Genomic DNA, 56,158 nt, shown 5'->3' with positions numbered 1-56,158 from the left:
AGATCTGGATGCTGAGCAACTGGATCAACACCAGCCCCGCCAGGGCAACCAGCACTATCTGGCCGGTCAACCCCTTGGGCAGCAGCCTGGCGAAGAGCCTCTTGATCATGATCGCCTCACTCCTGGGTCACGTCGGCGGCGAACAGGTAACCGCCACCCCAGATGGTCTTGATGAGCTCGGGATTCTTGGGGTCCCGCTCCAGCTTGCGGCGCAGCCGGCTCACCAGGGTGTCGATGGCGCGATCGAAGGCCACCGCCTCCCGGCCCCGGGCCAGATCCAGCAGTTGATCCCGGCTCAGCACCCGCTGGGGCCGCTCCAGAAACACCTTGAGCAGATCGAACTCCGCGGTGGAGAGGCTCATCCCCACCCCCTCCTCGTCCACCAGCTCCCGGCGATTGACGTCGAGCAGCCAGCGGTCGAAGCGCAGATCCCGGGTCAGGGTCTCGGGCACGGGCAGGCTCTCCGCCTGGGTGCGGCGCATCACCGCCTTGATGCGGGCCAGCAGCTCCCGCGGGTTGAACGGCTTGGAGAGATAGTCGTCGGCCCCCATCTCCAGGCCGATGATGCGATCCGTCTCCTCCCCCATGGCGGTGAGCATGATGATAGGCAGGCGGGACTTCACCCTGAGCTCGCGGCACAGGGTCAGGCCATCCTCCCCCGGCATCATGAGATCCAGCACCAGCAGATCGAACTCCCGCTCGTCCAGCAGCCGCTTCATCTCCTTGCCATCCCGGGCACAGCTGACACGCATGCCGTGCTGCTCCAGGAACCGCTTGAGCAGATCGCGGATCTCGCTGTGGTCGTCGACCACCAGAATGTGGGGGCTGCCTTGGTTCATCACTGTCTCTCCCGTTATCGAGCTGGGGCGATTATACGAAAATCAACCGGACGGGTTGTGTCAAAGTGTGCCAGAGCGCCAAGATGCCACACTCTGCTACAAAATAGTCCGGTACTGGCAAAGTTCAGACACTTCCACGGTGTTTACTGGGTACCAAGGCGAAACAGCCTGCATCCATCCCAATTAGACAGGAGTGACCCATGAAAAACCTGACCAAGACCCTGCTGACCGCCACCCTGATCCTCGGCCTGCCGCTGGGCGCCTATGCCGCCAGCGAGGCCGTCTCCACCGCCCAGCCGACCCAGGCCATGGCGGCCGGTTGCCCCATGGACGGTGCCGGCATGATGGGCGGCAAGCACCACGGCGGCCGCCACGACAAGATGGCCCGCATGCAGAACATGACCCCGGAACAGATCCAGGCCCACCTGCAGCAGCGCTACGACAGGATTGAAGATCCGGCCAAGAAGGCAGAGTTCGTGAAGAACCTCTCCCTGCGCGCCGACGGCATGGTCAAGCACGCCGAGGTGATGAAACAGTTCGCAGAGGCCAACCAGTAAGCCGACGTGACAAGGCGGTTTGCCGAGGTAGACCCAGAAGACACAAACCGGCAGACAAGTTGACGACGGGGTGGCCTTGGCCACCCCTTTTTTCGTTTCCGCTCAACCACGCAGACCGAGATTCTCCCGCCCCCATGCCCCCTTCTCTGTCTCCTGACCCCGGTTATGTGAGCGATAACAAACGTTTCCCTTTCGAAATGACTCATAATGGCGCCTCATGACAACTTCGGGCGAGGCCCCGACAACGGTGGACAGGAGTCGAGATGGAATGGAATCTGGGCACGATCAAGGGGCGCTACACCGCCGTCTTCGTGGGCTTCATGGCGCTGGTGTGCGCCCTGACGGTGATCGGCATCCAGCTCTGGATCAAGCCGGCGCTACAGCAGGCCGGTGAGCAGAACGTGGCGCTGCGGGTCGGCGAGATAGCGACCGATATCCGCGACCAGCTCAACGGGGTGCAGACACAGTCCCGCAGCATCACCCAGCTGGTGGCCCAGCTGCCAAGCGAGCAGATAGACGCCCTGCTGCCCGCCCTCATCGATCAATACGGCAACGCCATGGTCTTCGGTGGCGGTATCTGGCCCCTGCCGGACAAGCGGGAGGCAGGCCGCGCCAAATTCAGCACCTTCTACCACCGGGATGCGGCCAACGCCCTCATTCCCAACACCTACTGGAACTCGGCCGAGGCCCCCAACTACTTCGAGCAGCCCTGGCACCAGGCCGGCCAGCGGGCTCCTCGCGGTACCTGTGCCTGGGCGGCCGCCTACAAGGACGGCGCCAGCCAGCAGCCGAGAACCAACTGCGCCATGGGGATCTATCGCGATGGCACCCTGTACGGGGTGTCGACCATAGACGTGACCCTGGGCTTCTTCAACGACCTGGTGGCCAGGAAGGAGCAGGAGATCGGCGGCCAGGTGCTGATCGTCGAGGCTGACGGCAAGATCCTGAGCAAGAATGCCCGCCTGACCGGCGATGTGGTGCTCGGCAACCTCGCCGCCCACGCCGACTATCCCTTCGCCGGTGCCATCGCCGGCCTGCTGGGCCAGGATGCGAGCAAGGGGCTGCAGCGCACCACCTTCCAGGATCAGGGGGAGGAGCAGACCCTGCTGATGGAAGCCATCGAAGGCACCCCCTGGCTGCTGGCCACCGCCCTGCCGACCCGTACCCTGACCCAGGAGAGCCGGGACGTGCTCGCCACCCTGGCGAGCATCCAGCTGCCCCTGGTGGGCCTGCTGTTCGTGCTCATGGTGCTGGCCATCCGCCAGCTTGGCAGCCGCCTGCAGACCCTCAGGCTCAACATCGATGCCCTCAGTGCCGGCGATGCCGACCTGACCGCCCGCATCCAGGTCAAGGGTCATGACGAGCTGGACGGCATCGCCCTGTCGGTGAACCGTTTCATCGCCTTCCTGCAGCAGATGATGGTGCAGGTGACCGAGGCCACCGACCTCATCACCCGCGAGCTGGCCCAGCTCGATCAGCAGACCGGGCAGGCCAGGCGGATCCTGGGGGAACACGCCAGCGAGACGGATCAGGTGGTCACCGCCCTCACCGAGCTCAGCTCCACCGCCGACAGCGTGGCCCGGCACGCCAGCGACTCGGCGAGCTTCATCGAGGTCGCCAATGGCCAGGCCGCGAGCTCGCGCAGGGTGGTGGGATCGGCCTCCGCCAGCGTGGTGGCCCTTATCGACGAGGTGGATCTCGCCGCCGCCAAGGTGCTGGAGATGCAGGAAGATGCCAGACAGATCGGCAGCGTGCTCGGGGTGATCGGCGGCATCGCCGCCCAGACCAACCTGCTGGCGCTCAACGCCGCCATCGAGGCAGCCCGGGCCGGCGAGCAGGGGCGGGGCTTTGCGGTAGTGGCCGACGAGGTGCGCGCCCTCGCGGCCCGCACCCAGAACAGCACCGCTGAGGTGGGCAGCATGCTGTCACGGCTCACCCAGGGGGTGGCCGAGGCCGTGCTCGCCATGGAGCAGACCAAGCGCAGTTGCCAGGCGGCGGCCGACAACACGGGCCAGGTCACGGGCGGGCTGGACAGCATGGCCGACGCCGTGGTGCAGATCCACGATCTCAGCAGCCAGATCGCCACCGCCGCCGAGGAGCAGAGCCGGGTCACCGAGGAGATCAACCGCAACATGGTGAGCATCCGCGACATGCTGGGCCTGCTGGTGGAGAACGGCAGCAACACGGAGCAGAGCGCCGCCACCCTGCTGGGCTCCAACCGCCAGTTGCTGACCCTGGTGCACAGCTTCAAGGTGTGAGCCTGAACGTCAGCCAGCAAAAAGGGGCCCTCGGGCCCCTTTCTCATTCAGGTCACCAGCACTCAGGCCTTGTTGGCCAGGTTCAGGGTCTTGACGGTCTCGCCTTCGAACTTGATGACCACGTCTTTCTGGGCCACTTCGGAATCCTTCAGCAGGGACTTGGTGGTCTCGGCCAGCAGCGGGGAGGCCTTGTTCAGGGCACCCAGATCATAGGTCCACACTTCCAGACCGGCGTCGGTCCTGGTGCTGGCGGGGGCGCCCAGCTTGTCCTTGATGGCCTGCTTGTTGGAACCGCCTTCCTTGATGTCCAGGGCCTTCTTGATCGCCTCGTTGGACGCGGTGTCCATGGCGCTGCCCGCCATCTCTTTGGCGGTGCTGGTGACGCTGCTGGTCACTGTGTCGGTCAGGGAATCCATCAGGCCGGCCTGGGCAACCAGAGGCAGGGCGGTCAGGGCAATCAGAAGGCACTTTTTCATTAAGATACATCTCGCAGGAATGAAAGAGCGCGCATGAGACCAGCGGGAAGGATTGGCGTCAAGGAAATCCCAAGGTCAAGCCGTATCCGGGGGGGTAGACCCGCCCATCGCCTCCGACCAGTGACGCCGGTCTAGCCGCAGAGCTGATCCTTGCCCGCCAGCTTGGCCCGGTAGAGCGCCCTGTCCACCCGCGCCATCAGCTGGGGCAGCGGTTCGTCGGGATCGGACTCCACCAGCCCGAAGCTCAGGGTGACCGGCTCCACCCCCTTGACCCTGGCGTAGCCCAGCCGCTGTCGCAACTTCTCGGCCACCAGCAGGGCGTCGGGCAACCGGGTGTTGGGCAGCACCAGCATGAACTCGTCCCCTCCCCAGCGGGCCAGCAGATCGATCTCGCGGATGGAGCCGCGCGTCAGGCGCACTATGTCGATCAGGGTCTGGTCCCCCACCCCGTGGCCGTGGCGATCGTTGATCTGCTTGAAGTCGTCCACGTCCATGGCGATCACGGCGAAGGGCTCCTTGAAGCGTCTGGCACGCTCATACTCCAGCCGGACCGCCTGCTCCAGCCGATAGCGGCTGGCCGCGCCGGTCAGGGAGTCCGTTTCCGCCAGGCGGCGGTTCTCCTCCACCTGGTGCTGCAGCATCAGATTGAGCCGTTCCAGCTCGGCGGTGCGCTCCGCCACCTGCTGCTCCAGGGAGCGATTGTGCAGCTCCAGCCGGGCGTAGAGTTCCCGCTGGGCATGGATGTTCCGGTGCGCCCCTATCATCCTGGCCACGGAACCGTCCGGGTTGCGCGCGACGATGAGGCCACGGTCCTCCACCCAGAGATAGTCGCCGTTGCGGCAACGGCAGCGGTACTCGACCCGGTAGTCGGGCGATTTCCCGCTCAGGTAGGCGTCGAAGCGCTCCATCACCCGCGCCAGATCGTCCGGGTGGATCACGTTCTCCCAGGTGAAGACGTTGTTGTCGAGGGAGTGCGGCTCATAGCCCAGCATCTGGTACCAGCCCGGATTGCGATAGACGTAGCCGGTGTTGGCATTCCAGTCCCAGATACCGTCGCTGACGACCTCCAGAATGCCGCGCATCACGGCCTCGTTGAGATCCGGGATCGTGAGGGTGTCATTGTCTTGCAGCATGGGAACCATCCTTGTTCTGCTACCTGGCGCCAGATCGGGTGACTCGGGCCCGCTTGTCGCCACTGTGGGAACCCGTTGTCGGCCTGCCGGGTTGTCAGGGGCCACGCATCGCCCGCCATGACAAGGGTATCGGCCAGCCGCCGGGCCTCTGAATAACAGTAGCAGCCCGCTCCACGGTGAGTCCTGAGCCCCGTCACATGCTCTCGCTTCTTTCCGCCGCCGGGTTGCACCAGGGCGGTGCACCGCCTTGGCGCAGCCCGGCCCATATTGGGCGCCATGCCCCCTTCCCTTGGGTGGGCACAAAATAAATCATTGAATAAATAGGAGAAAATTATTGGCCCAATATTTGCCCCTGGTATGAGGGAACCACCAAGGACTGGGGAGATCGCATGAAGTTAATCACCGCCATCATCAAGCCGTTCAAACTCGACGACGTCCGCGAAGCCATCGCCCAGCTCGGCGTGGAGGGGCTGACGGTCACCGAGGTCAAGGGATTCGGCCGCCAGAAGGGGCACACCGAGCTCTACCGGGGCGCCGAATACCAGGTGGATTTTCTGCCCAAGGTGAAGCTGGAGATCGCCACCCGGGCAGATGGCGTCGAGCCGATCATCGACGCCATCTGCCAGGCCGCCCGCACCGGCAAGATAGGTGACGGCAAGATCTTCGTCTACGACCTGCTGGCCGCCGTGCGCATCCGCACCGGCGAGACCGACACAGACGCCCTTTGATACGACTGGAACCGAGGAATACGACATGGAAGAGTTGATCACATCCGTCAGCGAGCTGCGCTATGCACTCGACACCTTCTACCTGCTGATCTCCGGCGTGCTGGTCATGTGGATGGCCGCCGGGTTCGCCATGCTGGAGGCCGGCCTGGTCCGCGCCAAGAACACCACCGAGATCCTGACTAAGAACATCCTGCTCTATGCCATCGCCTGCATCATGTTCCTGCTGGTGGGGTACAACATCATGTACGTGGACAACACCGCCGGCGGCTGGCTGCCGAGCTTTGGCAGCCTGATGGGCAGCCAGGCGGACGACGCGGGCCACTCCCTGCACGCCGACTTCTTCTTCCAGGTGGTCTTCGTCGCCACCGCCACCTCCATCATCTCAGGTGCGGTGGCGGAGCGGATGAAGCTCTGGTCCTTCCTGCTGTTCTGCGTGGTGATGACCGGCGTCATCTACCCCGTCGAGGGCTACTGGAGCTGGGGCGGCGGCTTCCTGAAGGAGGCGGGCTTCACCGACTTCGCGGGCTCCGGCATCGTCCACCTGGCGGGGGCCGCCGCCGCCCTGGCCGCCGTGCTGCTGCTCGGCCCCCGTCGCGGCAAATATGGCAAGCAAGGGGAGATCCATCCCATCCCCGGCTCCAACCTGCCGCTCGCGACCCTGGGTACCCTGATCCTCTGGATGGGCTGGTTCGGCTTCAATGGCGGCTCCCAGCTGGCGCTCTCCAGCGCCGCCGACGCCACCGCCATCGGCACCGTCTTCGTCAACACCAACGCCGCCGCGGCCGCCGGCGTGGTCGGCGCCCTGCTGGTCAGCAAGCTCACCTGGGGCAAGGCGGATCTCACCATGATCCTCAACGGCGCCCTCGGGGGCCTGGTCGCCATCACCGCCGACCCTGCCTCCCCCAGCCCGCTGTTCGCCAGCCTGATCGGCGCCCTGGCCGGTGCCCTGGTGGTCTACGCCATCGTCGCCCTGGATCGACTGAAGATCGACGATCCGGTCGGTGCCATCTCGGTACACGGGGTGTGCGGCCTGTTCGGCCTGATGGTGGTGCCCTTCTCCAACGGGAGCGCCACCTTCGGCGCCCAGCTGCTGGGGGCCGCCGTCATCTTCGGCTGGGTCTTTGCCGTCTCCCTGATGGTCTGGGGCCTGCTCAAGGCCACCCTGGGCCTGCGGGTGAGCGAAGAGGAGGAGTTGCTGGGGGTGGATGCCCACGAGTGCGGCATCGATGCCTACCCCGAGTTTGTCAGCATCAAATCCAGCACCTGACACAGACTGCTGCGTGCGGGGCCCGGGGAACACCCCGGGCCCCGCTCTTTTTGGGACGTCCTCAGCGCTCCTTGAAGGCGGGGTGATGCAGGCGACGGTAGTGGCTCGGGGCCAGCCCGTGCTGACGTTTGAAGGCGGTGGAAAAGTGGTACTCGTTCTTGAAGCCGCACTGCTCGGCCAGCCGCTTCACCGGATCGGCCCGGCTCGCCAGCAGGAGCGCCGCCCGCTGCAGGCGCAGCCGTTGCAGCAGCGCCATGGGGGCCAGCGCGAAGTGCTGCTGGCAGAGCCGATGGAGCTGGCGCTCGGAGAGGTGCAGGGCGGCGGCCATGCGGGCGACATCCCAGGGCTCGGCGAGCGATTCTTTCAGCATCAGCTCGAGGCGCAGGGCCAGCCGCTCGCCACGACTCTGCCCCTCCCCCTTTTGCAGCAGGCGGCGCAGGTAGAACCCGAGCTGCTCCACCAGGAGGGCGCTGAGCAGCGGATCCTGGTGCCGCTCCTGCTCCGCATGGAGGTTTTCTATGGTGCGCAGCAGGGTGGCCTGCTGGGAGGTGCAGCCCAGGCGAGGGCGGTTGGCGAAGGCATCCCAGGCCGCGCCCTTGTGCAGCAGCAGCCACACCAGATCCCAGCCGCCATCCACCGCGGCCCCGCCTTCCTGTCCGCCCTGCTCTGGCAACGGCTTCTCGGGTAGCTGCTGCTCGGGTAACTGCTTCTCGGGTAACTGATAGCAAAGCGGCTCCCCGGCCGGGATCAGGGCCCACTCCCCGGCCTGCAACCGCTCGAAGCGATCCCCCACCCGCACCTCCCCCTCGCCCCCCAGGGTCAGCAGAAAACAGTGCACATCGGCAAAGCGGCGTGCGATGCGGTAACGGGTCTTGAGGCGCGAGTAGCCCGCCAGCCACACCCGCTCCTGGCCAAGGGCCGGCAGCAGGCTGTCGCAGCAGATCTGCTCGCGGCAGTCGGGGGAGACATCGACAAGATCGGTGTTGGCAGTTTCAGACATCATCAGGACGGGCTCAGCCATGTCGAGGATCAGGGCCCCAGCATAGCATCATGGGCATCGAGTCACAGGAGACCAGCCATGCATATCCATCACGTCGCCATCTGGGCGCAGGATCTGGAGGCACTCAAGGCATTCTACTGCACCCTGTTTGGCGGGCAGGCCAATGAGCGTTACCACAACCCGAGTAAACAGTTTTCGTCCTACTTCGTGCGCTTCGAGGGGGGCGCCAGCCTGGAGCTGATGCATATCCCCACCCTGCGCCCGGCAGATCTCCATCTGCCGCACCCGCTGCAAGGACTGGCCCACCTCGCCTTCTCCCTCGGCAGTGTGGAGGAGGTGGACAAGATGAGCGCCCGCCTCAAGCTGCTCAAGGGCGCCGAGGTCAAACACCTGGATGGCCCCCGCTGGACCGGCGACGGCTATTACGAGAGCACCTTCCTCGACCCGGAAGGCAACCGGCTGGAGCTGACCATCTAATTGCTGAATGATCCCCCCCACCCTCTCCCAACGGGAGAGGGGATAAAGCAGCACCTGAGATATGATCGCTCACCACACCGGTTCGGTTAACGGCAATACCATCAGCCACGTAGGTTCGATTAGCGAAGCGTAATCGGACGGCGTATTTTCGCCCTTCTCCCATTTATTAAAAAGGAGGATAAGGGCTGGGGATGAGGGGGGAGGAAAAAGAGATTACGCGGTAAACGTTGGGCTTCGCTACGCTCAGCCACAACCTACACAATCGGTGAGTTGGTACTGAGCCTTCGAAGCCCGATGGTATTATATTGTGGGTCGGGCTGGGCGAGAGAAAATCAACCTACGAGATCTAACTTTTTCTTCAGTGACAGCTTGGCTGCACCCGTTATTAATTTGGCATAACCAATAATCTATATACCTAATAATTTCAACAATTTGAAGGTCATCCACTGAATCATGCCCATCGTTTTCAACCGCTTGGTCATATAGATATGCATTGAATTCATTAAATTTTGCCCAAATTTTATTCCCACTATCTGCCGAAATATTCTCAGTAACAACAAACCAGTCTCTCACTGCTTTTATGGCTACTGATGGTTCATTATTATGGTTCTTTATATCAGAACCTGATAAATCTGATAATGCTTTCTGATAACGATACTTTTCCTCTTCCAGTATCAATATCTGCTTACTTGACCATATTCCTTCCTTGAGGATTTTTGCTCCATAATCTATTCCTAGCTCGAAAGGCATATTCATTCGAAAATGCTCGTCTTTATCAGATGATATAATTCGAGACAAATCATGAATTCCAAACTTAGATTCATTAATTAAATTTACTATTTTTGATATGCGAGATTCAGCGGAATCCATTCTCTCCAATGAAAGGCGAGGTATATACCCAAGATATTTAATAGTGAAAACTATAGCTAGTAATAGCTGTCTGTAATCATCATCAAATGGGCAGTTTACAAACACATTCTTGTTAAAATTCTCCATTTTATTATATTTCCTTAGCCTTTCGGTGGGAAAGGATCTTTACCGTAGCTATTTTTTTCCCTTATTCTTCCATCTTTTCCATGAACATAAAGCTCAGTATTTTGGTTCCGGGCGACTTCTTTAGCCCATTGAATGGCATCAGCTTGAGTATCAAAGTGTTTAGACGCCCTATCCGCACCGCTTTTCTTGACATCCCACCCGCCATTGACATTACTAACCACATGCTGTGATTGCTTACTCATGACATCTCCTTGAAAAACAATTGCTTATATGTATCATTCATCAACTTTTTAAAAAACGGCATATAGCTATCTAATAGAATCTTTAAGTTGTGGCTGGTTGTCCAGATGATTCTTTAGAGTCATATGTTCTATTACGCTTAGCTAATCAAACAGCGGTAAATCCCCTCACCGCTGCCATCTATCACTCCCCCAACCTCTCCGCCAATCCGGAATACCGCTCGGTCTTTTTCCGCACCGCCTGTGCCAGCAGGGCGCGATCGCCGTAGAGATCGAGGCGGGCCTTGGCGCGGGTGATGCCGGTATAGACCAGCTCGCGGGTCAGGAGCGGGCTGGGGCTGTCGGGCAGCACCAGCACGGTGTGGGCAAACTCCGAGCCCTGGGATTTGTGGATGGTCATGGCATAGACCGTCTCGTGAGGGGGCAATCGGCTGGGCAAGAGGGCCCGCAGGGTGCCGTCCGGCTGCTCGAACCAGACCTTGAGCCGCCCGGTTTCATCGGGCAGGCAGAGCCCCATGTCGCCGTTGTAGAGGCCGACGCCGTGATCGTTGCGCACCACCATCACCGGGCGGCCGGCATACCAGTCGCCGTCACGGGCAATGAGCCCGGCCCGTGACAGGGCCAGTTCGAGGCGCTCGTTGAGCCCCGCCACCCCGAAGGGGCCGTCCCGCAGGGCGCAGAGGATCTGGAAGCCGTTGAATGCCTTGAACACCGCCGCCGGATCTTCTCCGGCCCGGGCCCCCTTGAGATAGCTGCCGTAACCGGCGACCCCCTGGGCAATCAAGGTGTCATAGGCCTCACCGGCCCAGGGGTGCAGGCTGATGTCGCCAAATCCTGCGCTCCAGACCGCCTCCACCGCCGCCCCGTCGCCGCCGTTGCAGGCCCGCGCCAGCTGGCCTATGCCCGAATGCTGATCAAAGCGCCAGCTCTTGGCCAGCAAACAGAGGCTGTCGCGCACCGGTGCACCGACGGGCGAGCCCTGCAGGCGGTAGCCGGTCTGGCGGGAGAGCCAGTCCGCCTGCGCCGGGCTGATGCCCTGTTCGATAAAGCTGCAGATATCCCCGAGCACGGCCCCCGCCTCCACCGAGGCGAGCTGATCCTTGTCGCCGAGCAGGATGAGGCGGGCGTGGCTGGGCAGCGCATCCAGCAGGCGCGCCATCATCGGCAGGTCCACCATGGAGGCCTCGTCCACCACCAGCAGGTCCAGGTGCAGCGGGTTGCCTCTGTGGTGGCGGAACTGGCTGCGCCCGGGGATCACCCCGAGCAGCCGGTGCAGGGTGCCCGCCTCTGTGGGGATGGCATCACGCCACTCGGGGGGCAGATCCAGGGCCTGCAGGGCAGAACCGATACTCTCGGTGAGGCGTGCCGCCGCCTTGCCGGTGGGGGCCACCAGCCGGATCGCCGGGGCCTTGCCCAATTGCAGGCCGGTCTCCACCAGGATGGCGAGCAGCTTGGCCACAGTCGTGGTCTTGCCGGTGCCGGGGCCGCCGGAGATGACCGCGAAGGGGCGCGCCGCCGCGGTGGCCGCCGCCAGCTTCTGGCCGTTGCAGCAGAGCGCCTCGGGCACCAGGGTATCCAGCAGCTCCAGCTCGTTCGCCGCCTGGGCGCTCCTTAGCAGGGTCTCGACGGCGGGCCACTCCACCTCGTTCGGGAACACCAGATCCAGGTACTTCTCGACGAAGTGGCGGGTGGAGAAATCCGGCGCGAGGCGGACTTTCAGCAGCGCATCGAACACCAGGCCGTAGTCGCGGGCAAAGAGGCGCGACAGGGCCGGGGCAATCTCCGGCCATTCGGCTCTTTCACTTAATGCGCGCAGATGGCGGGCCACCCCCAGCTCAAAGTCGTGGTAGCGGGTGAGGTAGAGGCGATCGCGCCAGAGCCGCAGTGGCCAGCGGGGTGTCGCTCCCTCCTCCTGCTCGCTGCCAACCAGGGGGCTGGCTGCAAACAGGGCGGGCCAGCTCGCAGGATCCGCGAGATCGGCCAGCAGATCCCGGCCCTGATCCGGATCCAGCCCGAAGGGGCGCAGGGATCCGGCAGATAGCATCGCCAGCGGCAGGCAGACATGGCCGCGCCCCAGCTCGAAGCAGGCGAGCGCCGCCCCCAGCACCAGCTCGGGGCTGCCGCCCAGATCGGCCACCAGCCTGGCAAATTGCAGATCAAGCTGGCGGATGCGCCCCGCCAGCGCCAGGGCTTTCAGCCGTTCGATCACAACGTCGCTCTTTATGCCACCACTCATAGTTCTGCCTCGTTCAATGCGTCTGAGGAGATGGCGCCCGAGCCATCCCCTTCCCTAAACAGCCGATCCAGCCCCAGCACCAGCTCCCGGCTGGGCCGGGCATGGAAAATGCCCCCCTGGGGCATGCCGCGCAGGAAGAGATAGAAGACCCCGCCAAAGTGCCGGTCGAAGTCGTAGCCCGGCAGCCGCAGGGCGAGCAGCCGGTGCAGCGCCAGCGAATAGAGCTGGTATTGCAGGTCGTAGCGATGCTCCACCATGGCCGACTCCAGCGCCGGGCGGCCGTAATCGGCGGGGCTCATGCCAAGGTGGTTAGATTTGTAGTCGAGCAGATACCAGCGCCCCTGCCACTCGAACACCAGGTCGATAAAGCCCTTGAGCATGCCCTGCACGGTGGCAAAGCCGAGCGGCTTGCCGCCCCGCGACAGGGGGTCGTGCCGCTGGCAGAGCGCGGTGAGCGCCGGTGCCGTCACCCGCCCCATGGGCAGGAAGAACTCCAGCTCCACCTGTTTGCGCTCGGGGGCCAGATCCCGCAGCCGCACCGGATCCCCAAGGCCGGTCTCAAGGGGCGTATCCAGCACCGCCTCCACCTGCTGTTGCAACACGGGGGCCCAGCCCTCGTCGAACCCCTCCTGGGCCAGCAGGGCGGCGATATGCTCTGCCAGCGGCTCGCCCTTCGCGATCTGGAAGTCGATGGTCTCGAACAGGCTGTGGAGCAGGGTGCCGGGGCGAGCCCCCTTGGGGAAGGTGAAGATGGAAGGGGCTGGCGCCTCCTCGTCCTGCACGGTGGCGGCGGCCTCGGTGGCCACCTCATCGTCGAAACCGGGGTTGGCCAGCACCCCCTTGCCGTGGCCGTTGCCCTGGGCCGCCAGCCCGGAGTAGGAGCTGATCCACCAGTCCCGCTCAAGCTGGCCCTTGAACTCGCGCACAGTGGGCTCCCCCGGCTGCTCCTCTTCGGCGGGCAGCGGGGCCGGGCGGGTGAGCGAGGGCTCACCGACGGCCACCCCGTGCAGGGCCTGGGCCAACTCGGTGAGGGCGGTGGCCAGGGTGGCGGCGTCCCCCTCTTCCCCCTTTTGCAGCAGGTAGCCGATGGCGGTGCGGTGCAGGTCGGTCTTCTCCGACTTGCCCGCCCCGGAGCGCACTGGCGCCAGCCCGAGCCAGGTGGCATATACCCCCCGGGTCAGGGCCACGTAGAGCAGGCGCAAGTCTTCGGCGAGCCGCTCCTTGTCGGCCTCGGCCAGGGACTCCTCGGCGCCGGTGAGATCGAGCACGGTGCGATTGCCCGACTCCCCCGCTTCGTGAAAGAGCGGGGTGTCGGCAGCGCGGTGGCTGCAGATAAAGGGGAGAAACACCAGCGGATACTCCAGCCCCTTGGATTTGTGGATGGTGACGATCTGCACCAGCTTGCGTTCGGATTCGAGGCGAAGTATCTGCTCCCCGTCCTGGCCATTGGGCTGGCTCACCGCCTCCCCCAGCCAGCGCAACAGGGCGTACTCCCCGTCCAGCTCGCCGCTCGCCTGTTGCAGCAGCTCGCCGAGATGGAGGAAGTTGGTCAGCCGCCGCTCCCCGTAGGGGCTCGCCAGCAGGGAGGCGGCGAGGTTGCGCCCGTGCAGCAGTGCCCGCAGCATGGCCAGCACCCCGTGGCGGTGCCAGATCTTGCGGTACTCCATGAACTCCTGCACCGCGCTCTCCCAGGCTCGCTCGTCCGAGGCCAGCGCGTCCAGGGCCCTGGCATCGAGATCGAACAGGCCGGTGGCGAACGCCGCCCGCAGGCTTCGCTCATCGCTCGGGTTCTGGCAGGCGTGCAGGATCAGCAGGATCTCCCGCGCCTCCACCTGGGCCAGCACGCTCTCGCGGTTCGATAGATAGACGGAGGCGATGGCAAGGCGCGCCAGCTCCTGCTGCACCAGCTTGCCCTCGGCGCCGGTACGCACCAGCACGGCGATATCCCCGGCCCTGACCGGCTCGCTACCGAGCATCGCCTTGCCCTCCCGGGCCAGCGTGAGCAGGCGGTGGATCTCCGCCGCCGTGGCGCGGGCCATCCTGCTCTGGTACTCCCCCTTGTTGAAGGTGGGCTGACCGGTGAGCTGCCAGCAGTGCAGCACAGGGGCGGCTTGACCCTCGATCAGCAGCGCCCGGCTCTTGCCCTGCGCCTCCACCGGCAGGAAGGGGATGTCCGCCTCGTAGATGAAGGGATCCTTCGCCCGCTCGAACAGGCCGTTGACCGCCGCCACCAGGGCGCCGCTTGAGCGGTAGTTGCGCCCCAGGGTGTAGTGGGCGCTCACATTTCGCCGCGCCTGGATGTAGGTAAAGATGTCGGCGCCACGAAAGCCATAGATGGCCTGCTTGGGGTCGCCAATCATCAGCAGCGCCGTGTCCCGATGGCCGCCGTAAAGCCGGTGGAAGATGCGGTACTGCTGGGGGTCGGTATCCTGGAATTCATCGATCATGGCGACCCGGTAGGTGGCGCGGATGCGTTCGCACAGCCGCTCCCCCAGGCCGGATCCGAGCGCCCCGTCGAGATCCCGCAGAAGATCGTCGAAGGAGAGCTGATGGGCCTGGCGCTTGCTCTCCTGCATCCGGCTGCGCACCACCCTGGCCGCCCGCTGCAGGATCAGATCCCGGATGCCGGGGCGGCTCGCCAGCAGGGCGTCTATCTCGCCAAAGAGCGGCAGGGTCGGCACAGACCCTCCCTTCTTGAGGTTCTCCTCCAGCGCCTGCTGGCCGAAGCGCTCCAGCTCCTTGGGCAGGACGTAGCCGCTGGTCTCGTCCTGCGCCCAGTCGGCAATTTTGGCAAGCCAGCCTTCGTAGTTCTTGCCGGTGTAGCGGCTTACTTGCCCCTCGGTCTGGTGGCGGATCTCGTCCGTCTGCGCCAGCCACCCGGCTTTCACCGCCCCGATGCGGGCCATGGCGACGCTGTGCCGCTCGGCCAGGGTCTCGTCCCCCGCCGGCGGGCGCATCTCCAGCTCGTCGTTGTCGAGCCAGCTCCCCATCTCCCGCAGCAGGGCGGCGGGGCTCGGCCAGAGCCTTCTTACCGCCCGGGCCAGGGGCTGATCCACCGGATAGAACTCGGCGCGCCAGTAGTCACTCACCGCCTGCAGCCGGAGCCGACTGTCGTCGGTCAAAAATTCGGTTTCAAAGAGGGCGCCCGACTCGAAGGCGTTCTGCCTGAGCATGCGCTGGCAGAAGCCGTGGATGGTGAAGACCGCCGCCTCGTCCATCTGCCGCTCGGCGGCCAGCAGGCGACGGGCCGCCAGGTCGTGATCCTCCACCTCCGCCAGCAGCTGGGCCAGCAGGGCGTCCTTGCTCTCACCGCGCATGAAGGCGAGGCGCGCCTCGTGGATGCGGGCGCGGATCCGCCCCCTCAGTTCGGCGGTGGCCGCCTCGGTAAAGGTCACCACCAGGATCTCGGTCACCGACAGGGGCCGCTCGTGGGCACAGGGTTGACCGGCGTCTCCCCCCTCTTCGCCTGCTTGTTCGATAACCGGGCCGTGGCCCAGCAAGAGGCGCAGATAGAGGCCGGCGATGGTGTAGGTCTTGCCGGTCCCGGCGGAGGCCTCGATCAGCCGCTCGCCATACAAGGGGAAACGCAGGGGATTGAGCGGGTTAGCCATTATTGCAACTCCTCGAGGGCCTGATGGAGCGGGGTCAGGTGTTCACGGGCCAGCCCCTGCAACTGGGCCAGCACCTCGTCATCGAGTTCCGGGAAGCAGCGGGCGACATAGAGGTCCTGCCCCTCCCCCGTCACCATGTAGCCGCCGTTGAAGCGGGCAAGCGCCGCCTTGTCGGCGGCATCCGGCTTGTCCGGATCCTGCAGGATCGCCTTGATCCACTCCCAGGCGGTGCTCGGGAAGAAGGGCAGCGGCCGCTTCATTCCCTGGGCCCAGAGGGCCACCAGGGCCGCCAGCCGGGGCCGCGCCTCGTCCGCCGCAAGCCTCGGCAGTCGCAGGCTCTGCTTGGCATCGAACAGCAGGGTGTCGCCGGGGGCGCTGCTCAATGAGAGGCAAAGGTGCTGGATCCAGGCCAGCAGCAGATCCTTGCCGTTGAAGCTGCCGGGTTTGACCACCAGCAAGCGTCCCTTCTGGGTGTCGATCCACCCCTGCAGCTGGCCCTGGGTCAGGGCGATGTCGATCTCCACCGCCTGTTTGTCTGCCTCATTGGCCGCCACCCAGGGGCGCAGTCTCGCCGCCAGCTTGCCCATCTCGCCGTCCAGATCCTCCAGCAGCAGGCTGCCGAACCAGCCTTGCGGCAGCAGGCCGGTCAGCTGCAACCGTTCGCGCCGTATTTCACTGTCCCCATCGGTCAGATGGGCGTCCAGCAGCAGCGCCTTGAGCTGGTAGTGCTGCAGGCCATCCAGCTCGAAGGGCTCGCTGTCTTCGATAGTCGCCTCCTCCAGCTCGAACCACACCTTGAGGCGGCGATTGAGGAAGTAACGGGCGGGCTGGCGATAGAAGCGCAGCAGCTCCGCCAGCTCCAGCCCCTGCTCCCTGCCCCATTCGGGAGGCAGGGGCAGATCGCCGCTCTGGAAGTTGGCGGCCCCCCGCTCCGGGCTCAGGGCCGGCAGCCAGTCGGCGGCATAGGTGAAGAGGCCGGAGCCGGGCTCGGGGTGGAAGTAGGCCGGGCTGTAGGGGGTGAGCGGATGCCGGGTGATGAGGTGCTCCAGAAGCCTGCGCCCCGAGCTCTCGTCGTCGAGCTCCTCGTCCCCCGCCAGCACGAAGCCCTGGCGCACATAGTCGATGAGCTCCGCCAGCAGCACAGAGGGCACCTTCTCGCTGTTGTCCTGGGCGCTGAACCCCTGATAGCTGATGTAGAGCCCCTGCTGGGCGCTGAGCAGCGCCTCGAGGAAGAGGTAGCGGTCGTCATCCCGGCGGGATCTGTCCCCGCGCCGACCGGCCACCGCCATCAGATCGAAGCCCATGGGGGGCAGGGTGCGCGGGTAGACGCCGTCGTTCATGCCGAGCAGGCAGACCTGACGGAAGGGAATGGAGCGCATCGGCATCAGGGTGCAGAAGTTGACCTGACCGGCGAGGAAACGCTGGCTGGAGCGGGACTCCCCCAGCACGCTGCCGAGGTAGTCCTGCAACAGGTCGGCACTGATGGCCTGCTCGAAGCGGGCCTCGCCGAGCTGGGCCTGCCAGTCGGTGAGCTGGCTGCGGATCAGCTGGAGCTGGCGCTCCTCGTCCTCGTCGGCCAGATAGAAGCGATCCAGCAGCGCGTTGAGGCAGGCGTGCCACTCGGGCAGCGGCTGCGCCTGTTGCAGCCGGGGCAAAAACTCGGCCAACGAGTCGACGAACCAGGCGAGCTTGCCCAGCGCCAGCCCCTGCTGCCCCTCGATGTCCGCATAGGGCAGGATCCCGGCCACGGGCTCTCCGTCCCCCATGGCGAAGCCGAGCAGCATGCGGCGCAGGCCGAACAGCCAGCTGTTGCCGGACAGACGCGGCAGATCGAAGCGCTCCGGGTAGCCGTCGTCCAGCCCCCAGCGGATGCCGGTCTCCTGCACCCAGCGCCGCAGCTGGTTGAACTCGTCGTCGTCCAGCTCGAAGCGGCGCAGCACGGCGGGCACCTCGAGAATGGCGAGCAGCTCCCCCGCCCCGAAGCGGGCGTTCGGCAGCCTGAGCAGGGCAAGGAAGCTCTGCAGCAGCGGGCTCTCCTGGCTCGCCGCCCGGTCGGAGATCGCGAAGGGGATCCGGCCGCGGGCGCCGCCGCTCTCCTTGCCAAAGACGGCCTGGATGTAGGGGCCGTAGCTGTTGACGTCCGGCATCATCACCACCACGTCCTTGGGGGTGAGGGTGGGATCCTGCTCGAACAGCGCCAGCAGGCGGTCGTGCAGCACCTCGAGCTCCCGCATGGGGCCGTGGCAGGCGTGGATCTGCAGGGAGCCGTCCGCCGGGTCGATGGGGCTCTTGTGGTGGCTGGCGTCGAGGCTGAACTCGCCAGCCCCCCGCTCGGCCAGCTCCAGCACGTCCTTCTGGATGGCGCGCAGCAAGTTGGTGTCGTCGATATCGACGAAGGCGTCTATTTGAGGCACCTCCAATTCCATCAGCTGATGCAGGTAGTCGCGCCCCAGCTTGCCCATGGAGGCGAGCAGCGGGTTGGCGGGGCCCTGCAGGGTCTCGAGATCCGTGCCGGGCTTGAGCCTGTTTTCCAGCCGCGCCAGGGTCTTTCTGTCCAGCAGATCCCCCCAGTAGTAGCGGCAGGGGTTGGTCACAAACAGGTGCACCTCCACCTCGGCGCGGCTGCCGAGGGCCAGCAGGGCCTCCACGTAGCGCGGCGGCAGGGCCGAGATGCCGAACACGAACACCCGTCGGGGCAGCTTGCCCGGCAGTTCGGCGCTGCGCGCCAACTCGTGGATAAACTCCTCGTAGAGGTTGGCGCGGTGGTAGCCGCTGGGGCTAAGGGCCAGGGTGCGGGCCACCAGCTCACGCCAGAGCTCGGGCTGCCAATCCTGGCCGCTGACCCCGGCCAATTCGAGCCCCAGCCCTTCCCCCTGTTCCCAGCGGGCGATCCAGTCCGGCCGGTAGACCAGATACTGGTCGAACAGATCCGCCACCTTCTGGCAGAGCTGCCAGAGGCGCACCTGTTCCGGCGCCTCCCCTTCGCTGCCCCCCAGATAGGCGGCGAGGGGGGCGAAGGCGGGGCGGTCGAGCAGGGCGGGTAATATGGTCATCAGCTGCCAGCTCATGGCGCCCTTGTTGTAGGGGCTCTGACGGGGCACATCCGCCAGCACCCGGGTGAACATCTCCCAGATAAAACTCGCGGGCAGGGGAAAGTCGATGTTGGCGGCGATGCCGAACGCCTTGGCCAGCTCCAGTTTGAGCCACTGGGCCATGCCCGGGCTCTGCACCAGGATCTGCTCCCGATCGAAGGGGTGGTCGAGGGGGGACTGCCGGATGCGGCTCACCAGCAGCTCCTTGAGCAGATCCAGCTGATTGGAGTGGTAGAGGGTAAACATGGACGACTCCCGCCGATTTCATGAAGAGGGGTGCGCGCCGGAAAATGTCTGGCATTCCCGTCACTTCACACGAATCGGGATTGTCGGGGATCGGGGGAGAAGATGCAAAAGGCGCTTGTTGCCCCGGAACGGGGCGCCGTCACACAAATGCCATAGGCCCGCGAACGGGCATAAAAAAGCCGGTGCTGGGCACCGGCCAAAAGGCGTTGGAAAACTCGAACTTGCGGGGTATTACCAGTTCTTGCCGAGGCGGGCATCCAGGCTGAAGGCCCCTGCACCGGCCGCCGCCAGGGCCAGGAAGCCACCGGCCACGGAGAGGTTCTTCATGAACATCAGCATCTGCATCTGATCCGCAGGCTGATAGTGGAAGATGAAGGCCGCCATCAGGGTGAAACCGGCCAGCAGCACGGAGAGGCTGCGGGTAAACAGGCCCAGCACGATGGCGAGGCCGCCACCCAGCTCCAGCAGGATCACCAGGGGCAACATGAACCCGGGCACGCCCATGGCTTCCATATAGCCCTGGGTACCGGCGTAACCGCCGATCTTGCCCCAGCCTGCCATCACGAACATCAGCGCCAGCAGTACACGACCCACCAGCAGTGCCACATCTTTCATCTTGTCCATCGTCAGATTCCTTTGCTTACCATCATGGTATTAACAGTGTAAGAGCTAATTGTTAACTCATTCATTTCGCCGAGATTTATCTATCAAGGCAGATCAAACAGCAGGGCTTCACTCTCGCTCGAAGCCTTGAGCACCCAGGACGACTCGTCACGGCTGAGCAGGCCGTCGCCGGGTCGGGCAGCCAGACCGTTGCCAGTCAGCTCCCCTGAAATCATATGCAGGTAACCATGACGTCCTTGCAATGCCCACTCGAGGGTCTCCCCTTCGGCGAGCTGCAGCCGCCATACCTTGGCCTGCTGGCGGATCCTGAAGGATCCTGCCTCGCCATCCGGCGACGCCACCAGCGTCATGCCGGGTTTGCTTTCGATCTTCTTCTGCTGATAACCGGGAGTCGTGCCGTGTTCGTTCGGCTCGATCCAGATTTGCAGCAGGGAGAGCGGCTCGGTGTGCGAGGGGTTGTACTCGCTGTGCCGGATGCCGGACCCTGCGCTCATCAGCTGGAAATCCCCCGCCGGGATCTGCTCGGCGTGGCCGAGGCTGTCCTTGTGCTCTATGGTGCCGCTCAGCACGCAGGTGAGGATCTCCATGTTGGCATGAGGGTGGGTCGCGAAACCGCCACCCGGCGCCACCAGATCCTGGTTGATGACCCGCAGGGCCGAGTGCCCCATCCATTCCGGGTCATAGTAGTGACCGAAGGAGAAGCTGTGACGGGCGTCCAGCCAGCCAAAGTTGGCCTTGCCCCGTGCTTCTGCGGCTCTCAATTTCATCATGGTGTGCTCCTCACTGACCAATGTGGTTCATTAACGCTGGCGGCCGTCACCCAGACCGAAGGGGATGCGGTAGCTGCTGCTCTCGTCGCCCAGGCTCACCGTCAGGTTGCCCTGAGTGCGGCTCGGGATCTGCACCTGCTGTGTGCCCATCAAGCTGGCGTGAACGGAGGCCAGCAGATCACCGGACTCGTCGCGCACCTCCAGCATGGGGTTGGCCTTGCCATCCATCGCGGCGGTAGCGCTCCAGTTGACGAACAGCACGCCAGGGGCGGCGTTGAAGTCAGCCGGCACGGAGGCCTGGGCAACACCTGCGGTCATCAGGCCTGCAACGGCCAGCATCTTGATTACGTTTTTCATGTTCTTTCACTCTCTTGGTTTTTGTGTCATTGCCAAGGCCGCTGTGGCCCGAATCAATGCATCCATGCAAGAGATCATTCAAATACTATGTTGTTCTTTCACCGACATCAGACATCGCTCTTTGTGATGTCTCAGCCCGGAACTACCTTTTATTTGGCCGCTTGGCCTTCCTGCCTAAGCGTTGGTTGAATATTAAAGTGGCTTGCCATAAGTTGTTAGCGAGATAATCTGGTAAACACATTCAAAAAAATTGAAGGTTTGGATATGGCCAAGGAATCGAACAAGGAGCGGGCGCTGACCCTGGAGGCGATCCGGGTGCTGGATGCCATCGATCGCCGTGGGAGCTTCGCGGCGGCGGCCGACGAGCTGGGCAAGGTCCCCTCCGCCCTGAGCTACACGGTGCAGAAGCTGGAGGACGAGCTGGACGCCATGCTGTTCGATCGCAGCGGCCACAGGACCAAGTTCACCCCGGCCGGGCGCATGCTGCTGGAGCGGGGCCGGGTGCTGCTGGACGCGGCCGAGCACCTGGTGGGGGAGACCCGGGCCCTGGCCCGGGGCTGGGAGACCGACATCACCATCGCCGTCGACGCCCTGGTCCCCCTGCAGGCGCTCTACCCCCTGGTGGAGCGGCTGGCCGAGCTGACGGATACCCGGTTGCGACTGCGGGCCGAGGTGCTGGCCGGCAGTTGGGAGTGTCTGGAGGATGGCCGCGCCGACCTGCTCATCTCCTCCCTCAACCCCGACATCACCCTGACCGGCATCAAGCATCAGCCGCTGCAGGAGGAGGTGATGCTCTACGTCGCCCACCCGGATCACCCCCTGCACCTGGAGCCCGAGCCCCTGGCGGACGAGACCCTGCGCCGCCATCGCGCCATCGCGGTGGCCGACACGGCACTGCGCAAGCCGGTGCTCACCTATCGCCTGCTGGACAAGCAGCCGCGCCTTACCGTCAGCACCATGGGGGAGAAACGGGACGCCCTGCTGGCGGGGCTCGGCATCGGCACCATGCCGCAGAGCTGGATCGAAGAGGACATCAAGGCGGGCAGACTCAAGGTGATCAGCCCCGAGTATCGCCACCAGATCCAGGTCGTGCTGGCCTGGCGGCGGGACACCATGGGCAAGGCCAAGAGCTGGCTGGTGCGGGAAATCCCCAAGCTGTTCCCCTGCAAGGGGGAATAAGGGCCTGTCTCCCGGGGTCGGTGGCGCAGGAAGCGCCAAAACTGCGCCTCTTTCTTGACGGCGGGCTCAGATTCGGGGAAAAGAAAAAAAGCGGACCTCTTGCGAGTTCCGCTCAATGCCAGGAAAGAATAAAACCTTGCGGTTAAAAAAACCCTTAAATTGGAAGCAAACAATCGTTTTCTCAACCAGGAAGGTATTGAATCCGATTCGTGTTGAATTATGTGCGATGTAATATGCATCACCAGCAAAATGTTGAAAGGTTGAAGGATATGCACCACCGAGTGTCACTTTCTGCCACCTTGCACCACAACTGGTCAGGCCATTTCAGCCGTCATCACCGGGTTACTCTCCTCTGGTTTTTCTAGGTGTCAAAAATTGAGCCCAATACAGACAAACCACTCATTTTCTGACACGACTAAAAATGCAGATAAAGGAATAGTTGCATGACCTACAGCCAGACCCTGGCCAATCACATCCTCGACACCCTGAAGAAGACGCTCACCGACAAGGGGATCCGCTACCAGACCCTGGCCGAAGCCATGGGGGTTTCCATCGCCACCGTGAAGCGCATGATGAACAAGCCCTCCCTGCCATTCGACACCCTGCTGGAGATCTGCCACCTGGTGGGGCTCTCGTTCGAGGAGCTGCTGGATCGCACCCAGGATGCCCAGAGCCGGCGCGCCGTCTTCACCCAGGAGCAGGACGAGGCATTCCACAAGGAGCCCGGGCTCTACGCCTTCCTCGCCAACATCTTCTGGCGCGACAAGACCCTGATCGATCTCAAGCGGGAGTACGGCCTGACCGACGCCTCCTGCTACCTCTATCTGCGCAAGCTGGAGAAGCTCGGCATCCTGCAGCTCGGCATCGACAACAGCTACCACTTCCTCATCAGCGAGCGGATCAGCTTCGAGCAGCACAGCCGCTTCGCCCGCCAGCAGGCGCGCCAGGCCATGTCGGTGCTGGGGGACTATCTGGTGGAAAACATGCACAAGCCCAACAACTACATGGCGCTGTGCCAGCTTCACCTGGACGAGCCCGAGGCCATGGCACTGATCGATCGCATGAAGGAGTACTGGCACCAGGAGCTCAAGCTCAACCGTCCCGCCATCGGCCAGCGGGAGGGCAGCAAGACCTACACCATGTCCCTGCAACTGGCGGACTGCGGCTACCAGAGCTTCGACGATCTGATCCCCAACATCGACAACTGATCCCGGCGGATCCTGCGGGATCCGCGGCGCTGGCGGCCCGCTACTCGGCAAGTTGAACTGGCTGCGATCTGATCTGCCCAAGACCGGTTGTACCGCCCGGGTATCGAGGCAGATGCGAATGGCCACTGTGCCCGTCAGTGCTCTGGCTATTTCCCTAATCGGCGAGCTGGGTTTGCTGCAGCTTGCCTGCGAGCGGCTGCAACACCCGTGTATCCAGACAGATGCGAATGGCATCCGGCCGCCAGTGCTCGATATCGCAATCCACCAGCGTTCCCCGCTCGTCGTAGTTGACCCGCACCAGTCTGAGCACGGCGCTCCCCTCCGCCAGATTGAGGGCGCGGGCTATCTCTCCCCGCGCCGCCGAAGGGGTGATCTCGAGACTGGCCCCGCCCTGGCCTATGCCATAGCGCTGCCGGTAGAGCTCGGTGAGGGAGTCCGCCAGGGGGGCGTTCGCGATATCGGGAAAGCGGCTCGCCAGCAGGTGGTGGCTGACGTGCAGCACGGGGCGGCCGTCGATGAAACGCAGGCGGCGGATTTCATAAAGCGGCGTGAAGGGGGCCAGCCCCATCCGGCTGCACAGCTCGCTGCTGGCAAGCGCCTTGCCGTGGGCCAGCACCCGGGTCTCGGCGGTGCGCTGCTGCTCGCCGATCCACTGGTGAAAGTGGGTGTGGATGGCGGGGTCATAGGTGAGCCTGGGCGGCGCCACAAACCAGCCGCGCCGCTCGGCACGGTAGATGAGGCCGTCCGCTTCCAGGCTGGAGAGCGCCTCCTTGATGGTGATGCGGGTGGTGGCGAAGCGCTCGCTGAGCGCCCGCTCGGCGGGCAACTGCTGCCCCGGGACCAGTTGGCCGCTGCCGATGTAGCGGCGCAAGGTCCGGCAAATCTGTTCGCACTTGGAGGGGATTCGGCTGTCGGTCACTGTCAGGTTCCTGTCGCTCATGGCTGGCATAGACCAGCGGCTGTCACCCGGAGTTGTACCCCCGCGGGATGACAGCCCGGTGACAGGTCGACATGTCATCAAATTGCCATCAAAGCGCCCCGCCACCGTCATATTCCCCCTCTAGCATCCCTCTCGAACCTTAACTGACCTAGTCCAGAGGGATGGGATGATGATGAAAAGCGTGATCGCAAGTGCACTGGCCCTGGCGGCCATCAGTCAGCCGCTCTATGCAGCCGAGAATATCGCGGATCTGGAAAAAGCCGCCCGCGGCGAAGGCCAGCTCCAGAGCGTCGGCATGCCCGACAGCTGGGCCAACTGGAAGGACACCTGGCAGCAGCTCGGCAGCCTCTACGGCATCAAGCATCAGGACACCGACATGAGCTCGGCCCAGGAGATCGCCAAGTTCGCCGCCGAGAAGGCCAACGCCACCGCCGACATCGGCGACGTGGGCGGCGCCTTCGGTCCGGTTGCGGTCAAGCAGGGGGTCACCCAGCCCTACAAGCCCTCCACCTGGGCTGACATTCCCAACTGGGCCAAAGATGCGGACGGCCACTGGATGCTGGCCTATACCGGCACCATCGCCTTCCTGATCAACAAGGATCTGGTCAAGGCCGCCCCCACCAGCTGGCAATCCCTGCTGGGCGGCGACTACAAGGTGACCCTGGGTGACGTGGGCGTGGCCTCCCAGGCCAACAACGGTGTGTTGGCGGCGGCCTACGCCACCGGCGGCAGCGAGAAGAACCTCAAGCCCGCGCTGGAGCTGTTCGGTCAGCTGGCCAAGCAGGGCCGCCTGTCGCTGAACGACCCGACCATCGCCAACATCGAGAAGGGCGAGGTGGAAGTGGGGGTGCTGTGGGACTTCAACGCCCTGAACTACCGCGACCAGATCGACCCCAAGAAGTTTGATGTGGTGATCCCGAGCGACGGCTCCGTCATCGCCGGCTACACCACCATCATCAACAAGTGGGCCAAGAACCCCAACGCCGCCAAGCTGGCCCGTGAATACATCCTCTCCGATGCGGGGCAAATCAACCTGGCCCGTGGCTACGCCCGCCCCATCCGCAGCAACGTGACCCTGCCGGATGACGTCAAGGCCAAGCTGCTGCCTGCCGAGCAGTATGCCAATGCCAAGCCGGTGCAGGATCATGCCGCCTGGGAACAGAGCTCCAAGGCCCTGCCGCGCCAGTGGCAGGAAACCGTCATGATCAACATGCAGTAAGGAAATCCAGTGCAACACAAGGTGATAGTGGTACTTGTGGATGGTCTGGCAGCCGAGGTAGCCCACTGCATGGGCTACCTCGGTGGCATGGTGGAGGCGGGGCGGGGCCTGCATACGACCCTGAATGCCGCCCTGCCATCCCTCTCCCGGCCTCTCTACGAGTGCATCCTGACCGGCGTGCCGCCGGTGGCGAGCGGCATCACCCACAACGGGGTGAGTCGCCTGAGCCTGCATGACTCCATCTTCCATCTGGCCCGCGCCGCGGGCAAACGCACCGCGGCCGCGGCCTACTACTGGGTGAGCGAGCTCTACAACCAGAGCCCCTGGCTGGCGGCCCGCGATCGCTTTACTCATGACGAGCAGCTGCCGATCCAGCACGGCTGCTTCTACTGGGATGACGCCTACCCCGACAGCCATCTGCTGATGGACGGCGAGTGGCTGCGCAGCCAGTACGACCCCGATTTTCTGCTGATCCACCCGATGGGGGTGGACGATGCCGGCCACAAGTGTGGCCTCGATTCCCGCCAGTACCGCAATCAGGCGCGCCGCATGGACAGCCTGCTGGCCGATCTGCTGCCCCAGTGGCTGGCAGAGGGGTATCAGGTGGTGATCACCTCGGACCACGGCATGAACAACGACCTGAGCCACGGCGGCACCCTGCCCGAAGAGCGCGCGGTGCCGCTCTGGCTGTTTGGCGATGCCTTCGTCGAGCGCTGGCCGGATGGGGTGGCGATCGCCCAGACCCAGCTCTGCGCCCTGATGGCCGACCTGCTGGGGGTTCCCCACGACAAGCCAGCAGCGCCACCGCTGCTCAAGTCCGCCTTTATGCGCGAGGTGCACTGATGATGCCTGCAACCACCGAGATCCTCGTGGATCAACCCGTGGCAACCAAGCACAAGGTGCGCCGCCACTGGCTGCCGGCCCTGGTGCTGCTGCCGTTTATCCTGCTGATGATCCTGTTCCAGCTCGCCCCCATGGTGTGGGTGCTGGTGGGCAGTTTCCAGACCCCGGATGGCTGGGGCATCGACTACTATCGGGAGATTTTGAGCTCCCCCTTCTACCTGCAATCCTTCGGCAACTCGCTGCGCATCGCCGGTATCGCCAGTCTGGCGGGGCTTGCCATCGGCACGCTCGGGGCGGCAGCGCTGCGTCACAGCGGCGAGCGGGTCAAGCGGGGGCTGCTGGCCTTCGTCACCATGACAGCCAACTTCAGCGGGGTGCCACTCGCCTTTGCCTTCATCATCGTGCTCGGCATCAACGGCGCCCTTACCCTGCTGCTGAAATCCTGGGGCCTCATCGACGGCTTCAACCTCTACTCGGGCTCGGGCCTTATCCTCATCTACACCTACTTCCAGATCCCGCTGGCCCTGCTGCTGCTCTACCCGGCGTTCGACGCGCTGCAGGATGAGTGGCCCCAGGCCGCCGCCCTGCTCGGCGCGAGCAAGGGGCAGTATGTGTGGCACGTGGCGCTGCCGGTGCTTACCCCGGCGCTGCTCGGCACCCTGATCATCCTGTTTGCCAACGCCGTGGGGGCCTATGCCTCCGCCTACGCCCTCACCACAGGCAACTTCAACCTGGTGACTATCCGGGTGGCGAGCCTGGTCTCCGGCGACATCTTCCTCGAGCCCAATCTGGCGGCGGCACTGGCGGTGATCCTGATGGTGCTGCTGGGGGTGGTGACGGCCGCCAACCAGTGGCTGCTGAAGAAGAGCTATCTGAACAAGGGGCAATCCCATGCATGATCTGCAACCAAGCTGGCCGCGCTGGGTGCTGGGGACCCTGGTGGCCACCCTGCTGCTGCCGCTGCTGGCTACCTTTCTCTACTCCATCTCCACCCGCTGGGGGGCGACCCTGCTGCCGGACGGCTTCACCCTCGACTGGTATCTGAAGCTCTGGGGCGACCCGCGCTTTCTCGCGGCCTTTGGCCGCAGCCTGCTGGTCTGCTTCGCCACCCTGCTGCTGGGGACCCTGGTGCTGGTGCCCACCGTGCTGGTGGTGGCCTACTACTTCCCAAGGCTGGATCCCTGGATGAACCTGCTGATCCTGCTCCCCTTCGCGGTGCCGCCCGTGGTCTCCTCGGTGGGGCTGCTGCAGATCTATGCCGACGGCCCATTGCCCATCATAGGCACGCCGTGGATCCTGGTGGGCACCTGGTTCACCGTGGTGCTCCCCTTCATGTACCGGGCACTGGCCAACAGCCTGCAAGGGGTGCCGCTGAAAGATCTGATGGATGCCGCCCACCTGCTGGGGGCGAGCAGTGGCCGCGCCTTCCTGCTGGTGGTGATCCCCTGCCTGCGCAAGGGGCTGCTGGCGGCGCTGTTTCTGTCGCTCTCCTTCCTGCTCGGCGAGTTCGTGTTTGCCAACATGCTGGTGGGCACCCGCTACGAGACCCTGCAGGTCTACCTCTACAACATGCGTGCCACCTCGGGGCACTTCACCAGCGCCCTGGTGATGAGCTACTTCCTGCTGACCCTGCTGCTCACCTGGGCGGCCAACAGATTTCATCGGTGAATCAACATGTTCCATCTAGAAGTGAATCAACTGCACAAATCCTACGGCGACACCAAAGTGTTTGAGGGGATCGAATTCGGCATTCGCAAGGGGGAGCTGGTGACCCTGCTCGGCCCCTCCGGCTGTGGCAAGTCCACCCTGCTGCGGGCGCTGGCCGGGCTCACCCCGGTGGATGGTGGTCAGGTGCGGGTGGCCGGTGAAGACATCACCTGGCAGGAACCCCAGAAGCGGGGCATCGGCATGGTGTTCCAGAGCTATGCGCTCTTCCCCAACATGACGGTGTGGGACAACGTCGCCTTCGGCCTCAAAATGAAGCCCCAGCCGGGACGGGATCTCGCCGCCAGCGTGCAAGAGGCGCTGGAGCTGGTGGAGCTGACCGGTTTCGAGCGCCGCTATCCGAGTGAGCTATCCGGCGGCCAGCGCCAGCGGGTGGCGCTGGCCCGGGCTTTGGTGGTACGGCCAAGGATCCTGCTGCTGGACGAGCCGCTCTCGGCGCTGGATGCCCGCATCCGCCGCAGCCTGCGCCAGCAGATCCGCGAGATCCAGCAGCGCCTTGAGCTCACCACCCTCTTCGTGACTCACGATCAGGAGGAGGCGCTCACCCTGTCGGACCGGATCTTCCTGATGAACAAGGGATCCATCGTGCAGAGCGGCACGCCGGAGGAGATCTACACCAGACCCGCCAGCGAGTTTGTGGCGGGCTTTATCGGCAACTACAACCTGCTCGGCGCCGAGCAGGGCAAGTCGCTGTTCGGCCCCCGTTTTCAGGGCAAGCTGGCGCTGCGACCGGAGTCCATCACCCTGCTGCCCGCCGGGGCGACCAGCAGCGAGCCCAGCCTGCCCGGCATCGTTCGCCAGCAGCAGCTGCTCGGCAACGTCATCCGCTATCAGGTGGAGTGCGAGGCGGGGCTGTTGACGGTGGACTGCCTCAACCGCTCGGCCCGGGATCTGTGGCCGGTGGGCGGCGCCGTGACCCTGGCGGTGGCCCGGGATCAGCTCTGTGAGGTAGCATGACGTCGCATTTCATTTCCATTTTCACTGCGAGGAGCGCCCATGGCACTGGCACTGTTTGATCTGGACGAGACCCTGATTGCCGGGGATTGCGCCAGCCTCTGGCTGGAGTACATGGTGGCCGAGGAGCTGGCCCCGGCGGGCATGATAGCCGAGGAGCAGGCCATGATGTCCCTCTACCACCAGGGCAAGATGGACATGCACCAGTACATGGCCTTCACCCTGCAGCCGCTGGCGGGCAGGTCGCGCCAGTGGCTGGATCAGCAGTGCCGCCACTTCGCCGAGCAGGTGCTGCGCGAGCGCCTCTACCCCGAAGGGCTGGCGCGCATCGAGTGGCACCGGGAGCGGGGCGACGAGCTGGTGCTCATCTCCGCCTCCGGCGAGCATCTGGTGGCCCCCATGGCAAAGATGCTGGGAATGGATCACTGCGTCGCCATCCTGCTCGACGAGGAGGACGGAGGGCTGACCGGCCAGACCCGCGGCACCCTGAGTTTTCGCGAGGGCAAGGTGGCCCGCATCAACCAGCTCTTTGCCGGGCGGAACAATCCCTGGCAGGGGAGCTTTGGCTACAGCGACTCCCACAACGATCTGCCCATGCTGCGGGCGGTGACCCATCCCCATGCGGTCAATCCTGCTCCCGCGCTGCGCCAGTGCGCCTCGGAGCTGGGCTGGCCCCTGCTCCACTGGTCCGGGCAGGCCTGACCCTCCAGACGCGGAAGAGGCCCTCAGGCCTCTTCCTTGCTCAGCATGCCGTCGTCTGACGGCAAGCCGTTCGACGGCGCGGCCTCCCCCAGATGGATGCGGTTCTTGCCATCCCGCTTGGCCCGGTAGACCTCGGCATCGACCATGGCCAGCAGGTGCCTGGCATCCAGCCCGGGGGCGCTCGCCACCAGGCCGCCGCTGAAGGTGATCCCAAGGCCGGGCTCGCGCCAGTCCAGTGACTCCACCCCCTTGCGAAACTGCTCAAGCAGCATCAGGCAGAAGTTGACGTCCGGGTTGGCGAACAGCACCACCAGCTCCTCGCCGCCGTAGCGGCAGACCCAGCCATGATCTCCCAGCAATCGGGCGCCCAGGCTCGACACCCGCTTGAGCACCACGTCCCCGGTCTGGTGACCATAGGTGTCATTGACCCGTTTGAAGCCATCCAGATCGATCATGGCCAGGCAGAAGGGATGCTGATCGAGCAGCAACCGGTTCAGACGCTCGTCGAAGAAGCGGCGGTTGTAGAGGCCGGTCAGCTTGTCCAGGTTCGCCTGCTGGCGCGCCTCGTGGTAATCCTTGCTCACCTCGGCCAGCTCCGCATAGACGTGCCTGAGCTCGCGCATCCCCCCGTGGGACAGCCCTTCCGGTTGCGTCCTGCTGGCGCGGATCCGGGTGGAGATCTCGTCCACCATGCGCCTGAAGTACCGGGACCAGATCAGCGCCAGCACCACGTAGAGCACGCTGGCAAGGACGATGATCCCGAGCACGTTGAGAGAGGCGCTCGCCACCACGGCCTGGATGCTGGAAGCCGGCAGCACGCTGATCAGCACCCAGTTGCGCTCCGGCAGCCGGCTGTAGGCCACGAACTGCCGCGACTCAGGATCCAGGAAGATGCCATCCGCCCCGTTGAAACGGGAGAGCCAGCTCGGGTGCGTCATGGGTTTGAGCAACCGGGACGGGTCGGGATGGGCCAGCACCTTGCCGGACTGGTTGACGATCATCTGGTAACCGCTGTTCCACTGACGGTTCAGCTGGGCGGAGAAGGGGGCCAGGATGGCATCGACCGCGAAGACGCCGCGCACCTTGCCCTCCTTGTCGGTGATGGCCCGTGCGAGCGCGATCACCAGGTTGCCGTTGGTGTAGTCGTAGTAGGGCTCGGTCCAGACCATCTCCCCCAGATGCTGGCTGGCAAGCTGATACCAGGGGCGCGTCCTGGGGTCGAAACCGGCATCCGCCTGCCAGGCGGGATAGATCAGCATCTGGCGCTCGGCGGTGCCCACATAGATGTAGACGAGATCCGCCATGACTCCCTTGTAGAGGCGCCACTCCCTGAGATAGGTCTCGGTGTTGAGCAGCCGGGGACCGCTGATGTCCTCCACCCTCACCCTGTCGTAGATGAGGGAGAACTGGCGCTCCAGCTCATGGAGATAAGGCTCGATGAAGACGTGGCGCAACTGGTGATTGGTGGCGAGCAGGCGCTGCTGCAACTCCCGTTGCAGGCTGCGCTCCATGTGCAGGTAGTAGATGGCCCCCAGCATCAGCACGGGGATGAAGAGCAGAAGCAGGCCCAGGCGCATCCGGGCAACCAAGGACCAGGTTTTTTTGGAGACTGCTCGCTTATCCAACCCTGACTCCTGCTATCCCCTGAGGCCGTGTAGTGTCAGAATATCAGCCCCGCCTGATGGCGTCCAAAGGGAAGCGTGCCATGTGGCCGACGAGAAGGAACTGGCTTGGATGTTGAACCCGGATCTGCTGACCGCGCTCCATTACTGCGCCGTGATCACCCTGACCGGCGCCATCACCTCGGAGTATTTTCTGTTCCGGCGCGGCATGTCCATCGACCAGGTGCGCAAGCTGCTGCTGGCGGACAGCCTGGCCGCGCTGGCGCTGCTGCTCATCTTCATCACCGGCCTGCTGCTGGTGCTCGCCCACCCGCAGCCCCCCGCCACCCTGCTCGCCAACCCGGGCTACCGCACCAAGCTGCTGCTGTTCTTCGTCATGGCCCTCAGCTTCGGCTACCCCAGCCGGCTGTTCCATCGCTGGCGCCGCTCCCTGCGCCAGGGGCGTGCCCCCATCGTCTCCACCCAGCAGCAGCTCTGGGTGATCTGGATCCTCAGGGGCAACCTGCTGCTGCTCGCCCTGCTGCCCCTGCTCGCCAGGCTGGCCAGTCGCTGACCCCCGGTCAGCGTGCAAATGACCGGCGACAAAGCCCCCCGCACACGGGTATCGTACTGAGAGGGGCCCGAGTGCCACCGCGACTCTTTCTCAGGGATGATTCCGTATGCGTTCAAACATGATGTTATTGATGGCCGCCGCCATCTGGGGGCTGGGCTTCGTCGCCCAGCGCCTGGGGATGGATCACATGGGGCCCTTCACCTTCAACGGCCTGCGCTTCCTGCTCGGCGCCCTCTCCCTGCTGCCCCTGCTGTGGTGGCTCAAGTCACGCCAGCCCGGGCAGCCGGCCGGTGATCGCCGCCTGCTGCTGACGGGGGGGCTGATCGCCGGCGGGGTGCTCTTCTCCGCCGCCTCCCTGCAACAGGTGGGGCTGCTCTATACCACGGCCGCCAAGGCGGGTTTCATCACCGGCCTCTACATCATACTGGTGCCCGTCATCGGCCTGGCCCTGCGCCACAAGACGGGGGCCAACACCTGGGTCGGCGCCCTCATCGCCATGGCCGGGCTCTACTATCTCAGCGTCACCGAGGAGTTCACCATAGGCTACGGCGATCTGTTGCAGGTGGTGGGGGCCCTGTTCTGGGCCGTGCACCTGCTGGTGCTGGATCACTACTCGAACCGGGTCGCACCCATTCGCCTTGCCGGCGTGCAGTTCGTGGTGTGCGGCCTGCTGAGCCTGGCCACCGCCTTCGTCATCGAAACACCGACGGTGAGCGGCGCCCTGGCGGGCTGGCAGGCGCTGCTCTATGCGGGCCTGGTCTCGGTCGGTATCGGCTATACCCTGCAGGTGGTGGGGCAGCGCGGGGCCCACCCGGCCCACGCCGCCATTATCCTCAGCCTGGAGACTGTGTTCGCCGCCATCGGTGGCGTGCTGCTGCTGGGAGAGCACCTGGACGAACGAGCCATCGTCGGCTGCGCCCTGATGCTGGCGGGCATGCTCATCTCCCAGATCCGCCTGCGCTGGTGGTGGAAATCCCGTCGGGACAAGGTGCCCAGCCAGTCCTGATGCCCGCCCCAAACAACAAGAGGCGCCCCGGGGCGCCTCTATTCCATGGATAACAAAGCCCTAGCGCACGCTGGAGCAGAAGCTGACATCATCGCGCAGGGGAGCGTTGCTCACGCTGTGATAGAGCTCGAAGCAGGGGCCGTCGCCAAAGGCGAGCCCGGCCGCGACGATATCGCCGATGTGCTCCTGCCAGCGCGGCCCGTACTGGTTGCGATCCGTGATGAGGTAGCGGGACTGGGCGTAGCGCCCGGCAGGGATGAGCTGGATCTCCACCTCCCCCGAGCCCTGGGTCCCCACCGGCACCGTGACACCGATGTCGGTGCGGCACTGGGCCGGCGGCGTCACCTCGGGGTTGTCGTGGTAGATGAAGATCCACTCCCCCTGATCCAGAGCGCGGGGGGCGGCCCACTGGTGCAGGCGGTGGCAGACGGCGTCATAGCCTTCGCCATAGGGGCCGGTGACCCGGATATAGGCCAGGGTGCGGGCGTCCATCTCGACAGTTTTCATGGTGTTGCTCCTTGCTGATGAGAGGTCTTCAGCATAGGGGAGCAGCCCGTCCCAGGCGTGTCCCTCCTTGCGTTCCAGGTGTCCGTTCTTGCGTTTGTCGCGGCGAAACTCCCCCGGCGTGCAGCCATAGTGGCGACGGAACGCCTTGGCGAAGGCCTGGGAGCTGCCGAGCCCGGCCCCCAGGGCGATGGCGGTGACGCTGGCCTCCGTGTAGCAGAGCTGCCAGGCCGCCCGCTGCATGCGCAGCCGCCGGCACATCTCGCCGGGGGCCTCCCCCACCACGGCGGTGAACACCCGGTGGAAGTGGTAGAGGGAGAGGCAGGCCAGGCCCGCCAGGGCCTCCATGGAGAGGTCCGGATCCCGCTCCAGCGCCCGTACCACCGGCAGCAGGCGGCGACGGTAGTCGATCATGGGCGCAGCCTGGCCATGTAGAGGGTGTCCATCAGCTGGCCGTGGCGCATGCCGTATTCCCGGGCGATCCCCTCCTGCACGAACCCAACCTTGCGATAGAGGGCCTGCGCCGCCTCGTTGTCACTCCACACGGTCAGCTCGAGGCGGGTCAGTCCGAGCCAGTTATCCGCCAGGTCGATGGCGGCCGCCATCAGGGCGCTGCCCACGCCGCGCCCGGCCCAGTCGTCGCGCACCGCCATGCCGAGGCCCGCCACATGGCGCCGGCGCGGGTTGGGCTCTTGCCACAGGGTCAGGTTACCCACCACGAGGCCATCGGACTCGGCCACCAGCACGGTGACGCCGTCGCGCGGGGTCAGCTTCTGCTCCCACTGTTGCAGGGAGGCAAAGGGGAGTTGCAGGGTGCCGGCCTGGGCCCGGGGCATGGCGTAGAGATCGCGCAGGGCGGGGGCGTCCTCGGGACCGGCGCGGCGAATGGTGATGGACATGAGACCTCCTGGTTGGCTGAGTCCCATCTTGCCGCAAGGCTGGCGTCCGTTTCCACCCCCATCAGCGAAACCAATCAAAGGGTTAGGCACACTCCATTGGAGCCGCCTCCCCACTTCCCCTAGTCTGGCGACTCATCACAAGGAGACCCGCCATGACCGACAAGACCCTGCGCAGCGCCAACGGCGCCCCCGTCGTCGACAACAACAACAGCCTCACCGCCGGCCCCCGCGGCCCGGTATTGATGCAAGATATCTGGTTGATGGAAAAACTCGCCCACTTCGATCGGGAACGGATCCCGGAGCGGGTGGTGCATGCCAAGGGCTCGGGCGCCTACGGCACCTTTACCGTGACCCACGACATCAGCGCCTTCAGCAAGGCCGACCTGTTCAACGCCGTCGGCAAGCAGACCCCGGTGTTCCTGCGCTTCTCCACCGTGGCCGGTGAGAAGGGCGCCGCCGACGCCGAGCGCGACGTGCGCGGCTTCGCCCTCAAGTTCTACACCGAGCAGGGCAACTGGGATCTGGTGGGCAACAACACCCCGGTCTTCTTCATTCGCGATCCGCTGAAATTCCCCGACTTCATCCACACCCAGAAGCGGGACCCGCGCACCAACCTGCGCAGCGCCACCGCCGCCTGGGACTTCTGGTCTCGCCATCCGGAATCCCTGCACCAGGTCACCATCCTCTTCAGCGATCGCGGCATCCCCAGGAGCCTGCGGGAGATGAACGGCTACGGCAGCCACACCTTCAGCTTCATCAACGATGCCAACGAGCGCTTCTGGGTCAAGTTCCACTTCAAGACCGAGCAGGGCCACAGCTTCTACACCGACGAGGAGGCCGCCACCGCCGTCGGGCAGGATCGGGAGACCAGCCAGGCCGATCTGTTCAATGCCATCGAGCGGGGCGACTTCCCGCGCTGGCAGGTCTATGTGCAGGTGATGCCGGAAGCCGACGCCCAGACTTACAACATCCACCCGTTCGACCTCACCAAGGTGTGGCCGCACAGCGACTACCCGCTGATCCCGGTCGGCGTGCTGGAGCTCAACCAGAACCCGGACAACTACTTCGCCCACGTGGAGCAGGCCGCCTTCACCCCGGCCAACGTGGTGCCCGGCATCGGCTTCTCGCCGGATCGCATGCTGCAGGGCCGCCTGTTTTCCTACGGTGACACCCAGCGCTATCGCCTCGGCGTCAACCACGGTTTGCTGCCGGTCAACGCCCCGCGCTGCCCGTTCCACCACGGCGCCCACCGCGACGGCGCCATGCGGGCCGACAGCAACGGCGGCGCCAGCCCCAACTACCAACCGAACCGCTTCGGCACCCAGCAGCCGAGCGAGCAGCACGAGCCGGCCCTGAGTCTGGAAGGGGCCGCCCTGCACTACGATTTCCGCGACTACGACAGCGACTACTACAGCCAGCCGGGCAACCTGTTCCGGATCATGGACGAGGGGCAGCGCGCGCGCCTGGCCGCCAACCTGGCGCGCTCTCTGGTCAACGTGGAGGATGACGCCATAGTCGCGGCCCAGCTCAGGCACTTCGAGCAGGCAGACCCCGAGTACGCCAGACGGGTCGAACTGGCGCTGGCCGCCCTGCAGCCCTGAGTCGCAGACAGGAAAGTCAACACGGGGGCCTGATGGCCCCCGTGTTCATGATGTGTGATAGACGCAAAAACGGAGCCAGAGGCTCCGTTTTTTCAATGAGGTATCAATCCCGGACGGAACGCGCTTCGCGCTCTTCCCGCTCCCTTGCCAACAAGCGTTTGTACCACCAGCTGCTACGACGACGTTGTGCATTGGAAGAGCGACGAGCCATTGCCTAGATCCCAGTCAAGAGAAGAAAGAGCCGCATTATGCGATAGAGATCACGCCCATGTCTTTAGCTGGATCAAGAAAAGGCTCACTGACCCACGCGGATCGTCACCTTGTTGCTCGCGTCCTCCTCGAGGGGCTGCAGCACGGCAGGCTCACGCCAGGCCAGGGGGCCGTTGCTCTCCTGCACGTTCTGCGGCGCGCACTCCAGCCAGAGGTCCCCCTGCTGGATGCGGGCACCGAGGGAATATTTCTGATCCTGATACCAGCAGACTCGCTCGGGCAAGGATCCGAGCGGCAGCACCAGCTCGGTGCCCACCGAGTGGCTGAGGGTGTTCGATGCCGGGGCAGCCAGCACGGGGCACAGGCCGCCGAGGGCAAACAGACAAAACGCGGTTCGGATCATGGGTGACACCTGTGACTGAGGGAAGTGATGCACTAAAGCGACCAACGGGGTCGCCTACTTGACCAATAAATGTCGGCTCATCTGGCATTCCGGAAGCAATATGGTAGCCTGCCTGCGCCCGCCGGATCCAACCACGAAGCGGCGGGCCGGTTCGGCTGGCATTGCCGTGGGACGGCAATGAATAACAGTTAATAATCAAATAATTACTTGGATATGTTGTCGATGCGTATCATGCCGTTGCTCAAGGCTGCCTGCCTGAGCCTGATGTTGTCCGCCTGCGTGGCCCCCCTGCTGATGATGAGCCCCACCAGCCAGCTGATGTGGGCCCTGCTCAAGCCCCTGGTCGGATTCGATCCGAACGAGGCCAACCTGTTCGAGCAGCCGCTGATCAAGGACAGAATGACCGCCATGCTGGGACCCAACTACGACACCACCATGCAGTTGCTCAAGACCGCCAACGAGCTGCAGCAGGAGGGGCCGTTGTTCTACGTGGTCTCCCGCTACGCCCCGATACCGGACGCGGCCAAGCAGGCCGGCATGGTGTGGAACGCCGACACCAACCAGCTTGCCGTCATGCTGCAGAAGGGGGACGGGGCGACCCAGGTGTTTGGTGAAAACCTGACGGCGGCCACCCCGGTCTGGCCCAGCACCATGCAGGATTGGCAATCCCAGACCAGCCCCACCGCCACCGCCCTCAGCGGGGTCGGGCAAGCCATGACGGGGTCCGGCACCTCCCTGCTGGGCAACATGGTGGGCAGCCTGCAGCAGAGCGCGACCCAGGCGATCTCCAACTCCGCCAGCCAGGCGGTCAACGGCGCCACCAGCGCGGCGACCCAGCAGGTGAACAAGAGCGTCACCGGCACCCTGCAGCAGGCCAATCAGGCCGTGACGGACTCCGCCAAGCAGGCTGCCAGCAGCGCCACCACCACGGCGCAGCAACAGGCTACCCAGGCGGTGACCCACGGTGCCAAACAGGCTGCCAGCAGCGCCACCACCACGGCGCAGCAACAGGCCACCCAGGCGGTGACCGACGGTGCCAAACAGGCCGCCAGCAGCACCGCCACCGCGCAGCAACAGACCAGCAAGGCGGTGACCGACGGTGCCAAGCAGGCCGCCAGCAGCACCACCACCGCGCAGCAACAGGCCACCCAGGCGGTGACCGACGGTGCCAAGCAGGCCGCCAGCAGCGCCACCGCCACCGCGCAGCAACAGGCCACCCAGGCGGTGACCGACGGCGCCAAACAGGCCGCCAGCAGCACCGCCACCGCGCAGCAACAGACCAGCAAGGCGGTGACCGACGGTGCCAAGCAGGCCGCTAGCAGCGCCGCCGCCACCGTGCAGCCACAGGCCGGCAAGGGAGAAGAGCAGGCGGGAGCCCTGAGCGATCAGGCCAGGGCGGATGCGGAAGCCGAGCTGGAGAAGCTGCTCAACTGAGTTCGGGCAAGCCGCACCACAATGCAAACAGGCCACCCCGGGGTGGCCTGTCGTCTATCTGCGAGGAGGCGTAAACCTTAGAAGTGGCGGTCCTGCTCCGTGGGCTTGGCCACCTTGTCCTCGCTGTGCTCGATGGCGGTACGGATCAGATCGACGCCGGCCCGGATGATCAGTACCCCCATGTTGACCAGCTTGACGCAGACCCACATGAAGGTGATGAGCAGGATCAGCTTGAGCACCGTCTGGAACGCCTCCAGGAAGTTCTGTTCCAGCTGGGCGGTGAGGCCATTGGCGCTGCTCATCAGCCAGGTGTAGACCTCGCGCACGAAGGGGATACGGCTCGGCATCTCCAGCACGTCCAGCGCCGCAGGCAGGGCCTGGAAGATGACGATGCTGCCAAACAGTATCAGGATGACGCCGATGGCAATCCCCAGGAAGAAACCGAACTGTCGCATGAAGGGCCCCAAGATGTGTTGAATGAGAAGAACAATAGCCGCCAATACTAGGGACTGCCCGGGCAGACGGCAATCCTTCCGCCCCAGATCGCACCGTCCGTTCCCCTGGCTGACGCCCCCTCGTCGGGAAGTCATTGCCCAAGTATCTGATTTCTGTGACCCTTGTCCCCATCTCCTTGCCATGGGCCCATCATGATCCGAACCGCCTTCTTCCTGATCCTGCTCTTTGGCACCCTCTGCGCCCCCCTGCGCGCCACCGAGTCGCCCCCCTCGGCGGGTGCCTGCGTGATCCGCCACCAGCAGCAGCTGCTGCTGGTGCAAGACAGGATCTCCTCCCGCTATAGCCTGAGTGGCGGCTACATCGACGCGGAGGAGACCCCGGCCCAGGCGGCACTGCGGGAACTGTACGAGGAGACGGGGCTGAGGGGGCGCGTCACCGCCGAGCTGGGGCGCTGGCAGAGGGCGCAGGTGTTCGCCTGCCAGACCCTCTCCCCCATCCAGGCCCAGACCGGCTCCGGCTTCGTCTCCATACTGCAGGCCCCCAACCTAGGCGGCGAGATCCTCAATGCCAGGCTGATCGATGCCACCCAGCTGCCCCAGGATCAGCGCCGTTTCCCGGCGCAGCTGGACTGGCTGGCTCCCCGGCTGGCCGACGTCCCAGAGAGCCAGGTGCAGTGGGTCACCGACTTCAGCGCCGGGGCCAGCGCCCTGCACCAGGCCGAGCTGCCGCAGATCCAGCGCCTGCAGCAGTGGCTGGGGCCGGGCGCCACCTGGCTCCTGGCCGGCAACCTGCTGGGCTCCGCCCCCTTCCAGCTGGCCCTGCTGCCCTTCCTGCTCCCCCTGCTGGGCTGGCCAAGGGTGCGCAGCCTGCTGTTTGCCATGGTGCTGCTCACCCTGGTGGTCAACCTGCTCAAGGAGGGGATAGCCTGGCCCAGACCCTTCCACCTCGACCCCCTGCTGGCGCAGCGCAGCGCCCAGGGCTTTGGCATGCCGAGCGGCCACGTCGCCTCGACCCTGCTCTACTGGGGCCTGCTGCTGACCAGCCTGCCGGCCCTCAGACCCTGGCAGGGGGGCATGCTGGCGCTGCTGCTGGCCGGGCTGGCCGGAGTGGCGCGGGTCTGGCTGGGGGTACACTTCTTCTCGGATGTGGTGGCAGGCCTCGCGCTGGGCGCCCTGCTGCTGGCGCTGCGCGCGCCCCTGGCTGCAGTGGCTGCGCGCCAGTTCCCCTGGGCAATTCTGCTGCTGGTCAGCACCCTGGCCGCCTGGCTCACCCAGTCCACCACCCTGGGGGGACTCGCCATGTTCACCCTGGGGCTCGCATCGGGTAATCTGCTACAACTCGAACGGCACCCGACTCCCGCCCTCCGTGCGGCACTGCTGGCCCTGGCCGGCGGCCTGGTCATCGCCGGGCTGCTGCTCGTGGTGCCCATGCTCACCAGCAGCTCCCTGCTGATCCTGGCCGGAAACGGGTTACTCTATGGCGGCCTGGGGTTCTGGCTGAGTGCCGGGCTCTGGTGGCTGCTCTCCGTCGTCCCGACCGGTTCCCCTCCCGGGAGCCCTACCCCTCGTTAAAGGGAATGTCATGAATATGAAAAAAGTGGATTTGGCCAAGATCACCCTGGGCGTGCTGTTCCTCAGCCTGCTCATCATCTCGTGTTTCATGGTACTGCGCCCCTTCCTGCCCGCCCTGGTGTGGGCCACCATGATCACCATCGCCACCTGGCCGCTGATGCAGATGGCCCAGCGCCTGCTGTGGGGCAAGCGTACCCTGGCGGCCCTGCTGATGAGCGTCATCCTGCTGCTGATGTTCGTCATCCCCCTGTTCATGGCGCTGGCCAACGTGGCGGAGAAGGCCCCCATGCTCATCGATCTCGGCACCGAGCTGAGCCACTCGCCGCCCCCCGAGCTGCTCTGGCTGCAACAGCTGCCCCTGGTCGGTGACAGGCTGTACGAGTTCTGGCAGCAGATCCTGGCGAGCGGTGGTCAGGTGCTGTTCGCCAAGCTGGCCCCCTACTTCGGCCAGACCGCCCGCTGGCTGGCGGCCCAGGCGGGCAACCTCGGCCTGCTGTTCGTTCACTTCCTGCTGACCGTGGCCATCTGCGGCCTGCTCTACCACTCTGGCGAGAAGGCCGCGGACGGCATTCGCCGCTTCGCCCACCGCCTGGCGGGCCAGCGCGGCGACAATGCCGTGGTGCTCGCCTCCCAGGCCATCCGCGCCGTCGCCATGGGGGTGGTGGTGACCGCCCTGGTGCAATCCTCGGTGGCGGGGCTCGGCCTGCTCATCGCCGGCATTCCCTACACCATGATCCTAGTGGTGCTGATGTTCCTGCTGATCGTCGCCCAGATAGGCCCCTTCCCCGTGCTGCTGGCCAGCGTCGGCTACCTCTACTGGAGCGGTGACACCACCTGGGGCACCTTCCTGCTGGTCTGGTCCCTGCTGGCGGGCACCATGGACAACTTCCTGCGCCCCTTCCTCATCAAGCGCGGGGCCGACCTGCCGCTGATCCTGATCCTGGTCGGGGTCATCGGCGGCCTGCTGGCGCTCGGCATCATAGGGCTCTTCATCGGCCCCGTGGTGCTGGCAGTGGGCTATACCCTGCTGGATGCCTGGATCAAGGAAGGGGAGCCGGCGCCCGCCCTGGAGGCACCCGAGCCGCCCAAGGCGGAATAATCCCCTCGAAGACGCAGCCCGCTGGGCGGCGTCTCTGTCTTGTCGTGACGGCACGCCCCCTGGCAAGGTGATAGACCAGAACCAAAGTTCGAGCCGGATCGCCAAAACACGAACCAGGGTTCGAATCTGCCCCCCGCCTCCCCTGTCCTCTCCCTGAGCCACCCGCCACAATGCGGGCACCATTCAGAAGGAGAACGAGATGAACCCATTAAGAGCAACACGGGCCCTGATCACTGGCGGCGCCAGCGGCATCGGACTGGCCATCGCCGAGGCGCTGGCCAGCCAGGGGGTGGAGCTGATCCTGGCTTCCCGCCGCCAGTCCCTGCTGGAGCAGGAGGCCGCGCGCCTGAGCGCCACATACGGGGTCAGGGTGCTGCCCCTGGTGCTGGATGTCAGCGACAGCGCCCAGGTGCGGGCCCAGCACGCCCAGGCCAGGGCCCTGCTCGGCCCCATCGATCTGATGATCAACAACAGCGGGGTAGGCAGCGACCACCTGGTGCAGGATCTGCCGGAAGCGGAGTGGGACAGGGTGATGAACACCTGCGCCAAGGGGACCTTCCTGCTGACCCAGGCCTGCCTGCCAGACATGCTGGCCCGCCGCCACGGCACCATCATCAACATCGCCTCCCAGGCCGCCAAGCATGGCTATGCCAGGGCCGGCGTCTACTGCGCCGCCAAGTTTGCGGTGCTGGGCTTCGCCAGGGCGCTGCGGGAAGAGGTGCAACACCAGGGCATCCGGGTCCACACCCTCTGCCCCGGCCTGGTACAGGTGCCGCCCCCGGCCTGCGCCGCTGAGCGCAAGCCCGGCTGGTTGCAGGTGGAAGATCTGGCCGAGGCCGTGCTCTACACCCTGCGCCAGGGCGCCCATGTCCAGCTCGACGAGATCGGCATGACGGGGATCTGACCAGGGCGCGCCATCAGACGGCAGCAATGACAGGGGGCGCCGAAGCGCCCCATTTAGTATTTAAATCCAGCAAACCACCCGCTACAGAATATCAGGCAGGCTGATGCAATGTGATGCAGTGGATACCGCCGCCCCCGGCGGCCACAGGGTCTATGTCTATCTGCACCACCTTGCGACCCGGGTAGAGGCGGGCCAGCAGATCCCGGCAATGACGGTCGGCCTTGGCATCGCCGAACTGGGGGGCGATGACGGCACCGTTGATGGGCAGGTAGTTGATGTAGCCGGCGGCAAAGTCCGGGCTGCGGCTGAATTTGTTGTCTCGCCCGCCCTGCGGGGGCGGCAGCTGGTGCAGCTCCAGCCTGTTGCCATCGGCGTCGGTGGCCTGCTGCAAGATGGCCAGGTGCTGGCGGGTCACCTTGTAGTCGTAGGAGTCTGGGTCGTTGTCCATGTTGATCACCACCACCCCGGGGCGCACGAAGCGGGCGTAGAAGTCCACGTGGGCATCGGTGATGTCGCGGCCCTTGATCCCCGGCAGCCAGATGATCTTGCGCAGCCCCAGGTTGGCCTTGAGCTCCGCCTCCACCTGCCCCTTGGTGAGGCCCGGATTGCGGTTGCCGTTGATCCAGCAGCTCTCGGTCAGGATGGCGGTGCCGTTGCCGTCCACCTCTATGCCGCCCCCCTCGCCGATAAGCTCGCTCTGCAAATAGTGGGCATCCGTCTGCCGGCCCACCAGGGCGGCGACTCTGGCGTCATAGCCGTGCTCCTGCTTGCCCCCCCAGCCGTTGAAGTTGAAGTCCACCAGCCCGAGCTCCCCCTGCTCGTCCTGCACGAAGACCCCGCCGGTGTCCCGCAGCCAGATGTCGTCCAGCTCGGCGTGGATGAAGCGGGTGTTGTGCTCGCCACAGAGCTGGCGCGCCAGATCCTCTTCCTCCTCGTGGCAGAGCACGCTCACCTGAATGAAGGGGGTCATGGCCCTGACCAGCCGGCCTAGGGTGGCCTGCACATCCTGGTAGTTGCGACCCCAGATCTCGCCGTTGGCGCCGAAGGCCACCCAGACCTGGGCCTGGGGCCCGGCTTCATCGGGCATCTGGAAGCGGGTGGCCGCACTCTCGCCGGCGGCGAGGGCCGAACGGGCTCCCGGCAGGCTGCCAAACCCGGCAAGGGCGCCGAGGGCCACCAGTTGTTTCAGTACATGGCGTCGAGAAAACATCTTTCTACTCCTGGGGTTCAGAGGCTGCTCTTGAAGCGAGTCCAGGCTCGCATGCGGGCACGCATCTGGGGTTGTGCAATGTCCTGGCCCGGAATGAGCCGCCGGTAGCTGGCCTCATCCAGGTAGATATCCGGGTTGGCCGTCATGGTGGCATCCACCATGGGTCTGGCCCTGGCACTGGCGGTGGGATAGCCGGTGCTGTTGGTGATGGCCGCCATGTTGGCCGGGCGCATCACGAAGTTGATAAAGGCGTAAGCATGATCAGGATGGGGGGCATCGGTCGGGATCGCCATGGTGTCCATCCAGATGGTGCTCCCCTCCTTTGGCAGCCGGTACTCGAAGTCGAGCTCCTTGCCCGCCTCGGCGGCGGTGCGTCTGGCCTGGGTCATGTCACCGCTGTAGCCCAGGGACAGGCAGAGATCCCCGTTCACCAGCTGGGTCACCGGCTGGGACTGGAACTTGCGGATATAGGGCTTGATCCCCTTGAGCAGGGCCAGCGCCGCATCCAGATCCGCCGCCTTGCCGCTGTGGGGATCCCGCCCCAGATAGTGCAGCACCACCGCCAGCACTTCGTCGGGGGAGTCGATGATGGAGATGCCGCAATCGGCAAATTTCGCCGCCAGCTCGGGCTTGAACAGCAGGTCCAGGCTGCCCACCGGGGCATCCTTCATCCGCTGCCGGATCAGCTCTGCATTGTAGGTGAGCCCTATGGTGCCCCAGGTGTAGGGCACCACCGCCTCCCTGGCATGGGGGTAGGCCTGCTGCAGCCGCGCCAGCCCGGGCTCGATGTCGCCGAGGTGTTGCAGCTTGCCCTTGTCGAGCGGCTGCAGGCTGCCCGCCCGCATCAGCCGCTCCACCACCGTATCGCCGGGGAAGATCAGGTCATAACCGCTGCGCCCCGCCATCAGCTTGGCCTCCAGGGTCTCGCTGCTGTCCATGATGTCGTAGATGACCCGGATCCCGGTCTCCCTGGTGAAGGCGCTCAGGGTATCGGGGGCGAAGTAGTCGGCCCAGTTGTAGAGGCGCAGCACCTTCTCCTGCTGCGCATCCGTATCGGCCTCCCCGGCCTCGGCCGAGGGGCTCAGCAGCAGGGCCAGGCAGCCCATCCACCTTGGTGTCTTCCTGATCATGATGTGGTAACTCCCCTGTGATGGGCGGCCTCAGCCCAGCAGCGGCCAGGCGGGCTGCTGCTGAGTGATGCAGTGAATACCGCCGCCGCCGTGGGCCAGCTGGTTGATGCGCACCGGCACCACAGTCCTTTGCGGGAAGGCGCCTTGCAATACCGCCGCCGCCTCCCGGTCGCTCGCCACCCCGTAGGCCGGCATGATGACGGCACCGTTGGCGAGGTAGAAGTTGGTGTAGGAGGCGCAGAACACCTCGGCCTGGGTGTCGATGGCCTCGCTCGCGTCGTACAGATCCTGCAACTCGAAGGCGCGCCCCCTGGCATCGGTGGCCAGCGCCAGGGCGCGGCGGTTCTCCGCCACCACCCGGCCATAGGTGGAATTGGTATCCAGGGTCGCATCCACCAGCAGTTGGCCGGGGCGGCTGAAGGCACAGACCCCGTCCACATGGCCGTCCGTCATGTCGCCGGTGACGTGATCCGGATCCCCCGGCAGCCAGAGGGTCTTCTCGATGCCGAGCAGGCGGCGGAAGATCTGTTCTATCTCCCCCTTGCTGAGGCCCGGGTTGCGGTTGCCGTTGAGCAGCACGGATTCGGTGGTGATCAGGGTGCCTTCGCCGTCCACATGGATGGCGCCCCCCTCGTTGGCCAGAAAGCTGCCGATGCACTCCAGCTCCAGACTGTTGAGGATGCGGCGCGCCAGCCCCTCGTCCAGCTGATGGGCCGATTTGCCGCCCCAGGCGTTGAAGCGCCAGCTGATGCCGGCGGTGCCCAGCTCCGGGTGGCAGATGAAGGTGGGGCCCGAATCCCGGCACCAGCTGTCATCCACCGGCAGGGGGACCAGGGTCACCCTGCCGTCACAGAGGGCGCGCGCCTCGGCCAGGGCGGAAGGGTCAACCACCAGCATCACGGGTTCGCAGCGGGCGATGGCATTGACCACCCGGGCGAAGTCCTGCTGCACCTGGGCCAGGGTGACGCCCCAGCCGTTTTCCCACAGCGCCTTGTTGTGGGGCCAGACCATCCAGGTCGCCGCGTGTCGACACCATTCGGCGGGCATGAACCAGCCCTCTGCCACCATTCCCTGTTCCCGCATATTCCCTCTCTGATTAGGTACTATTAAGGTTGTTGTCGATGGGAATAGACTATTCCCCCATAACGCGGCGAACAAACGATCGATTTTCACTACAAGTGATAAGTGGAGCTAATCAATGATGTTCAAACACTGGCCCCCGCTCAACGTGCTGCGGGGCTTCGAGGCGGCGGCTCGCCTCGGCAGTTTTCATCAGGCGGCCCAGGAGCTGCACCTGACCCAGTCCGCCATCAGCCAGCAGATCCGCTCCCTGGAAGAGCTGCTCGGCCAGCCGCTGTTTCACCGGCAGGGGCGCTCGGTCGCCCTGACCGATGCGGGACAGGATCTGCTGGAGACCACCCAGAGCGTGCTGCTGCAACTGGCGGTGGGGATCCAGCGCCTCGAGCAGTACCGCAAGCCGAACCAGCTGGTGCTCAACACCAGCAGCGCCATCGCCCGCCACTGGTTGCTGCCCCGGCTGGGGGCGTTTCATCGTCAGCATCCCGACATCGATCTCTGGTTGTTTACCAGCGACGAGGTGCCCGATCTGACCGAGCAGACCATAGATCTCGCCCTGCGCTGGGATCTCGCGCCGCAGGCCGAGTGTCGCCACCAGCCCCTGCTGGCGGATCGCCTGCTGCCGGTGGCTGCCCCTGCCGTGCTGGCCCAACTGGCGGCAGAGCGCACCACCCTGCATGGGGAACGGGCGCTGGACTGGCACCACTGGACGCTGAAAGGGGGGGAGGATCTGCAACTGCAGACCCGGGGGCTCAACTTCTCCGATCCCGGCCTGCTGCTGGAGGCGGCCAGCGCCGGACTCGGAGTGGCGCTGGTGAGCGAACGGCTCTCCCAACCGGCCAGGGAGCAGGGGCAGTTGCTGCCGCTCTCCGCCTGCCGGGTCAAGGGGCCGCAGTGGAGCCTGCTGATCCACCAGGAGAGCGAAGGGATGCCGGAGTGCCGCGCCTTCTGCCACTGGCTGGCGCAGCAATTTGCCGAGGCGAGTCTCGCCAGGGATGAAGAGGCGACTCTCTGAGGCGGGTCACTGAATCCGCCGAGGGGGCGTGATTAAATGCAGGGCTGACCCCTTGCTGGACATCCCCTTGACCCTGCCATCCGCCTCCCTGCCGCCCCAGCCCTGGCCTGATTATCTGCAGGCCTCCTGGCTGCGCTGTGCCCACCAGACCAGCGCCACCCTCTGGCATCCGCCCCACAGCGCAAAGGGCCAGACCCTGCACAGCCTGCGCCAGCGCAAGCGGGACCTGCTCACCACGGGCGAGATGGCCCTCGAGGATCTCTACGAATTCATGGAGGGGCGCCCCTGCGCCCTGCTGCTCACCGACGAGAGCGGCTGCCTGCTGGCCCAGACCGGCCACCCCGAAACCCTGGGGGAACTGGCGGCGATCGGCTTTGGTCCCGGCGCCTTCTTCAGCGAGGGACGCATCGGCACCAATGCCATCAATCTGGCGGCGCTGGAGGGGATACCGCTCTGCGTCAGCGGCCCCCAGCACTTCAACCAGAGCCTCCACCCCTGGCACTGCTGCGCCAGCCCTGTCTACGACAGCAATGGCCGCCAGGTCGCCATAGTGGCCCTGATCTGCCGGGTGGAGGAGGCGGCGCCGGGAGATCTGGCGCTCACCGTCAGCGCCGGTCGCGAGCTGGCCAACCTGCTGCAGATGGAGCGCCTGATGCAGGAGTCACAGCACCATCTGAGCGAGCTCTATGCCCTGCTGGACGGCATGGATGACGGCGTGCTGGCCTGGGATCCCCAGGGCAGGCTGCGCTACCTCAACGCGCTGGCGGCCAGCCGGCTGCGACTCGACCCGGATCTCTGCCTCGGCCAGCCCCTCGATCGCCACCTGCTGTTGCCCAGGCGCCTGCAGCTCGCCATCGAGGAGAGGGCCCCCCTGAGCCATGTGGAGCTGACCCTGGAGCGCACCGGCACGGAAGAGTTCATCGACGCCCTGGTGAGCCTCAAGCCACTGCCCGGTCCCGACGGGGTCGGCTTTATCGCCCTGCTCCACCCCGCCGACAGGCTGCGCGCCATCCATCGGCTGCGCCAGACGGTCCCCGAACTCTCCGCCCTAGTGGGGGAATCGAGCGCCATGCGCAAGCTGCTGCGCCACGCCCGCCAGGCTGCCAGGGGGCAGGGCCCCGTCTTGCTGCGGGGCGAGGAGGAGGTGGGCAAGGCCCAGTTGGCGGAGGCCATCCACTTCGGCAGCGAACGGGCCGCCGGGCCCCTCGTCACGCTCAACTGCCAGGCGCTGCCCGGCGATCGCATGGCACTGGAGCTGATGGGCTCCGACGAGGCGGGACAGGAGCGGGCCGGCAAGTTCGAGCTGGCCCACGGCGGCACCCTGGTGCTGGAGCAGGTGGAGTGCCTGTCTCTCCCCATGCAGGCGGCGCTGCTGCAGCTGCTCAAGAGCGGCCGCATCCAGCGTTTCGATTCCGCCCGCATCCTGCCGCTCAGGGTGAGGATCATCGCGACCAGCAGTGCACCGCTGGAGCAGCGGGTGCAGGCGGGTCACTTCGGCCGACAGTTGCTCTATGCGCTACAGGGGTGCGAGCTGTGGTTGCCTAGCCTGAGGGAACGCAGCGCCGACCTGCCTGGCCTTATCAGCCAGCAGCTGGTAGCGCAGGGGCGAGAGCCGGGGCGGCGCTTCAACCCGGCGGCCCTCGACTGCCTGCTGGCCTACCCCTGGCCCGGCAATCTGGGGGAGCTGCGCAGCGCCATCGAATACGCCCTGCTCCACAGCAGCGAGGCCCTGATCCCGCCACAGGCGCTGCCGGTGACCATCCGCCACGGCCATCAACCCGCGGTGGATGCCGTGGTGGGGCCGCCGCTGCTCACCCTGGCGGAGCTGGAACGCCAGGCCATCTTGCGCAGCGCTCACGCCAGCAAGGGGCAGGTCAGCCTGATGGCCAGGCAGTTGGGGATCAGCCGCACCACACTGTGGCGACGGCTGAAACTGCTCGACATGGATCCTGCCGACTATCAGGGTTGAGGCGCGCCTGCACGGCGAAAACAGCAGGCCCCGCCATGGCGGGGCCTGTATTGACGGGTCTGCCCCTCAGTCGCCGAAGCGCACCTCGGCCAGTTGCCTGAAGGCGTCCAGCGCCGCCCCGGCATCCTCCCCTCGCGCCAGCAGGATAAGCCTGTCACCCTGGCGCACATCGAGCATGGTGAGCCGGGTCAGGCTGCGAGGGTTGGCTTCTCTGTCCCCCTTTTGCAGCTTCAGCTCGGCGGAGAAGGGCTTGAGGGCGGCCACCAGTCGGGCGGCGGGGCGCACATGCAGGCCGTGGGGATTCTCCACCACCACCTCGCAGCGCAGCCAGCCATCGTCGGGCACAGGGGCAGCCTCGACGGCCTCCGGCTCTGTCTTACCCGCCAGCATCCCTTGTTTCGGGCCCAGGGCGCCGAGCGCCTCGGCGGCCACCTCGTCCAGGGTCAGGCCGTATCCGGCCGCCACCACGGCGGCCAGGGTACCCTCGACCAGGGGGGCGGGGCAGAGCCGTACCCGAGCGCCCAGCTCCGGGGGCAGCAGCTCGAGGGCGGTCTCGGCGCTGAGCAGGGCGCTGCCCAGATCCATCAGCACCAGCACGCCGCTGCCGTCGTCCGCCTCTTCAATGGCACTCATCACGGCGATGGCGTCGGTACCTATGGGGTGATCGGGGTCATCGACCCCGGCCGCCAGCAACAGCTTCGCCGGGCTGCCGAGCTGGTCGGCCAGGGCTTTCAATCCGGCCGCCAGCAGGGCGCTGTGAGAGACCACTACGATGCCGATCATGTCACAACCTCGCTCTGTCACGCAGGGCGGTCAGCAGCAGCAGGGTCGAGGTGGCCCCGGCATCCTGATGGCCTATGCTGCGCTCGCCGAGATAGCTGGCGCGCCCCTTGCGGGCCTGCATCTGGATGGTGGCTTCGGTGCCGGCGGCAGCGGCCGCGACCGCCTTGTCCAGCGCCTCGGGCAGCGGCAGGCCCTGCTGCTCGGCCTGTTGCAGGGCGGCCAGCGCCGGCCACCAGGCGTCGCACATGGTCTTGTCACCGGGTTCGGCGCGGCCGCGGGAGACGATCCCCTCCACTCCGTCGCCCAGCATCTTGCCGAGCTGGCTCAGGGTCAGGCTCTGGCAGGCATCGCTGCTGGCCGCCGCCCGGATGAAGAAGGTGCCGTACAGGGGGCCGCTGGCGCCACCGACCGAGGAGAGCAGGGTCATGCCGGTGGTCTTGAGCACCTGGCCGATGTCCTTGTCCGCCACCGCGGGCAGCTTCTCGGCCACCTTGGTGAAGCCGCGCTGCATGTTGAGGCCGTGGTCGCCGTCGCCGATGTCGGTATCCAGCGCGGTGAGGTAGTCGCGCTGCTCGGTGAAGATGTGCTCGCAGTCGAGCAGCCAGTTGACGATCTGGTGTTTGCTTAGCATGAGAATGAAGGCTCCTTAGCAGCCGCGGCGCAAGGCCGGGGTGTGAACGGGGGCATCCCACAGGGTCATCAGCTCGTCATCCGCCTTGAGCAGGGTGATGGAGATGCCGGTCATGTCGAGGGAGGTGCAGTAGGGACCGATCAGGTTGCGCACCAGATGGATGCCCGCCTCTTCGCACAGGGCCGCGAGCCGACCATAGACGCCGTAGAGCTCGGAGATGGGGGTGCCACCCAGGCTGTTGACCAGGGCGATGACCCTGTCTCCCGCATTCAACGGCTCGACAAAGGTGTGCTCCTCCTGCCAGCTGCCGCTGGTGCGATCCCAGTGGCGCAGGGTGCGACCATAGGGGCTGTTGTCGGCCAGCTCCTTGAACATGTCGTCCACCAGGGTGTTGAGGTCGGTGAAGGAGCGGCGCGCTATGCCGGGTTCGCCGTGGATGCCGACGCCGAACTCCACCTCGTTGTCCGCCAGGGTGAAGGAGGGCTTGCCGGCGGCCGGTACGGTGCAGGCATGCATGGCCACGCCTATGGTGCGGCTCTGGTTGTTGATGCGGCGGGCCAGCGCCTCGCAGCGCGCCAGATCATAGCCCGCCTCGGCGGCGGCCCCGACCAGCTTCTCGCACAGCACGGTCGTGGCGACGCCGCGACGGCCGGCGGTGTAGAGACTGTCTTTGACCGCCACGTCGTCATCGATCAGGGCGAAGCCCACCTTGACCCCGTCACCGTGCAGCAGCTCGACCGCGGTTTCGAAGTTGAGCACGTCCCCGGTGTAGTTCTTCACCAGAAACAGCACGCCGGCGCCGCCATCGACCGCCTGGCCGCACTCGTACATCTGATCCGGGGTCGGGGAGGTAAAGATCTCGCCGGGGCAGGCGCCATCCAGCATCCCCTTGCCTACCAGACCGCCGTGCATCGGCTCGTGGCCGCTGCCGCCACCGGAGACCAGCGCCACCTTGCCCGTCACGGGGGCGTCGGCGCGGGTGATGTAGTGGGGTTCGATCCGCACCTTGAGCTCGGGGTGGGCGGCCGCCATCCCCATCAGTTGTTCACGGACCACGGCATCGACGGCATTGATCAGCTTCTTCATGGCTCACTCCTTGGCTTGCCACCGCACGGGGGGCAGATGATTGATGGAGCCAGTCTAACGGGATAAATCGGGAGAAAAATGACGGGCATTCTTGTTCGAATTTGGAACGATAGAGGGGGGTATGGCGTTTCAATCTGAAACACCAGAGGGAGACACCAGGAAGAACTGTTAACTCTCTCACAACCATAAAAAAGGGCTCCCGCAGGAGCCCTTCTCGATAACCGGGTTGATCAGATGGCCCAGCCACCGGCATAGAAGATCACCAGCGCCAGGGCGATGATGACGGTGCCGATGTTGAGTTTCTTCCACTCGGCGGCAAACAGGCGACCCACGACCAGCGCGACGAAGCCCAGCATGATGCCGGTGACTATGTTGCAGGTGAGCACGATGAAGACGGCGCACAGCATGCCGGAGAGGGCATCGACCGAGTCGTTGAAGTCCAGCTTGGTGACGTTGCCCAGCATCAGCAGGCCGACGTACATCAGGGCCGGGGCGGTGGCGTAGGCCGGCACCAGATAGCTCAGGGGCGAGAGGAAGATCATCAGCAGGAAGAGCACGCCGACCAGGGTGGCGGTCAGGCCTGTCTTGCCGCCGGCGGCGGTGCCAGCGGCAGATTCGATGTAGACGGCAGCCGGTGCACCACCGACGGCGCCTGCGACCATGCTGCTGACGGAATCGGCGGTCAGGGCCTTGCCGCCGCTGATGATGTGGCCACGTTCGTTGATGAGCCCGGCCTGGCCGGCCACGGCACGTATGGTGCCGGTGGCGTCAAACACGGCGGTCATCACCAGCGCCAGCACTGTGGGGATCACCACAGGGTTGAGGGCACCCAGCACATCCATGCTACCCACCAAGGAGCCCTTCTCGCCGGTCAGGCTCGGCATGGCGAAGAAGCCCTGCCAGGTCACTTTCGGGTCGAAGATGAGGCCCAGGATGGAGATGGCGATGATCACCATCAGGATGCCGCCCGGCACCTTGCGACGCTCCAGGCCGAAGATGGCGGCCAGACCCAGCACCGTCATGATGACGGGGAAGGCGGTGACCTCACCGAGCTGAACCGGCAGACCGGCCCCTTCGTTCTTGATCACCATGCCGACGCCGTTGGTGGCGATCAGCAGCAGGAACAGACCGATGCCGATGCCGGTACCGTGGGCAATGCCGGAGGGGAGGTTGTCCAGGATCCACTGGCGCACGCCGGTGACGCTGATCAGGGTAAACAGCACCCCCATCAGGAAGATGGCCCCCAATGCGACCGGAATGCTCAACCCCTGACCCAGCACCAGACTGAAGGCGGTAAAGGCGGTGAGGGAGATGGCGCAGCCGATGGCCATCGGCAGCTTGGCCCACAGACCCATCAGCAGGGAGCCGAAGGCGGCGATCAGGCAGGTGGCCACAAACACCGGCCCCTGCTCAAAGCCGGCAGCGCCCAGCATGTTTGGCACCACTATGATGCTGTAGACCATGGCCAGGAAGGTGGTCAGCCCCGCGACCAGTTCCTGGCGCACGGAGCTTCCACGCTGGGTGATGGAAAAATAGGAGTCCAGAAATCCGCCGTTGCCGGTACGGGCCGTCATTTCTTGCGTTGCCATAATTCATCCTGAAAGTGTGATGGAAATCGTTTGCGTGATGGCGCGCAAAATAGCAAGAATTTGGCGAAATTACAGCGGTTCAGCCGGTATTTTCCCTAACTTTTCCACTTTAAAGCCCCATAGGAATCTCATCATTGAGTGTGAGGTCTCGTCCCCAGCTTCTACACTCTTAGCTAGTCACTCGCCCATCAACCGGAGAGAAACCCCCATGCACACAGGCAACCTGCTCGGCCAGATCCCCTCCCCCCTGCCCAATGAAGTGTTCACGGATCTGGTCAGCACGAACCACTTTCGCATCGAACGCATCCTCTCCCAGGGACAGCAGACCCCCACCGGGGAGTGGTTCGATCAGGATGAACACGAATGGGTGTTGCTGGTGCAGGGGGAGGCCATCCTGGTCTTCATCACCCCGGATACCGAGGTGCAGGAGCGCGTACATCTCGGGCCCGGGGACTACATCAACATCCCCGCCCACCTTCAGCACAGGGTAGAGTGGACCCACCCAACCGAGACGACCGTCTGGCTCTGCATCTATTACTAGGGGAGTGTGGTGGCCACGGCGATACATCGTGCGAAGCGAAAAAGCCCGGTCATATGACCGGGCTTTTGGATCCTCTAGATCGGCTTAAAAGAAAAAAGGCCTTCCCAATCGGGAAGGCCTTTCAATTAGTGGCGGAGCGGACGGGACTCGAACCCGCGACCCCCGGCGTGACAGGCCGGTATTCTAACCGACTGAACTACCGCTCCGCATTCGGTTAGCTTTCGCTAAAGCTGTTGCTGCTTGTTTGTGAGGTGTCATCCTCGCAGCCAACGTCGTGATGTGCACGTCGCTGTTTAATTGGGTGCCTGGCAGTGTCCTACTCTCGCATGGCGAATGCCACACTACCATCGGCGCTACAGCGTTTCACTTCTGAGTTCGGCATGGGGTCAGGTGGTTCCACTGCGCTATTGCCGCCAGGCAAAATCTTCAATCTGAGAAAGCTGACATAAGTAGTTTCGTATTCGTTACAAGGCTCGAAACACTTCTTGGGTGTTGTATGGTTAAGCCTCACGGGTAATTAGTATGGGTTAGCTCAACACGTCGCCGCGCTTACACACCCCACCTATCAACGTTGTGGTCTCCAACGGCCCTTTAGGACCCTCAAGGGGTCAGGGATGACTCATCTCAGGGCTCGCTTCCCGCTTAGATGCTTTCAGCGGTTATCGATTCCGAACTTAGCTACCGGGCAGTGCCACTGGCGTGACAACCCGAACACCAGAGGTTCGTTCACTCCGGTCCTCTCGTACTAGGAGCAACTCCCTTCAATCATCCAACGCCCACGGCAGATAGGGACCGAACTGTCTCACGACGTTCTGAACCCAGCTCGCGTACCACTTTAAATGGCGAACAGCCATACCCTTGGGACCGACTTCAGCCCCAGGATGTGATGAGCCGACATCGAGGTGCCAAACACCGCCGTCGATATGAACTCTTGGGCGGTATCAGCCTGTTATCCCCGGAGTACCTTTTATCCGTTGAGCGATGGCCCTTCCATTCAGAACCACCGGATCACTATGACCTACTTTCGTACCTGCTCGACCTGTCCGTCTCGCAGTTAAGCTGGCTTATGCCATTGCACTAACCTCCTGATGTCCGACCAGGATTAGCCAACCTTCGTGCTCCTCCGTTACTCTTTGGGAGGAGACCGCCCCAGTCAAACTACCCACCAGGCACTGTCCGCGAGCCCGATTCAGGGCCCTGCGTTAGAACATCAAACATACAAGGGTGGTATTTCAAGGACGGCTCCAGCGCAACTGGCGTCACGCCTTCAAAGCCTCCCACCTATCCTACACATGTAGGTTCAATGTTCAGTGCCAAGCTGTAGTAAAGGTTCACGGGGTCTTTCCGTCTAGCCGCGGGTACACCGCATCTTCACGGCGAATTCGATTTCACTGAGTCTCGGGTGGAGACAGCATGGCCATGGTTACACCATTCGTGCAGGTCGGAACTTACCCGACAAGGAATTTCGCTACCTTAGGACCGTTATAGTTACGGCCGCCGTTTACCGGGGCTTCGATCAAGAGCTTCGCTTGCGCTAACCCCATCAATTAACCTTCCGGCACCGGGCAGGTGTCACACCCTATACGTCCACTTTCGTGTTTGCAGAGTGCTGTGTTTTTGATAAACAGTCCCAGCCATCTGGTCACTGCGACTCCCGTCAGCTCCATCCGCAAGGGACTTCACCAACAAGAGCGAACCTTCTCCCGAAGTTACGGTTCTATTTTGCCTAGTTCCTTCACCCGAGTTCTCTCAAGCGCCTTGGTATTCTCTACCCGACCACCTGTGTCGGTTTGGGGTACGATGACTTGTAATCTGAAGCTTAGAGGCTTTTCCTGGAAGCAGGGCATCAATGGCTTCCGCACCGTGGTGCGTTCGTCTCGTGTCTCAGTGTTGTGTCTCCGGATTTGCCTAGAAACACCACCTACGCACTTTCACCAGGACAACCGTCGCCTGGCCCACCTAGCCTTCTCCGTCCCCCCATCGCAATTACAAGTCGTGCAGGAATATTAACCTGCTTCCCATCGACTACGCCTTTCGGCCTCGCCTTAGGGGTCGACTCACCCTGCCCCGATTAACGTTGGACAGGAACCCTTGGTCTTCCGGCGAGGAGGCTTTTCACCCCCTTTATCGTTACTTACGTCAGCATTCGCACTTCTGATATCTCCAGCATACCTCTCGATACACCTTCGCAGACTTACAGAACGCTCCCCTACCACTCACGCTTAGTGTGAATCCGCGGCTTCGGTGCCTGGTTTGAGCCCCGTTACATCTTCCGCGCAGGCCGACTCGACTAGTGAGCTATTACGCTTTCTTTAAATGATGGCTGCTTCTAAGCCAACATCCTAGCTGTCTGAGCCTTCCCACATCGTTTCCCACTTAACCAGAACTTTGGGACCTTAGCCGGCGGTCTGGGTTGTTTCCCTCTTCACGACGGACGTTAGCACCCGCCGTGTGTCTCCCGGATAGTACTTACTGGTATTCGGAGTTTGCATGGGGTTGGTAAGTCGGGATGACCCCCTAGCCCAAACAGTGCTCTACCCCCAGTAGTATTCGTCCGAGGCGCTACCTAAATAGCTTTCGGGGAGAACCAGCTATCTCCGAGTTTGATTGGCCTTTCACCCCCAGCCACAGGTCATCCCCTAACTTTGCAACGTTAGTGGGTTCGGTCCTCCAGTTGATGTTACTCAACCTTCAACCTGCCCATGGCTAGATCACCCGGTTTCGGGTCTACACCTTGCAACTAGACGCCCAGTTAAGACTCGGTTTCCCTACGGCTCCCCTATACGGTTAACCTCGCTACAAAATGTAAGTCGCTGACCCATTATACAAAAGGTACGCAGTCACCCCGAAGGGCTCCCACTGCTTGTACGTACACGGTTTCAGGTTCTATTTCACTCCCCTCACAGGGGTTCTTTTCGCCTTTCCCTCACGGTACTGGTTCACTATCGGTCAGTCAGGAGTATTTAGCCTTGGAGGATGGTCCCCCCATATTCAGACAGGATGTCACGTGTCCCGCCCTACTCGATTTCACATCAAGGTTGTTTTCGTGTACGGGGCTATCACCCTGTATCGCCGGCCTTTCCAGGACCGTTCCACTAACTTCCAAGATGCTTAAGGGCTAATCCCCGTTCGCTCGCCGCTACTGAGGGAATCTCGGTTGATTTCTTTTCCTCGGGGTACTTAGATGTT

Annotated in this window: 49 protein-coding genes, 1 tRNA gene and 2 rRNA genes (2 of these 52 only partly in view); 23 read left to right on the top strand and 29 right to left on the bottom strand. The window is 64.5% G+C overall.

The genetic code is table 11. The features are described from left to right. Together R2B70_RS01635 and R2B70_RS01630 are read right to left on the bottom strand one after the other, a co-directional pair. Positions 1–109: the start of an ATP-binding protein gene (locus R2B70_RS01635; protein WP_318162479.1), read on the bottom strand. The gene continues 1,277 nt to the left of window position 1, outside the view; the window shows 109 of its 1,386 coding nt (coding positions 1–109); it begins with the start codon at positions 107–109; its stop codon lies off the left edge, out of view. 7 nt (positions 110–116) lie between these two features. Then, positions 117–839 carry a response regulator gene (locus tag R2B70_RS01630; protein ID WP_010675899.1) on the bottom strand — a complete coding sequence of 241 codons (723 nt, stop codon included), beginning with the start codon at positions 837–839 and terminating at the stop codon, positions 117–119. Between the two features lie 200 nt (positions 840–1,039). Between R2B70_RS01630 and R2B70_RS01625 the strand changes: the two genes are divergently transcribed. Beyond that, a complete protein-coding gene (locus R2B70_RS01625; RefSeq protein WP_042078670.1) occupies positions 1,040–1,396 on the top strand; it encodes a hypothetical protein in 357 nt (118 codons plus the stop codon). Positions 1,397–1,659: 263 nt separating this feature from the next. Further along, on the top strand, positions 1,660–3,654 hold the full coding sequence (locus tag R2B70_RS01620) for a methyl-accepting chemotaxis protein (RefSeq protein WP_318162478.1): 1,995 nt from the start codon (positions 1,660–1,662) through the stop codon (positions 3,652–3,654). Positions 3,655–3,716: 62 nt separating this feature from the next. Here the strand turns inward: R2B70_RS01620 and R2B70_RS01615 are convergent, their stop codons facing one another. Beyond that, on the bottom strand, positions 3,717–4,130 hold the full coding sequence (locus tag R2B70_RS01615; RefSeq protein ID WP_200163916.1) for a hypothetical protein: 414 nt from the start codon (positions 4,128–4,130) through the stop codon (positions 3,717–3,719). Positions 4,131–4,261: 131 nt separating this feature from the next. After that, positions 4,262–5,263 (bottom strand): sensor domain-containing diguanylate cyclase, encoded by a 1,002-nt coding sequence (locus R2B70_RS01610; protein ID WP_042078667.1) that lies wholly within the window; start codon positions 5,261–5,263, stop codon positions 4,262–4,264. A gap of 389 nt (positions 5,264–5,652) precedes the next feature. Between R2B70_RS01610 and R2B70_RS01605 the strand changes: the two genes are divergently transcribed. Beyond that, positions 5,653–5,991 carry a P-II family nitrogen regulator gene (locus R2B70_RS01605; protein ID WP_042078666.1) on the top strand — a complete coding sequence of 113 codons (339 nt, stop codon included), beginning with the start codon at positions 5,653–5,655 and terminating at the stop codon, positions 5,989–5,991. Positions 5,992–6,016: 25 nt separating this feature from the next. Beyond that, positions 6,017–7,258, top strand: a complete 1,242-nt coding sequence (locus R2B70_RS01600; protein WP_042078665.1) for an ammonium transporter — start codon at positions 6,017–6,019, stop codon at positions 7,256–7,258. A 61-nt stretch (positions 7,259–7,319) separates the two neighbouring features. On the opposite strand, the gene R2B70_RS01595 is transcribed toward R2B70_RS01600, so the two are convergent. Next, positions 7,320–8,279: an AraC family transcriptional regulator gene (locus R2B70_RS01595; protein WP_318162477.1), complete on the bottom strand. Its 960-nt coding sequence runs from the start codon at positions 8,277–8,279 to the stop codon at positions 7,320–7,322. 57 nt (positions 8,280–8,336) lie between these two features. On the opposite strand from R2B70_RS01595, the gene R2B70_RS01590 reads away from it, so the two are divergent. Further along, complete coding sequence (locus R2B70_RS01590; RefSeq protein ID WP_318162476.1) at positions 8,337–8,735, top strand: VOC family protein; 399 nt, start codon at positions 8,337–8,339, stop codon at positions 8,733–8,735. Between the two features lie 300 nt (positions 8,736–9,035). Here the strand turns inward: R2B70_RS01590 and R2B70_RS01585 are convergent, their stop codons facing one another. The 8 genes from R2B70_RS01585 to R2B70_RS01550 form a co-directional block, all read right to left on the bottom strand. After that, a complete protein-coding gene (locus R2B70_RS01585) occupies positions 9,036–9,731 on the bottom strand; it encodes a hypothetical protein (RefSeq protein WP_318162475.1) in 696 nt (231 codons plus the stop codon). A 14-nt stretch (positions 9,732–9,745) separates the two neighbouring features. Next, the gene (locus tag R2B70_RS01580; RefSeq protein ID WP_318162474.1) at positions 9,746–9,973 is read right to left on the bottom strand and encodes a DUF2188 domain-containing protein; all 228 of its coding nucleotides are present in this window, start codon (positions 9,971–9,973) and stop codon (positions 9,746–9,748) included. A gap of 181 nt (positions 9,974–10,154) precedes the next feature. Beyond that, positions 10,155–12,206: an exodeoxyribonuclease V subunit alpha gene (gene recD / locus R2B70_RS01575; protein ID WP_318162473.1), complete on the bottom strand. Its 2,052-nt coding sequence runs from the start codon at positions 12,204–12,206 to the stop codon at positions 10,155–10,157. Continuing rightward, entirely contained in the window at positions 12,203–15,817 is a 3,615-nt protein-coding gene (gene recB, locus R2B70_RS01570) for an exodeoxyribonuclease V subunit beta (protein ID WP_318162472.1), read from the bottom strand. Before recB ends, recD begins: the two co-directional genes overlap by 4 nt. Next, on the bottom strand, positions 15,817–19,155 hold the full coding sequence (gene recC, locus R2B70_RS01565) for an exodeoxyribonuclease V subunit gamma (protein WP_318162471.1): 3,339 nt from the start codon (positions 19,153–19,155) through the stop codon (positions 15,817–15,819). The genes recB and recC overlap by 1 nt, the downstream gene beginning before the upstream one ends. 231 nt (positions 19,156–19,386) lie before the next feature. Beyond that, positions 19,387–19,779 carry a DoxX family protein gene (locus tag R2B70_RS01560; RefSeq protein ID WP_219142986.1) on the bottom strand — a complete coding sequence of 131 codons (393 nt, stop codon included), beginning with the start codon at positions 19,777–19,779 and terminating at the stop codon, positions 19,387–19,389. A gap of 83 nt (positions 19,780–19,862) precedes the next feature. Then, positions 19,863–20,549 (bottom strand): pirin family protein, encoded by a 687-nt coding sequence (locus tag R2B70_RS01555; protein WP_209795003.1) that lies wholly within the window; start codon positions 20,547–20,549, stop codon positions 19,863–19,865. 30 nt (positions 20,550–20,579) lie between these two features. Beyond that, positions 20,580–20,906 carry a hypothetical protein gene (locus R2B70_RS01550; protein ID WP_042074523.1) on the bottom strand — a complete coding sequence of 109 codons (327 nt, stop codon included), beginning with the start codon at positions 20,904–20,906 and terminating at the stop codon, positions 20,580–20,582. A 264-nt stretch (positions 20,907–21,170) separates the two neighbouring features. Between R2B70_RS01550 and R2B70_RS01545 the strand changes: the two genes are divergently transcribed. Together R2B70_RS01545 and R2B70_RS01540 are read left to right on the top strand one after the other, a co-directional pair. Next, positions 21,171–22,085 carry a LysR family transcriptional regulator gene (locus R2B70_RS01545; RefSeq protein WP_042074520.1) on the top strand — a complete coding sequence of 305 codons (915 nt, stop codon included), beginning with the start codon at positions 21,171–21,173 and terminating at the stop codon, positions 22,083–22,085. A 443-nt stretch (positions 22,086–22,528) separates the two neighbouring features. Then, on the top strand, positions 22,529–23,293 hold the full coding sequence (locus R2B70_RS01540; protein WP_042074518.1) for a helix-turn-helix domain-containing protein: 765 nt from the start codon (positions 22,529–22,531) through the stop codon (positions 23,291–23,293). A 154-nt stretch (positions 23,294–23,447) separates the two neighbouring features. Here R2B70_RS01540 and R2B70_RS01535 read toward each other — a convergent pair whose 3' ends face one another. After that, positions 23,448–24,233, bottom strand: a complete 786-nt coding sequence (locus tag R2B70_RS01535) for a UTRA domain-containing protein (RefSeq protein ID WP_216991519.1) — start codon at positions 24,231–24,233, stop codon at positions 23,448–23,450. Between the two features lie 172 nt (positions 24,234–24,405). On the opposite strand from R2B70_RS01535, the gene R2B70_RS01530 reads away from it, so the two are divergent. From R2B70_RS01530 to R2B70_RS01505, 6 genes are read left to right on the top strand one after another with little or no spacing between them, the layout of a single operon-like run. Then, the gene (locus R2B70_RS01530) at positions 24,406–25,452 is read left to right on the top strand and encodes an ABC transporter substrate-binding protein (protein WP_318163309.1); all 1,047 of its coding nucleotides are present in this window, start codon (positions 24,406–24,408) and stop codon (positions 25,450–25,452) included. A gap of 9 nt (positions 25,453–25,461) precedes the next feature. Continuing rightward, positions 25,462–26,295, top strand: coding sequence for an alkaline phosphatase family protein (locus R2B70_RS01525; protein WP_318162470.1), 834 nt, complete (start codon positions 25,462–25,464; stop codon positions 26,293–26,295). Then, positions 26,295–27,194 (top strand): ABC transporter permease, encoded by a 900-nt coding sequence (locus tag R2B70_RS01520; RefSeq protein WP_318162469.1) that lies wholly within the window; start codon positions 26,295–26,297, stop codon positions 27,192–27,194. The genes R2B70_RS01525 and R2B70_RS01520 overlap by 1 nt, the downstream gene beginning before the upstream one ends. After that, the gene (locus R2B70_RS01515; RefSeq protein WP_318162468.1) at positions 27,187–27,963 is read left to right on the top strand and encodes an ABC transporter permease; all 777 of its coding nucleotides are present in this window, start codon (positions 27,187–27,189) and stop codon (positions 27,961–27,963) included. Before R2B70_RS01520 ends, R2B70_RS01515 begins: the two co-directional genes overlap by 8 nt. Positions 27,964–27,969: 6 nt before the next feature. After that, entirely contained in the window at positions 27,970–28,977 is a 1,008-nt protein-coding gene (locus R2B70_RS01510) for an ABC transporter ATP-binding protein (protein WP_318162467.1), read from the top strand. Between the two features lie 39 nt (positions 28,978–29,016). Continuing rightward, the gene (locus tag R2B70_RS01505) at positions 29,017–29,676 is read left to right on the top strand and encodes an HAD family hydrolase (protein WP_318162466.1); all 660 of its coding nucleotides are present in this window, start codon (positions 29,017–29,019) and stop codon (positions 29,674–29,676) included. 23 nt (positions 29,677–29,699) lie between these two features. Here the strand turns inward: R2B70_RS01505 and R2B70_RS01500 are convergent, their stop codons facing one another. After that, positions 29,700–31,301, bottom strand: coding sequence for a diguanylate cyclase (locus R2B70_RS01500; protein ID WP_318162465.1), 1,602 nt, complete (start codon positions 31,299–31,301; stop codon positions 29,700–29,702). A gap of 109 nt (positions 31,302–31,410) precedes the next feature. Here R2B70_RS01500 and R2B70_RS01495 point away from each other — a divergent pair, with 109 nt between their 5' ends. Then, positions 31,411–31,851, top strand: a complete 441-nt coding sequence (locus R2B70_RS01495) for a DUF2214 family protein (RefSeq protein WP_042074499.1) — start codon at positions 31,411–31,413, stop codon at positions 31,849–31,851. 106 nt (positions 31,852–31,957) lie between these two features. Then, positions 31,958–32,857, top strand: a complete 900-nt coding sequence (locus tag R2B70_RS01490) for a DMT family transporter (RefSeq protein WP_042074498.1) — start codon at positions 31,958–31,960, stop codon at positions 32,855–32,857. Between the two features lie 60 nt (positions 32,858–32,917). Here R2B70_RS01490 and R2B70_RS01485 read toward each other — a convergent pair whose 3' ends face one another. Next, positions 32,918–33,775, bottom strand: coding sequence for an AraC family transcriptional regulator (locus R2B70_RS01485; RefSeq protein ID WP_318162464.1), 858 nt, complete (start codon positions 33,773–33,775; stop codon positions 32,918–32,920). Further along, a complete protein-coding gene (locus R2B70_RS01480; RefSeq protein ID WP_318162463.1) occupies positions 33,772–34,260 on the bottom strand; it encodes a GNAT family N-acetyltransferase in 489 nt (162 codons plus the stop codon). Before R2B70_RS01480 ends, R2B70_RS01485 begins: the two co-directional genes overlap by 4 nt. Positions 34,261–34,412: 152 nt before the next feature. Between R2B70_RS01480 and R2B70_RS01475 the strand changes: the two genes are divergently transcribed. Continuing rightward, complete coding sequence (locus R2B70_RS01475) at positions 34,413–35,861, top strand: catalase (RefSeq protein WP_318162462.1); 1,449 nt, start codon at positions 34,413–34,415, stop codon at positions 35,859–35,861. A gap of 295 nt (positions 35,862–36,156) precedes the next feature. Here R2B70_RS01475 and R2B70_RS01470 read toward each other — a convergent pair whose 3' ends face one another. Next, positions 36,157–36,474 carry a YnjH family protein gene (locus tag R2B70_RS01470; RefSeq protein ID WP_216991510.1) on the bottom strand — a complete coding sequence of 106 codons (318 nt, stop codon included), beginning with the start codon at positions 36,472–36,474 and terminating at the stop codon, positions 36,157–36,159. Positions 36,475–36,696: 222 nt separating this feature from the next. Here R2B70_RS01470 and R2B70_RS01465 point away from each other — a divergent pair, with 222 nt between their 5' ends. Then, a complete protein-coding gene (locus R2B70_RS01465; protein ID WP_318162461.1) occupies positions 36,697–37,908 on the top strand; it encodes a hypothetical protein in 1,212 nt (403 codons plus the stop codon). Positions 37,909–37,985: 77 nt separating this feature from the next. On the opposite strand, the gene R2B70_RS01460 is transcribed toward R2B70_RS01465, so the two are convergent. Then, complete coding sequence (locus R2B70_RS01460; RefSeq protein WP_005330064.1) at positions 37,986–38,363, bottom strand: hypothetical protein; 378 nt, start codon at positions 38,361–38,363, stop codon at positions 37,986–37,988. A gap of 192 nt (positions 38,364–38,555) precedes the next feature. On the opposite strand from R2B70_RS01460, the gene R2B70_RS01455 reads away from it, so the two are divergent. From R2B70_RS01455 to R2B70_RS01445, 3 genes are all read left to right on the top strand, one after another. Further along, complete coding sequence (locus R2B70_RS01455; RefSeq protein ID WP_318162460.1) at positions 38,556–39,935, top strand: bifunctional NUDIX hydrolase/phosphatase PAP2 family protein; 1,380 nt, start codon at positions 38,556–38,558, stop codon at positions 39,933–39,935. Between the two features lie 10 nt (positions 39,936–39,945). Next, on the top strand, positions 39,946–41,034 hold the full coding sequence (gene ydiK, locus R2B70_RS01450; RefSeq protein ID WP_042074487.1) for an AI-2E family transporter YdiK: 1,089 nt from the start codon (positions 39,946–39,948) through the stop codon (positions 41,032–41,034). Between the two features lie 199 nt (positions 41,035–41,233). Beyond that, positions 41,234–41,938: an SDR family oxidoreductase gene (locus R2B70_RS01445; RefSeq protein ID WP_209794990.1), complete on the top strand. Its 705-nt coding sequence runs from the start codon at positions 41,234–41,236 to the stop codon at positions 41,936–41,938. Between the two features lie 91 nt (positions 41,939–42,029). Here R2B70_RS01445 and R2B70_RS01440 read toward each other — a convergent pair whose 3' ends face one another. Genes R2B70_RS01440 through R2B70_RS01430 form a run of 3 tightly spaced genes read right to left on the bottom strand, consistent with a single transcriptional unit; the run spans position 42,030 to position 45,361 of the window. Next, positions 42,030–43,148: an agmatine deiminase family protein gene (locus tag R2B70_RS01440; protein ID WP_318162459.1), complete on the bottom strand. Its 1,119-nt coding sequence runs from the start codon at positions 43,146–43,148 to the stop codon at positions 42,030–42,032. Positions 43,149–43,165: 17 nt separating this feature from the next. Next, the gene (locus R2B70_RS01435; protein ID WP_318162458.1) at positions 43,166–44,278 is read right to left on the bottom strand and encodes an extracellular solute-binding protein; all 1,113 of its coding nucleotides are present in this window, start codon (positions 44,276–44,278) and stop codon (positions 43,166–43,168) included. Positions 44,279–44,308: 30 nt separating this feature from the next. Next, a complete protein-coding gene (locus tag R2B70_RS01430) occupies positions 44,309–45,361 on the bottom strand; it encodes an agmatine deiminase family protein (RefSeq protein WP_318162457.1) in 1,053 nt (350 codons plus the stop codon). Between the two features lie 115 nt (positions 45,362–45,476). Here R2B70_RS01430 and R2B70_RS01425 point away from each other — a divergent pair, with 115 nt between their 5' ends. After that, positions 45,477–46,370, top strand: a complete 894-nt coding sequence (locus R2B70_RS01425; RefSeq protein WP_318162456.1) for a LysR substrate-binding domain-containing protein — start codon at positions 45,477–45,479, stop codon at positions 46,368–46,370. 67 nt (positions 46,371–46,437) lie between these two features. Then, positions 46,438–48,339 (top strand): dihydroxyacetone kinase operon transcriptional regulator DhaR, encoded by a 1,902-nt coding sequence (gene dhaR / locus R2B70_RS01420; RefSeq protein WP_318162455.1) that lies wholly within the window; start codon positions 46,438–46,440, stop codon positions 48,337–48,339. A gap of 66 nt (positions 48,340–48,405) precedes the next feature. Here the strand turns inward: dhaR and dhaM are convergent, their stop codons facing one another. The 4 genes from dhaM to R2B70_RS01400 form a co-directional block, all read right to left on the bottom strand. After that, on the bottom strand, positions 48,406–49,122 hold the full coding sequence (dhaM, locus tag R2B70_RS01415) for a dihydroxyacetone kinase phosphoryl donor subunit DhaM (RefSeq protein WP_209794988.1): 717 nt from the start codon (positions 49,120–49,122) through the stop codon (positions 48,406–48,408). Between the two features lies 1 nt (position 49,123). Beyond that, positions 49,124–49,753: a dihydroxyacetone kinase subunit DhaL gene (gene dhaL / locus R2B70_RS01410; RefSeq protein ID WP_219142997.1), complete on the bottom strand. Its 630-nt coding sequence runs from the start codon at positions 49,751–49,753 to the stop codon at positions 49,124–49,126. A 15-nt stretch (positions 49,754–49,768) separates the two neighbouring features. Next, positions 49,769–50,839 carry a dihydroxyacetone kinase subunit DhaK gene (gene dhaK / locus R2B70_RS01405; RefSeq protein ID WP_318162454.1) on the bottom strand — a complete coding sequence of 357 codons (1,071 nt, stop codon included), beginning with the start codon at positions 50,837–50,839 and terminating at the stop codon, positions 49,769–49,771. A gap of 230 nt (positions 50,840–51,069) precedes the next feature. Further along, on the bottom strand, positions 51,070–52,428 hold the full coding sequence (locus tag R2B70_RS01400) for an NCS2 family permease (RefSeq protein WP_042074477.1): 1,359 nt from the start codon (positions 52,426–52,428) through the stop codon (positions 51,070–51,072). A gap of 208 nt (positions 52,429–52,636) precedes the next feature. Here R2B70_RS01400 and R2B70_RS01395 point away from each other — a divergent pair, with 208 nt between their 5' ends. Then, the gene (locus R2B70_RS01395; protein WP_042074476.1) at positions 52,637–52,969 is read left to right on the top strand and encodes a cupin domain-containing protein; all 333 of its coding nucleotides are present in this window, start codon (positions 52,637–52,639) and stop codon (positions 52,967–52,969) included. A 129-nt stretch (positions 52,970–53,098) separates the two neighbouring features. Here R2B70_RS01395 and R2B70_RS01390 read toward each other — a convergent pair. From R2B70_RS01390 to R2B70_RS01380, 3 genes are all read right to left on the bottom strand, one after another. Beyond that, positions 53,099–53,175, bottom strand: a tRNA-Asp gene (locus R2B70_RS01390). Positions 53,176–53,272: 97 nt separating this feature from the next. Continuing rightward, positions 53,273–53,387: ribosomal RNA gene (gene rrf, locus R2B70_RS01385) — 5S ribosomal RNA — on the bottom strand. Positions 53,388–53,465: 78 nt separating this feature from the next. Continuing rightward, positions 53,466–56,158: ribosomal RNA gene (locus R2B70_RS01380) — 23S ribosomal RNA — on the bottom strand (it continues 196 nt past the right edge of the window).

Source organism: Aeromonas sp. XH, assembly GCF_033348475.1.
Lineage (GTDB): Bacteria > Pseudomonadota > Gammaproteobacteria > Enterobacterales > Aeromonadaceae > Aeromonas > Aeromonas sanarellii.
The sequence above is the reverse complement of the archived record's forward strand: the minus strand, read 5'-3'. Positions and strand labels throughout refer to the sequence as shown.

Excerpts from the sequence above, each read along its gene's own strand:
- R2B70_RS01630 (WP_010675899.1), bottom strand. The coding sequence starts at position 839 with ATGAACCAAGGCAGCCCCCACATTCTGGTGGTCGACGACCACAGCGAG.
- R2B70_RS01625 (WP_042078670.1), top strand. The coding sequence starts at position 1,040 with ATGAAAAACCTGACCAAGACCCTGCTGACCGCCACCCTGATCCTCGGC.
- R2B70_RS01620 (WP_318162478.1), top strand. The coding sequence starts at position 1,660 with ATGGAATGGAATCTGGGCACGATCAAGGGGCGCTACACCGCCGTCTTC.
- R2B70_RS01615 (WP_200163916.1), bottom strand. The coding sequence starts at position 4,130 with ATGAAAAAGTGCCTTCTGATTGCCCTGACCGCCCTGCCTCTGGTTGCC.
- R2B70_RS01610 (WP_042078667.1), bottom strand. The coding sequence starts at position 5,263 with ATGCTGCAAGACAATGACACCCTCACGATCCCGGATCTCAACGAGGCC.
- R2B70_RS01605 (WP_042078666.1), top strand. The coding sequence starts at position 5,653 with ATGAAGTTAATCACCGCCATCATCAAGCCGTTCAAACTCGACGACGTC.
- R2B70_RS01600 (WP_042078665.1), top strand. The coding sequence starts at position 6,017 with ATGGAAGAGTTGATCACATCCGTCAGCGAGCTGCGCTATGCACTCGAC.
- R2B70_RS01595 (WP_318162477.1), bottom strand. The coding sequence starts at position 8,279 with ATGGCTGAGCCCGTCCTGATGATGTCTGAAACTGCCAACACCGATCTT.
- R2B70_RS01590 (WP_318162476.1), top strand. The coding sequence starts at position 8,337 with ATGCATATCCATCACGTCGCCATCTGGGCGCAGGATCTGGAGGCACTC.
- R2B70_RS01585 (WP_318162475.1), bottom strand. The coding sequence starts at position 9,731 with ATGGAGAATTTTAACAAGAATGTGTTTGTAAACTGCCCATTTGATGAT.
- R2B70_RS01580 (WP_318162474.1), bottom strand. The coding sequence starts at position 9,973 with ATGAGTAAGCAATCACAGCATGTGGTTAGTAATGTCAATGGCGGGTGG.
- recD (WP_318162473.1), bottom strand. The coding sequence starts at position 12,206 with ATGAGTGGTGGCATAAAGAGCGACGTTGTGATCGAACGGCTGAAAGCC.
- recB (WP_318162472.1), bottom strand. The coding sequence starts at position 15,817 with ATGGCTAACCCGCTCAATCCCCTGCGTTTCCCCTTGTATGGCGAGCGG.
- recC (WP_318162471.1), bottom strand. The coding sequence starts at position 19,155 with ATGTTTACCCTCTACCACTCCAATCAGCTGGATCTGCTCAAGGAGCTG.
- R2B70_RS01560 (WP_219142986.1), bottom strand. The coding sequence starts at position 19,779 with ATGGACAAGATGAAAGATGTGGCACTGCTGGTGGGTCGTGTACTGCTG.
- R2B70_RS01555 (WP_209795003.1), bottom strand. The coding sequence starts at position 20,549 with ATGATGAAATTGAGAGCCGCAGAAGCACGGGGCAAGGCCAACTTTGGC.
- R2B70_RS01550 (WP_042074523.1), bottom strand. The coding sequence starts at position 20,906 with ATGAAAAACGTAATCAAGATGCTGGCCGTTGCAGGCCTGATGACCGCA.
- R2B70_RS01545 (WP_042074520.1), top strand. The coding sequence starts at position 21,171 with ATGGCCAAGGAATCGAACAAGGAGCGGGCGCTGACCCTGGAGGCGATC.
- R2B70_RS01540 (WP_042074518.1), top strand. The coding sequence starts at position 22,529 with ATGACCTACAGCCAGACCCTGGCCAATCACATCCTCGACACCCTGAAG.
- R2B70_RS01535 (WP_216991519.1), bottom strand. The coding sequence starts at position 24,233 with ATGAGCGACAGGAACCTGACAGTGACCGACAGCCGAATCCCCTCCAAG.
- R2B70_RS01530 (WP_318163309.1), top strand. The coding sequence starts at position 24,406 with ATGAAAAGCGTGATCGCAAGTGCACTGGCCCTGGCGGCCATCAGTCAG.
- R2B70_RS01520 (WP_318162469.1), top strand. The coding sequence starts at position 26,295 with ATGATGCCTGCAACCACCGAGATCCTCGTGGATCAACCCGTGGCAACC.
- R2B70_RS01515 (WP_318162468.1), top strand. The coding sequence starts at position 27,187 with ATGCATGATCTGCAACCAAGCTGGCCGCGCTGGGTGCTGGGGACCCTG.
- R2B70_RS01510 (WP_318162467.1), top strand. The coding sequence starts at position 27,970 with ATGTTCCATCTAGAAGTGAATCAACTGCACAAATCCTACGGCGACACC.
- R2B70_RS01505 (WP_318162466.1), top strand. The coding sequence starts at position 29,017 with ATGGCACTGGCACTGTTTGATCTGGACGAGACCCTGATTGCCGGGGAT.
- R2B70_RS01495 (WP_042074499.1), top strand. The coding sequence starts at position 31,411 with ATGTTGAACCCGGATCTGCTGACCGCGCTCCATTACTGCGCCGTGATC.
- R2B70_RS01490 (WP_042074498.1), top strand. The coding sequence starts at position 31,958 with ATGCGTTCAAACATGATGTTATTGATGGCCGCCGCCATCTGGGGGCTG.
- R2B70_RS01485 (WP_318162464.1), bottom strand. The coding sequence starts at position 33,775 with ATGATCGACTACCGTCGCCGCCTGCTGCCGGTGGTACGGGCGCTGGAG.
- R2B70_RS01480 (WP_318162463.1), bottom strand. The coding sequence starts at position 34,260 with ATGTCCATCACCATTCGCCGCGCCGGTCCCGAGGACGCCCCCGCCCTG.
- R2B70_RS01475 (WP_318162462.1), top strand. The coding sequence starts at position 34,413 with ATGACCGACAAGACCCTGCGCAGCGCCAACGGCGCCCCCGTCGTCGAC.
- R2B70_RS01470 (WP_216991510.1), bottom strand. The coding sequence starts at position 36,474 with ATGATCCGAACCGCGTTTTGTCTGTTTGCCCTCGGCGGCCTGTGCCCC.
- R2B70_RS01465 (WP_318162461.1), top strand. The coding sequence starts at position 36,697 with ATGCGTATCATGCCGTTGCTCAAGGCTGCCTGCCTGAGCCTGATGTTG.
- R2B70_RS01460 (WP_005330064.1), bottom strand. The coding sequence starts at position 38,363 with ATGCGACAGTTCGGTTTCTTCCTGGGGATTGCCATCGGCGTCATCCTG.
- R2B70_RS01455 (WP_318162460.1), top strand. The coding sequence starts at position 38,556 with ATGATCCGAACCGCCTTCTTCCTGATCCTGCTCTTTGGCACCCTCTGC.
- ydiK (WP_042074487.1), top strand. The coding sequence starts at position 39,946 with ATGAATATGAAAAAAGTGGATTTGGCCAAGATCACCCTGGGCGTGCTG.
- R2B70_RS01445 (WP_209794990.1), top strand. The coding sequence starts at position 41,234 with ATGAACCCATTAAGAGCAACACGGGCCCTGATCACTGGCGGCGCCAGC.
- R2B70_RS01440 (WP_318162459.1), bottom strand. The coding sequence starts at position 43,148 with ATGTTTTCTCGACGCCATGTACTGAAACAACTGGTGGCCCTCGGCGCC.
- R2B70_RS01435 (WP_318162458.1), bottom strand. The coding sequence starts at position 44,278 with ATGATCAGGAAGACACCAAGGTGGATGGGCTGCCTGGCCCTGCTGCTG.
- R2B70_RS01430 (WP_318162457.1), bottom strand. The coding sequence starts at position 45,361 with ATGCGGGAACAGGGAATGGTGGCAGAGGGCTGGTTCATGCCCGCCGAA.
- R2B70_RS01425 (WP_318162456.1), top strand. The coding sequence starts at position 45,477 with ATGATGTTCAAACACTGGCCCCCGCTCAACGTGCTGCGGGGCTTCGAG.
- dhaM (WP_209794988.1), bottom strand. The coding sequence starts at position 49,122 with ATGATCGGCATCGTAGTGGTCTCTCACAGCGCCCTGCTGGCGGCCGGA.
- dhaL (WP_219142997.1), bottom strand. The coding sequence starts at position 49,753 with ATGCTAAGCAAACACCAGATCGTCAACTGGCTGCTCGACTGCGAGCAC.
- dhaK (WP_318162454.1), bottom strand. The coding sequence starts at position 50,839 with ATGAAGAAGCTGATCAATGCCGTCGATGCCGTGGTCCGTGAACAACTG.
- R2B70_RS01400 (WP_042074477.1), bottom strand. The coding sequence starts at position 52,428 with ATGGCAACGCAAGAAATGACGGCCCGTACCGGCAACGGCGGATTTCTG.
- R2B70_RS01395 (WP_042074476.1), top strand. The coding sequence starts at position 52,637 with ATGCACACAGGCAACCTGCTCGGCCAGATCCCCTCCCCCCTGCCCAAT.